Origin of the sequence: uncultured Nostoc sp., from assembly GCF_964247315.1 — a bacterium.
In the GTDB taxonomy this organism is placed as follows: domain Bacteria; phylum Cyanobacteriota; class Cyanobacteriia; order Cyanobacteriales; family Nostocaceae; genus Nostoc.
On the sequence record NZ_CAXTTT010000010.1, the window covers coordinates 6,549 to 63,022 of the forward strand.

The window sequence follows — 56,474 nt, forward strand, 5'->3', positions numbered from 1 at the left end:
CACAGGCAATCAAACAGCGATCGCAGCCTTGGTGCAACTGCTGCAATCAACTACTGTGGATGACGACACCCGTAGCCTGGCAGTATTAAGCTTAGGCAGAATCGGCACAGGCAATCAAACAGCAATCACCGCCTTGGTGCAACTGCTGCAATCAACTACTATGGATGATGACACCCGTAGCCTGGCAGCATTAAGCTTAGAGAGAATTTTACAGGATAATGAGCATTGTTCTGAGGTGATCAAAGCTTTAAGTGGTTATTTGCAATTAGATTATAATTACTACAGTATTATATGGAAATGCGTCCAGAATATGCCTTACCCCGATTTCTATCAAACTTGGCATCAGCATAATGTTGTTACTCGTACAATGCGAAGCTTAAAGAAAATCCTCTTCACAAGAATAATTTAACTACTTTTGCACCAGTGACGTTACAAATCTAGTTGTGGTGGTAACGAACTTCGTCATATTTGTGGTAAACGCTTAAATCAAAGCTGTCAGCTATTTACGAATTGGTAAAATACGCACCCTAGATTGAGCTTGGTCAATAGTAACCAATGCACCTGACTCCAGTAAGGACTCAAACTGATTCAGGGCTGAAACGACTAGATTTTCGATACTGTTTGGCAAAATATCCTGAGCGCGAACTTGAATTACACTGGGGGTATCAGCACCTGTTGCAGCTAACAAAGTACCAAAGTCTAAATCGTGAGTAAAGACGATATAACTGTTAGTTCTTGCCCACTCCATAATGATTGCATCTTTCTCACGGGGGTTGCCAATAGTAGACCAGTGGACAGACGAAATATTGTACCTCTGAAAAACCGCAACCCAATCAGGGGAAAGGTTCATATCAATCAAAATTTTCATGCACTTTTTAGAGGAACTTCAATTTCTTCAACTCGCCATGCAGCATAGGCAAGTGCCTCATAAATATCAGCTTCTTCGAGGTAAGGATATGCTTTAAGAATATCGCTATTGCTGTGTCCAGATGCCATTAACCCAACGATAGTACCAACAGTAATACGCATTCCTCGAATGCAGGGTTTACCACCCATCACTTCTGGATTGCGGGTAATTCTGGTGAGATTTTGCATGGTTGTTACCTCGCTATGTGGGGTTATTAGATTGAAGAATTATGCAGGAGGCAGGAGGCAGGGGGCAGGAGGCAGAAGGCAGGAGGTAAAAACATTACTCTTCCTGACATTCACGATTGTCATTATGTGCCAACCTATATGACTACGGCTATAACTGCGTCCATTTTTTCTATTATCTGATCTTTCACATTAAGCATTAGAGGTTGTTTTAAATTAGATGTAGGTTGCGTGAAGCGCAGTCCAACCCAACATGGATCTTGGTGTTGGGTGTCGCGATCGCTTTACCCTACATACATTTCAGCATCATGTTGTTACTCGTGCCATGCAAAGCTTAAAGAAAATCCTCTTCAGAAGAATTTGAGCAATTTTGCAGCAGCAACGTTATAAATGAAGTTCCCGTGGTAACAACAGCTTGTCCATTTGTTACCAACACAGAAGCGGATGTTAGGAATAAAGTTGTTGTCGTTACCACAGCTTGTCCGTTTGTTACCAACACAACTTGTTTGGTTACGAATGCTTATCCGTTAGTAACGAAAACTTATGCGTTCGTTACCAACACAACCTGTTTGGTTACGAATGCTTATCCATTTGTGGCAAACGCTTATGCGATCGTTAACAACGCTTAAATAAAACTTATCAATGAAGTTGTTTCATTACCAGAGCTGATCCATTTGTGGCAAACGCTTATGCGCTCGTTACCACAACTTAAGCAAAACTTATCAATACAAGTCCTATACTATTAACAGCACAACTCAGATTCACGAGAACAAAAGCATTTATACTGAAGCTATCCCTTTTGCTGTATCTTGGACGATTAAATCGACGACATCTGAAAAACGCCCCGTTTGTTTGTAAATTTCGCGTTGTCGTCTTGCACCATTCCCGAACTCCATCGTTCTATGTACAAGAGACGAGACTTCATCCCATTCTCCGTACTCCTCAAGCGATGGACGCACAAAACTGAGAAAGCTCTCAACCATCTCCCGTGCCGGAACAGCTTTTATAGCGCTAATGTCAATTAAATCCTCATCTAATCCATAACGTGCGGCACGCCAGTGAGCAGCACGTATAAGTTCGTGACGCACTGGGTGAAACGGTTTATCAGTTATGACTTCTTCGTAGCAAGTTCGCACCAAAGCACGTACAAGTCCTGCTACCATTACTGCTTCGTCTACTGTCTGACAGACATCCGTGACTCGAAACTCAATTGTTGGAAAGCGCTCAGACAAACGCACATCCCAATAAATTTTCGTCGCCTCCGCAACACTTTTTGTCTCTACTAAAACTTGTACAAGCGCTTCGTAATCGGTCAAGGACTCGAAAATCAGTGGTACTCCAGATATAGGCCATCGGCTCCAAATTTCGGTACGATAGCTTGCATAACCTGTATCCGTACCTAACCAAAAAGGTGAAGATGCTGCCAATGCCAAGAGTGGGGAAAGCCATACACGAGTCCGATTCATCACCTGGATGGCAGTAGAGCGATCGCTAATTCCCACATGCACATGACAGCCAAAGATGACTAGTTCACGGGTGAGTTGTTGATAATCTCGCATCAAATCTTGATAACGTTCTTTGGGCGTGATCTGCTGTTCATCCCAATGTGAGAACGGGTGCGTCCCAGCAGCAGCAATTTGCTTACCGTCCTTAGCCGCCGCCGCAATCACTTCGTAGCGCAAACGAACAAGCTCAGAGCGTACATCTGCAAGTGTTCTACAGATGGGCGTACCAATTTCTATCTGCGATTGCTGGGCTTCTGGCTGCACCTCTGAACCAATTGCTTTCTGGGCTTTTGGAAGAATATGCTCTACACGCGAACTTAGTTCTCGCGTCGTGGGATCGATAATTTGATATTCTTCTTCGACACCAATAGTAAATTCTTCAGTCTGGGATGGCATAAATTTGGATGGTCAAGCGTTTGTTTAATCAATCAACACCAGCACCCCTAGATTATACTTATATTTTATTTTGTTAGACGTTATAAACTTGAACATCATTCAATATACTTGCTTGCTCTAAATCTGAGGAGTTTTAAGTGACAAAAAACAATAGAAAAAAGGCTGTTGCTCAAGCTATTTCCACAGCCGTTGCTCTGGGTTGGGTGATAATGCAAGTGGAATCAGCCCAAGCTGCTACTTTGACGGTTAACAATCTTGATGACAGTGGCTTTGGCTCATTGCGAGACGTTATCAACACTGCAACTAGCAATGACGTAGTAGAGTTCCTATTGGGTAGTAATCCCAGTACAATTAACCTGACAAGTGGGGCACTTGCAATCGCAAAAAATCTCACTATTAATGGCCTAGGCGCTAACTTACTTACCATCAGTAGCAATAATCAATTCCCCGTGTTTGACATTAGCGCCGCGAATGTTACACTTTCTGGGCTAGCGATCGCTGGTAATTTCAATGCTTACAATTCTAGTAACCTAACCTTTACTAATAGCACTGTTAGCGGCGATAATTTTAAGATAGATAGTAATTTAAGACTTATCAATAGCACTATCAGCAGCAATAATATTGAGATTAATGCTAGTGATGTGGTAACGCTCACTGAGAATAGTCACTTAGTTAGCAGCAACAATATTGAGATTAATAGTAGTCAACTGATTGTCCAAGATGATAGTAGCATCGGGACTCCCAACGGCATCATAAACAGCGGCACTTTAAATATCTCTACTGCTAATCCTGGTTTAAATAATAACGTGGAAATTAACGCTGGTAGCAATAATTCAGGATTAGGAGGCAACATAACTATTACAACCCCTAACCTGATTCTGACAAGAGTACCCGAACCAAGTGCGATCGCTGCTGGTAATATTAATTCAGGAGCAGCAGGCAACATAACTATCAGTTCTGGTACTTTGATATTGAAACCTGGTGCTATTATATCGAAACCAGTACCCGAACCAAGTGCGATCGCTGGTACTATACTTGCTGGTAGTCTGGCTTGGCTGGCGAAGAGAAAGCAAGCAGCATTTCGCAAGGCGAAGGTATAATTACGTGTTAAAATAAATTCGCAAATAAATTTAAATACTTAGCCCGCGCACGTGGGCTAAGTATTTTATGGGCAATTAGTCGAATGTAATATCAATTACCTGAAACTAAAATACTTCCAGGAACCTTGATTAAGCCTCAACTTTTACACCTTTCCAGAAGGCGAGATGGCCTTCAATATTCTTAGCCTTCTCCTTAGCGCTGGGATAATACCAAGCAGCATCTTTATTGACTTGCCCATCAACGTCGATACTGTAGTAACTGGCAACACCTTTCCAAGGACAAGTAGTGTGAGTGTTGCTTTCAGTAAAGTACTGTTTGTTAATGCTGTCAACAGGGAAATAATGGTTGCCCTCGACAACTACAGTATTATCACTCTCGGCTAAAACAGTTCCATTCCAAATTGCTTTCGGCATAAATGACTTTGTAAATAAACTATACATATAACATTTTGACACTATTAGCTTATTTGTAGTGAATTTATGGAACCCGTGACACTGCCAAAATAGTTCAGAAGTTACGAAGAGGTAATGAATTGGAGGATTTACCTCTAGATATTAATTGCAATCACTTTTTTTTATCAATTGGAAAATTAAAAGCATTTGCTTCCATCATCAAGATTTTCTAGCATATTGGTATGGAAAGTTAATTAGCCAAAACAAAGTTGGATTTCGATTGATAGCCTTAAGCAAAAAATCTCTAGATATGTGAATAGGCGATGCCTACGGCGAACTACGCTAATGCATCTTCTAAAAATACTTGTTAGCTAAAAATTCTAGTTAGCATATCTCTTTGAAGTTATTACTAAACTTTCTCCTAATTCCCCATTTTTCCAATTGGGGTGAATTTAACTCACCAGTTCGGGTAAATAACAAATCAACCTATCAGGTAAAGTTCCAATAAAAGATTGAGATTAGAAAACAGTGAACTCTATTACTAGAGGATACTGATTGCACATTCTTCAGTTAATATAACTCTATGAAATTCAAAAACTTGGTCAATTCTGCACATATTATTACTTGGATTACTTCTATGCCTAAAATCACTTGCTTTCATCTATCCAGGAACCACAATAGCCCATCAATAAACACAGCCGTCAACTCTGACACTTTCCCAAGCTATTCCACGAATGTCAATCACCTCAAATCCTTTGATACTGCTTTTATCGCCTATTACATGATGGGTTTTGGTAATTTTGAATGATTTAAGTTAGTTCTGTGCTTTTAAGGTTTAGCTTAGATCGTTTTATCAATTACAGCTTTGTCACAGTTCATCATAAATTTGTTTATTTTTACAATACTCCATTATCAACCTGTATTAATTCTCTTCAAATCTTGTTTGAGCGAGATTTGAGGAAATTATTTCATTCAAAAGTGTGAGTTATAAATCGACAAATATGATGATTAATTACAAAATATTGAAAATTCTAAGAAATAAGACTTGATGAATTTAAAACACTAATTAATGTCTACTAAGGATAAAATCATGAAATTCACAACCTTGCTCAATTCTGCACTTATCATTCTTTCTATAGCTTTCATCCCTAAAATTGCTGGCGCTCAAACAGTTAATACGAACAATGGTGGTGGACAAATAAATCCAAATATCAACTCTAATACTTTACGAAAAAATTCCACAGATACTAAATATCTGCAACCCTTCAATATTGCTTTTCTAGCTTATCAAGGTTATTTAAAAGACCAGGGTATTCCTAGTGGGGGCACTTTGTTATTCAAATACCAAACCGGATACTTGACTGCGAAAGATGTGGTTCAGGCTGCTATCAGGGCTAATAAGTTACCAGCGCAAGTTTTGAACGATCGAAGTTACGTTAACGCAGTCGAGTTACAGATGAGATCCTTTGGCGATACTAATGATTCACAATAGACAATTTAGGAGTGCTGGAATCAATCTCTGTATCTCCCTATAACTTTAGTATCTTCTACATCCAATTCCCAATCTTTCATGGCTTCCACAACAACGAAAAGCACCACTCCCAATACTGTTTGGTTAAAACAAGAGACGCGATGAATCGTCGTCTCTACAATAATCAGTCTTTTTTTTCTGACTTTCTTAAATGCTTTGTTTGCAGGATTGGTGGATTTATGCCGCTTTTGAGTTAATTAGGTTTGAAATCAAGTTGCATACAGGGTTAGAATAACTAAAAAGATCAGGAAAATCAAAGTTTGTAGTGAATATACCCCACATCCCCAAATTACCCATACCACCGTCTCTTTTGGGGTCAGAAGTCGGTTCTTTTATTGAGTTTACAGTTACTCAACGAATGCCTGCGATCGCTCGCAAAGTTATCGCTGAAAATAATTTCTCATTTGAAATTAATACCAGCTTGGAAAACCTGGCTACAGAATTACCAGCAGGATATGTGCAACCTCTTTTAAATAAGACTGCTATCGATTTTTCAGCCTGGAATACATATTTAGAATTCTACAAAGGTCAGCGTTGGGTAGATGTTCCTTGGTTTTTTGCTGAAACTTATTTTTTTCGGTTAATTCTAGAAATTACTAATTATTTTCGCCCTGGTGTCTGGCAAGGTGTCGATCCATTTGAGTTACAAAAGTCTCAAAGTTTAGAAGCATCTCTAGATTCGATTATTCTACTGTGCGATCGGGCTAACAATTGGTTAGATAATTCCCAACTCAAGGGAGAATCAAATCAAACAGCTTTAATAGCACTGTTATATTTTGCTTTGTGGGGAAATCGAGTTGATTTGAGTTTATGGTCAGCGTCCGAAAGCGATCGCAGTCGTTTTGATATTCAAATCCAACTAGCTCACATCCTAGTAAATGATGCCTCCCAAGTCACGGAATTGTTAATCAACTCTCAAGGAGGACGGATTGATTTTGTTGTAGACAATGCTGGTTTTGAACTTGTTTGTGATTTATTTTTAGTAGATTTTTTGTTAAGTAGCGGACTGACCGATCGGGTTTACCTACACTTAAAGCCACATCCGACTTTTGTCTCTGATGCCACGATTAAGGATGTACATTACACAACAAGTTTTTTAGCCGCTAGTGGAAATCAACAAGTTACATCCTTTGCTAAAAGATTGCAAGACAATATTGCATCAGGGCGTTTAGTACTATCTGAAGATTACTTTTGGACATCGCCTTTAGCTTTTTGGGAAATACCCAACTACCTCAAAAATGAGTTAGCCAATGCAAGTTTAGTTATAGTCAAAGGAGATGCCAATTATCGTCGATTATTAGGCGATCGCCATTGGAATTTTACTACCAACATTGCAGATATAGTTTGCTACTTACCCGTGCCAATGGTAGCTCTACGCACCTTAAAGTCAGAAGTAGCAGTCGGTTTAAAACCAGAAGTTATCGAGAAAGTAGCAAAATCTGACTCTTCTTGGTTGACAAATGGACAGTGGGGTGTAATTCAGTTGGTAGTTTAGACAATTTTGCCAAATCGAGATAATTTGTAAGACAAGTATACGTATCTTCACTACTTATAGCGTCGTTTACCCTACCCGTATCACCACAACCAGCTTAGGATAGACTAGAATAACTTTTTAAAGAAAATGGTAGAAAAAATCACAGCTGTGTTTAATGGCAAAGTGTTGTATCCGGCTGAACCGATCGCACTGCCAATTAATACCCGCGTGCGAATCAGTATTGAAATTTTACCGCCGAGCGAACATGAAACGGTATCATTTCTACAAACGGCGCGATCGCTCAATCTCGAAGGGCCACCTGACTGGTCTACCAATATAGATAAATATTTGTACAACAAGTAAACTTTTCATGCATTCTGAAGTCTTTCTTGATACATCATTTGCCATTGCCTTATCTGCACCGAGCGATCGCTTGCATGACCGAGCCTTACATCTGGCTAAAATGTTACAAGCAGCAGAAACTCGTTTGGTGACAACACAGGCGGTAATGTTGGAAATTGGCAATGCCTTATCCCAACAACCTTATCGTCAAGCGGCAATCATTTTATTAAATTCTCTAGTAGCAGACTCCAAAGTAGAAATTGTCCCCCTTTCCCAGGAACTCTACGAACGTGCTTTCCAGCTATATCGCGAACGAACAGAGAAAGAATGGGGATTTGTCGATTGCGTATCTTTTATTGTTATGCAATATAGCGGCATCACTGAAGCACTGACTGCTGATGAGCATTTTCAACAAGCAGGCTTTCGAGCATTACTGCGAGAAAATTTACCTTAAAGATTGGGATTGGGGCATTGGGCATTGGGCATTAGGCATGGGGGCATGGGGCAAAACAGTTCCGAGTTGCGAGTAAAAAAAGTGAGATTCCCACTCAGCACGCGCTAAACCATAGCTATCCGCTAACAGCACTCATTAAGGACATTGGTTATTCACAAATAACAAATGACAAATGACAATTAAATATTTCGTTACAATCGGCGTGTGCGTCAGGCATTCAAGAGTTATCAGCCATGAAATTGATTTCCGATCCGCCGATTCCTGTGAAAATTCAAAAGATGAAGGAACGGGTGCGGTGGATGCATCCAAGTTTTGTGCAACGGGGAATTGACCAAACCAGTATAGTTATTGACGATCGCAGAGAAGATAATCCAGAATTTTCCTTTATGGTGATCGGTGATTCCGGTACTAAATCCCATTCTCGACACCACCCCCAACGAAAAGTTGCCGAACTGATGCTGACTCACCGCGATGATTGCAGCTTTGTGTTGCATACTGGCGATGTCATCTATGTGGTAGGTTCCCAAGAATATTATTCAACAAACTTTATTGAGCCTTACCGGGAATTTCTTGTTAATGGCGACAATCCGAAAAGCATTCCTTATGACCGTATGGTGTTTAATATGCCGTTATTGCCAGTACTCGGTAATCATGATTACTACGATGTGCCGTTGATGTACCGTTTATTTACTGGCACAACATCGTCACTGCGTCGCCTGTTCCGCTACAAAGATATCGAAATTGGCTGGCATGGATCGTACCAAGGTAATGCTTATGCACGGGCATTTATGGACTACACTCAAGCGATGTCTCCACAAGAATTAGAACGTCATTTAGATCGGCACTACACTGCAAAGACCGACAAAGGGCGCTGTTTGCGTTATGAACCCGGACAGTTTACCCGTTTACCCAATCGCTATTACACCTTTCGTTACGGCGGGATTGACTTTTTTGCACTGGATTCTAATACCTTTAATACACCCTCACCTTTACCTGCAACTCAAGAGGGGGAAATTTACCGCCGCCAATTGCAAAAGCGTCGCCAGGAAATAGACCGAGAAGAATTGGAGATTTTGAAAATATACGATCGCCTCAACCCAGATAAACCCATCGAAGCTGAACAACTCGATGACCTTAGTGCTAAATTAGACCAAATCAACGAAATCAAAATCGACATTGAAAAACAACTAGCATCTCATCAAATGCCTGCGATCGACTTTGAACAACTTGAATGGTTGCGAAGCAGACTAATCGAATCTTGGAATACCTCCGAAGTCCGCGGACGTGTAATCTTTTTCCACCATCCCCCATACGTCACAGAAGCTACCAAGTGGAATCAGGCACAAACCTTGGCGGTTCGCCACCGCTTGCGCTGGGTGTTTGAACAAGTGGCAGAAACTCTTGGTTCTCTAATTAAAGAACGTCCCATAGTCGATTTGATTTTAAATGGTCACGCTCACTGTTTAGAGCATCTTTGCACAACTGATACCGGATTTGCTGACTCTCACATTAACTGTATTATCTCTGGTGGGAGCGGTCATCGTCCCCGCTATCAACGGCGAGAAGGGACTGAATTGATGGAAACTTTTGCTGAGATTGCAGGTAAACCCACTCGGAAAGTTGCGGATTCAACGCTATTTGTGGGCCGTCATAATTACAATTTCCAGAACCGACTGCCTTATTCATGTGTGCGGATTGATGTTCTGGATGGTAGCCCGCCCAAGTTTATCATCAGACCGCTGATTAGTGAACGAGTTGAACAAAAGTGGCGCAACACGGAACTTGAACCTTTTGTTATCTAAACGGGATGCAAAGTAATTGAAGACATTATTCCTCATCTCACTTGAAAATCAAATCTCAGTGCTGCATCTTAGCGAACTTTTACCAAATGCACCTTTGCATTAAGACAAAAGCTAGGTATATCCTAATCTTGAATAGAGTTATGATAATCTCAAATTATGGCAGGACATAGTAAATGGGCAAATATTAAGCGCCAAAAAGCGGTAGTAGATGCAAAAAAGGGAAAAACCTTTACTCAGTTATCTAGGGCGATTATCGTGGCGGCTAGAAGCGGCGTACCAGATCCGGCGCTGAATTTTCAACTTCGCACGGCAGTTGACAAGGCAAAGGCTGCGAGTATTCCCAATGATAATATTGAACGAGCGATCGCTAAAGGTGCAGGCACTTTTGGCGGCGATAATGCTATTTTTGAAGCGATTCGCTACGAAGGTTATGGCCCTTGTGGTGTAGCTATTTTAATCGAAGCCCTCACAGACAATCGCAATCGCACTGCTGCTGACTTGCGTGTAGCTTTTAGTAAAAATGGTGGCAATCTTGGTGAAACAGGTTGTGTTAGCTGGATGTTTGAACAAAAAGGCGTTTGTGTAGTGCAGGGCGTACTTAACGAAGAACAGCTTTTAGAAGCATCCCTTGAAGGCGATGCCCAGTCTTATGAGATGACTGAAGATGAGATAGCTGAGGTATTTACTGATATTGCAAATTTAGAAACCCTTAGTCAGATACTCAAAAATCAAGGTTTTAAGGTAACTGATGCTGAATTGCGCTGGATTCCTAGTAATAGTGTAGAAGTTACCGATCCCGATCGGGCGCGATCGCTTTTCAAGTTAATTGATACTCTAGAAAGCTTGGATGACGTACAAAATGTCACAGCTAACTTTGACGTAGCAGAAGAATTGATGGCTCTCAGCATTTCCTAATCAAAATTAACCCAGGTATCATAGCCAAATTACAGTTATTTGGATGATATCCAAATTGTTACATTTAAAATTGAAATGCCAGCAAGTATTTTTTAGCTAAGTATTCCACAAACTTATACTACTAATAATGTTTGTGCTACAAAACTTAAACTTATTGAGAAATAAAAATTAAAAATTAAGGTTTTGAAGCACATTGTACGACAAAAATAGGGATTTTTAGAATAGTGGGATAGGTTCACGTCAGATCCAATACGATTCGGTTAAGGTTTTTTGATGAAAATTATAGATCGCTAAAGATGTGATAAATCATTGTAGAGACGACGATTTATCGCGTCTCTTAGCTTACCCAAACAGTATTGATGTAAGTCCTATATTTGACGGATGTAAAAATAGACATGAAAGATTCATATCAATTACAAACTTATGACATACGTCTATTGGATAGTTAAATTGTTGATTACCTGATGAGGATTTTCAAGTGAATAAGTTCGCTAAAGCTTTACTTTTGGCTCTAATTTTTGCTGCACCTGTAACCGCTTTTGTATCTCAAGCTCAAGCTAAAACTATCCATCATACTAGCGTAAAATCTGCTAAAGTTCATCATACAAAACATCACAGACGTCATGCTAAAAAAATAGTTCATAAACATTTATAAATAGTTACTATTAGTCGTAAAAGTTTCTAGTAGCTCTGTAATTAAGTTTAGTGTTGGTTTCTCTGAAAAAACTGTATTATTTAACCCCGCTGGAATCCTACCCCAATCAGCGGGTTTTTTTATTAACTTGCTCAAGGATGCGATCGCATAAAAATTAAAGTTAAGATTTGACATTAAATCAAATACTCGGATCTTTGCTTAAGATTTAGGAGATACCATCAGGACTTATGCAACGACTACAGAGCACTCGTATCAAAAGTGAGCAAGCTACACCATCAGCAATTGAGTCAGCTTTAGCAGAACGCTAGCCAATTGAGCCAGAACAGTAGTTAAGTTATAAAGTTATAACCCTTCTTCAACAGCGAATCCAGAAAAGGATCAAGCAGTAAAATTTTGGCGACTATGAAGCGATCGCACCCAATCACCAAAAACAAACCCCGTGCTATATGACGCGCTACGGGATGTTGTTAGGGGTATGGGGGAATGGGTTGCTTAGATGGGTATTGGGCGGTTTTTGGGTGGTGTGGAAGTTAGTTTGACTTGGCTTTTAGCTGACGTTTTAAGGCTTTAAATTCTAGTTAATTTAGTTTGTAGTTCTTTTTTTCTTAAAGTGCTATAAGCTCCAAATAATCCCAGAGTAATGAGAGGAACGATAGGATTATTTTCGGGAACAGAAACTGGATTGGCAATTTGTTTTAAATTTAAATTTCCTTCAAGTCTAAGTGCAAAATCAAAATGACTACCACCCATTGTAAAGCCAAATGTCTGACCAGCAGAAATATTGCTAAAACTATAACTACCAGATTCATTAAATCCAGCAGATGGGGAACTACAGCAGTTAGTCGGCCCAGCACTGTATAAAGTTGTGTTTGGATTAAAAGTATTGAGGAAGGCTGTTACATCGAAGTAAGAATGGAAACCTGTATAGTTCCAGTCAAAATTATAATTCCCATCAGCTTTTGCTACTGTCGAAATTGTCCAAGTATTTATATCAAAACCTTCTGTCCCAGGTAGATTATAACTTAAATTATATTCATCTAGATTGACTTGTTGGGTATTAGTTGTTCCTGGCCCAGATATTGTCCAATTAACTGGAGTGAAAGTACTAGCAAGGCAGTTAGGTGCAATACCTAATGTTAAAGCTGTAGTACAAGCAATTACCTTATTTATAGTCTTCATAGTTGGTAGTGAAAAATTACTGCGTTGATTTTGTAATCAACTAACATTACTTCTAACTAGCGTTTATTAGCAGTATACATGTTACAAAACTTAATTATTATGGTAAATAAACTATTAGAACTTACGCATTGAGAGAAATACTGCAATATGAATTTCAACAACATTTCTGTGCTAGCTGTTCCAAAATAAAGTCACGGGCTACTTGAAGAAACTTCTTTGAAATACTTTCACTTGTCCAAAGTTTTTGAGGTACACTATTAAACTGTTTACTGGAATTTCTAGATTTTGGACTTGGGTAAAATTTTTACCATCAACCGAACATAAGCGATTTTTGGCTATCCCAGTTAAAAACTCCAATTAAAGAGTTTTTAAAGAATTTTAGATTTTTTTGGCTAGAATACCAAGCGTCGGTAGTTACAGCATGAGGCTGCAAACCCCTTTTCCATTAGCTTAGTAATCATCTCTAGTAAATAATCATTTTTGGTTTTACCTTCTTGTTTGTTATAAATGCGATAATTTACAGGTACAGACTTCCCCAATAAATCCGTGTAATACAAGGTAATTAACTAAATTCCTTGAACTGTACGATGATGCCTTACTGAATAAACATAACCAATTAGTTTTATGAAATTCGGGTCACTATGAGGTTTATCAATTACCGTGTCATCGTAACTTTTTGTGCACCCTACCAAATTGATATATAGTTGAACTTCATCAAATAAATTCTTGAGTTCATACCGCTTACGTAGCAAAAATATCTTGACATTATCATGAGATAAATCTTCCATAATATCTGCTAAACGCGTGCAGCCTGGATACTTTGATTCAGCCAGTAAAAATAGGGTGTAAGTGTTGAGATCGCACTTGGCAGTTGATGGCTTGGTAGTCCCTTTGATAGTTCTCACCCTTAATGCAGTCAACCTCAGTATTATCTGTTTTTCAACGCCTTTAGTAGTTAGCGATCGCCTATTTTTTCCTAATTTAATCAATATACTTACTGTCTACTTTGTCAATGCGTAAGTCCTGACATATATGAAAGCAGACTATTTAGAAGAATCGCTTCTTCGTGAATTAGAGGAGCGTTTGCTTCAACCCGATGTCCGAAAGTCAGCTAAAGATATTATGGATTTACTTGCTGATGAGTTCATTGAATTCGGAAGCTCAGGGCGTGTTTTTAATAAACAGCAAATTATCGAGAGCTTGCAGAATGAACCCATCCAACCCCCAGGGCGGCCGCATCATGTCAACAAAAGGATTGTATTTTCAATAAGCTCCCAAATAGTCGCATTAATTGTTGCTTATTGACACAGGTTGAAGCGATCACTTTGAGCTTGGGAAACTAAACCAAACGATAAATGCTGATTTTTTCGTTGGTTCTTAACCTTGGTTGTGATCAAGAGTAATTTAGATGCGTTTGCCCTGATCCAACCCCTGACTCAAAGATTGATAACAGAATTCAAAACGTTAGTTTTAGCAACAGGGGTTGTTTTAGTAACCTATCGTATAGTCAGACATATATCTGGCGAACAACCTGTTCATTCGTTGCGAAGTTCCATCTGGAAATTAAATAACAATCGATGGAAAATGATCTTTCATCAGGGCACTCTGGTTAGAGAATCATCAGTGCGGTATGATAAATGACTGCCTGAGATTATTTAGAGTCAAAGTTTTGCATAAAAAAGACTCAAGCATTCCTGCCTGAGCCTTTTCTAAATTCAATTAATCTTAGTATCGGTTATTGCTACGATTGTAGCCGCCGCCACCACCACGGTTCCCAAAGGAACCACCACTTCTGTCTTCTTTGGGCTTGGCTTTATTTACTTTGAGGTCGCGACCAAGCCATTCAGCACCATCAAGAGCTTCAATGGCTTTTGCTTCTTCATCTTCTGAATTCATTTCTACAAAAGCAAAGCCGCGTAAACGACCTGTTTCACGGTCAGTGGGTAGTTGAACACGCTTTACAGTACCATATTCTGCAAATACAGCACTCAGCGCATCTTGCGTAACATCATAGGAGAGGTTACCTACGTAAATTGACATTAAATGTCTCCAAAATCATAAGTTTGTAGAGATTTAGATTTCGGAGAGAAGTCTGTAATACCAAAAGGAAAAAGCCTGTCAATACTAAAAACAAACACTGTCACCGAATTAATTCTCATTTCACTTCCCATGATGACATAACAACTCACTTTCTAGGAAAAAGGTTTGAAAAACTGTTATAAAAAGTTATATAAGCGGATAATAGCTAGATGCTGGCTAGTCTCAAAACGGGTGAGGCTTTAGTGAACCGCACCCACAAGATCGACTAATCCACTCTCTTTATCTAAATATTGACTTTTGAATGCGTGATTTTTGACTTTCACGTACCCCTGCGGGGAAGCAAGCTACGCGTAGCGTCTCGTAGAGAAGGGGCGTGACTGGTTTAGATATGGCAAAACTGCGATCGCTACTCACGCGCTGATTCCTGGAAAAATTCGGAAATCTGGGCTTCATCAGCAGTTTATGCAATTTTTAGCAATGATGTCACTTGTAACTTTGCTGACCTAATATTTGGTGAATGTAATATAGATCGCCTTCTTTGCTTTATATGCGATCGCTCGATCGAAATATTACGGCGTCAGAAAAAGCAACTTATCAATATATTTGATCGAGTGTAAAAATTACTAGGCATTTTGCTATATTAAATCTGGCTGGTGATGTCAGCTTAAGTATAATTACTTAATCAAGCCTAGATTAGAAGTAGGGGTGTAAAAGTCCCGTATCTTCAGTAAATACAAGTCTTCTACTCAGGGCAGATTGCAATAAATTTAAAAATATTTATACTGAGTTAATAATTGCGTCACCAGCTAAAAAGCGGGCGACTCAATTTAATGAGTTAAAGTGGTGAGAATTTTTTTAAATAAAAAGTAATTTTTGATACAAAATTCTGCAAGAAGATAGCCAATTGACTCTCGCCGCTTTTCACTATTCATAATGTCTCAAAATTACTTGGTAATGCACGGCTTAACCCAAAAAGCTCCCCAAATACGAGAAAAATAAATGATTTTGGACAGAAATAAGCCGCACAAGCAGGCGAAAATCTCACCTTTGGCAGCCGCTAACCAGGTAATTGATACCCAGTTAAATTCGGTTATGAAGGCTGATGTGGCTGTTGCAGATGTAAAAAATAGTTTTGACACAAAGGTGTCTTCCTCTTTTGCATCCATATTATTGATTCCCTGTCTGCTGGGCATAGGACTGCTGACAGCGAATTGTGGAACGCTACCCAAGGAAGAAGTGGCTGACGCACAATCTCAAAGTCCTGGTAGCGGACAAGGTGGTGGTGCGACAGCTGTAGATGTAGCGATCGCTCGAACTGATACGCTACAAACACAACCAGAATACACAGGTAATACAACACCCTTCCGAATTGTATCATTGCGATCGCAAGTAGAAGCTCGGTTGTTGGCTTTGAACCTTGATGTCGGCGATGCAGTAAAGCTTGGGCAAAACGTCGGGCGGTTAGATGATGCCATACTTTCGACCGAATTAAAGCAAACAGAAGCAGAGCTAGCAGCTCTCAAATCAGAAGTAGCTAGGGCAACAAATCAGGTAAGCAATGCTCGTGCAGACGTTGAACGAGCGCGGCTAGAAGTAGTACAAGCTCAAGCAGACTCAGAGCGGCAGCAGAGGTTGTTTAGGGCTGGAGCGATCGCTGAACAAACTGCCCAGCAAGCACGTACCCAGGCGCAAACAGCCGCCCAGGCACTCCGGGCAGCCCAAGAACAAGTTCGGACAGAACAGCAAGCCGTTGCTGCCGCCCAAGGTAGAGTACTTGCTCAACAGGCATTGGTTGCCCAAACCAAAGAGCGCAGGTCTTATACTCGGCTGGTATCTCCCATCACTGGCTTAGTCACACAAAGGGTGACAGAACCAGGCAACTTGCTGCAAGCAGGTAACGAAGTCTTGAAAATTGGCGACTTTAACCGTGTCAAAGTCGTCGTCCAAGTTTCCGAATTAGAACTAGCACAAATTCAAGTTGGACAGTCTGTACAAGTGCGCTTAGATGCCTTCCCTAAAGAAGCATTAATTGGCAGAGTTACACGGATTTCCCCAGCTGCCGATGCCACAGCTCGCTTGATACCTGTAGAGGTATTGATTCCTAATACTCAAGGTAAGATTGGCAGTGGACTACTGGCGCGAGTCAACTTTGAAAACCAGACTCAACAGCGGGTAGTAGTGCCGCAAACAGCTATTCAAAAACAAGCAGGAGCAGCAAAGGCAGCAGGAAAAGAGCAAGAAAACCCGTCGGGGACGCTATTTGTGGTGAAAGACACAGATGGCAAGACGAAAGTAGCGACGCGTGCAGTTACTTTAGGAAAAAGGGCTGATAGCAAAGTAGAAATTTTATCCGGTTTGCAAGCGGGAGAGCGCTATGTTGTTCGTAGTGGTAAGCCGTTAAAAGAAGGTGACACTGTAAGTCTTTCAATTCTTTCAGAAAAGTAATAGTAGGGTGAGCAATAATCACCATACCAAAGAAAAAAGTACTCAGTAGTCAGCATTTAGCACTTATCACTTAGGATCATGCAACAGGCAAATAATAATGGCAATAGCGGATTTAGCCTTAGTGCGATCGCTATCCGCCAACACATTGGCACACTCATGCTCACCGTGGCAGTAATTGTCATTGGGGTATTTTTTCTCACAACAATTCAAGTCGATCTGCTACCGTCAATTACTTATCCCCGAATTGGCGTTCGGCTAGAAGCCCCTGGTATTTCACCAGAAGTAGCAGTAGATGAAATCACCAGACCTTTAGAAGAAGCTTTATCAGCAACCGAGAATGTAGTGCAAGTTTTCTCTCGCACCCGTGAAGGACAGGTAAGCCTCGATTTATACTTCCAACCAGGGGGCGATATTGACCAAGCTCTAAACGATGCAACTGCTGCTTTTAACCGAAATCGAGGACAACTACCAGATACAATAGAGGAGCCGCGCTTATTCAAAGTCGATCCTTCTCAATTGCCGGTTTATGAATTGGCGCTGACCTCTGCTTCATTGCCAGGTAAAGAGTTACGCGTATTTGCTGATGAAGAGTTAACGCGTGAACTCAGTGTCGTGCCGGGAGTCGCTTCCGTTGATGTATCTGGTGGCGCAGAGGAAGAAGTACGAGTGCTTGTTGACTTAAACCGATTGCAAGCTTTGGGTGTCGGGTTAAATGATGTCTTAGATGAATTAACAGCCCGTAACCAAGATACTTCCGGTGGTCGGATTCTGGGGCAAAATTCCGAGCCATTGACTCGGACTGTCGGACGTTTCCAAAATGCCAAGGAAATTGAAAACCTTTCCTTGGAGGTTTCCTCCTCTTCTCCTGCTAGTGCTAATACCATTAATAGCAGTAATACCACTACCACTACTACCACTACCCCTGCACCTTCCCGCCGCGTTTATTTGCGAGACTTTGCTGAGGTAATTGACGATACAGAAGAACAGCGAGTATTTGTTTATCTGAATCGTCAGCCTGCGGTGAAATTTTCAGTCCAAAAGCAGCCTGAAGCCAATACAATCACAGTTGTAGATGCTGTTAAGCGCCGAATTGAACAATTACGACAATCGGGTTTAATTCCAGCGGACATGACTTTGAGTCCCACCACAGATGAATCTGTCTTTATCCGCAATTCTTTAAATGATGTCATCTTTTCGGGGATTTCTGGAGCATTGTTAGCAGCAGCAGCTGTGTTGTTATTTTTGGGATCGTTCAGGCAAACATTCATTATCAGTTTGACGATTCCGTTGTGTACTCTGGCGGCGATCGCTTTGATGAGAATATTTGGTTTAACCTTGAATGTTTTTAGTTTGGCAGGTCTGACATTAGGAGTCGGTCAAGCAATTGATACATCGGTTGTGATCTTGGAGAATATTTCCGAAAAAGCAGGGATGACTCCCAATCAAAGAGAGATGGAGGCAGGGGAGCAGGGGAGCAGAGGAGCAGAAAAGAAGGGGAGAAATTCCAAATTCTTTATAGACAGTGCGACTACTGCTTCCCAAGAAGTAGAATCTGCTTTAGTTGCTGCTACAGGTGCCAACTTAGTTTCTGTAGTGCCATTCCTCTTAATTGGCGGCTTTATTGCACTGCTATTTAATGAACTGATTCTAACAATTAGCTTCGCAGTCGCAGCATCTCTTGTGGTTGCGATTACAGTAGTGCCGATGCTGTCTTCTCGACTCTTGGGAATCCCCTGGTCTAGTCGGATTAGTGAATTTTGGCTGCTTAGACAATTTAATCATCGATTTGAAGACGCTACGCGGGGATACGGTAACTTCTTAACCAAAGTTTTACGCTATCGGCTCCTCGTAGTAACTGCTGCTTTGCTAATTTTAGGCGGCAGCAGCTTCTTTATGTTTGGTCAAATTCCCCAAGAAATTTTACCCCGTATCAGTACCGGACAAGCTACCTTGAGAGCGCAGTTTCCTCCCGGTACACCTTTAGTAACTTCTCAAAAAGTTATGCAAATTGTCGATGACATTTTGCTCAAACAACCAGAAACCGAGTCTGCTTTCACAACTGTGGGTGGTAATTTATTTGGCAGCAGTACTACAGAAAATCCTTTACGTGCCAGTAGTACCATCAATCTGAAACCAGGCACAGATGTCGAAGCCTTCGTCAAAAAAGTAACTCAAGAATTTAACAAACTCAACTTAGCAGGAATTCTGCTACGCCTCAATCCTGGTCAGGTGCGGGGTTTAATCTTGAGTAATTCTCCAGTGCAAGGGTCAGAAGTTGACGTGGTTTTGCAAGGTGAGAACGAAGAAAACTTAACGCAAGCAGGCGCTCAAGTACTGCAAGCATTACAAGAAAGGGCAAAATTAGCGACATTCCGACCAGATGCTGACCCCCGACAACCCGAAATCCAAATTCGCCCCGACTGGGAACGGGTTTCAGCTTTAGGATTGAGTGCCGGGCAAATTGGTGCAACAGTTCAAACAGCAATTGAAGGTTCAGTTCCCACGCAAATTCAACGTGGTAATCGTTTAGTTGATGTACGGGTGCAGCTAAATAAAGAAGCGATTGGGCGTCCTTCTCAGCTACAGCAATTACCGCTATTTACAGAAAACAATCAACTAATCCGGCTTTTTGATGTGGCGAAGATTCAAGAAGGTCAAGCGCCTGGTGAGGTGCAACGGATTAATCAGCGCCAAGCTTTTATTGTCGCAGGAAATCTCAGTGAGGGAGCTAGTCTTGGTGAAGCGATCGCAGAAGTCAACGAGGTACTTAAAGATGTAGACTTACCTGATGGTGTTTCCATTGTGCCTAGTTCTGCCCAAGAAACCAATCAGCAACTTCAGGATGCTTTAAAAACTTTGGGAGCGTTAGCAACGTTCTTAATCTTTGTAGTCATGGCGGTGCAATACAATTCGCTGATTGACCCATTGGTAATTATGTTCACCGTACCACTAGCGTTAGCTGGAGGAATTTTTGGACTTTACATTACCCAAACTGCAATTGGCGCAACTGTAATTGTTGGTGTTGTCCTGCTGGTGGGAATTGTAGTGAATGCAGGGATTCTCATGGTGGAACTAGCGAATCAAATTCGGGAAGAAGTTGGTTGTACTCGCCAAATTGCGATCGTGAAAGCTGCACCTCAACGTTTGCGCCCAATTATCATGACCACAGTCACCACTATCTTGGGACTGTTTCCTTTGGCATTGGGCATTGGCGAAGGTTCTGAGTTTTTGCAGCCTTTAGGGATTGTAGTTTTCTTTGGGATGGCGATCGCAACGATGCTGACATTATTTATCATCCCCTGTTTTTATATTCTGCTGCACGATTTGCTTGGTGGAAATTGGGCGAAGCCAGTGTTAACCCGATTGCGTGGAGTTACGAAAAAACTTATCAGCTAATGAGCATTTAAGTTGCACATAGCGCAATACTGAATTTTGCTGGCGATCGCGATTGCTGTTTCTTTCTGGAGTGGTTATAAATAGACAGCTGTTTGCCATAGCTCTAAACCTTATAACCATTTCAGACATCCACTTAGACATTACCCCTGTTCTAACCAGGCCAGCTTTTCCCCAATACTAAAAACAAAGTTTTCCCAAGTTTCTGATGCTCAGGGTCAACAAAACGATACTCTTGGCTGAGTAAGTGAATAAAAACTAATATCTCACTGCAAGGCATTCTTTCTTGTTTGTGCTTTTTGTGCTTGAAAGCTTATGCTGATCCGCCCCGCTACAATAACTGACGTACCCGCAGTTTTACCAATGGTTGCCAAAATTTGTGCTTTGCATGAGTCTTGGGATTCTGCCAAATATGGTTTTCTACCGCATCCAGAACAGCGTTATGAGCAATGGTTGACGCGTTTGGCAAATAGCGATGGCTTCGCCGACGCTTCCAACGTACGCAGTGTATTTCTAGTATCCGAAAATGAAGGGCAAATTGTAGGGTTTCTGGTGGCAACAGTTGAGCGAGAAATACCAATTTATCGGTTACAGGAATTTGCTTTTATTCATGATATCTGGGTCGAGCCGGAATATCGCCAAAACGGAATTGCGCGGCAGATGGTGATGCTAAGTGTTGAACGCTTTCATCAAATGGGCGTCAAGCAAATTCGTCTAGATACAGCAATTGCTAACGAGGCTTCACGGCGGTTATTTGCATCTTGTGGTTTTCGATTCAGCATTATTGAAATGCTGATTGAATTGAGTCATTAGTCATAGCAAATGACTAATGACTAATGACAAAGGACTAACTAGCTAACAGAGTTTTTTCTAGAGAAGTCCAACGGAAAGAGCGATCGCCACCCCTCTCAATAACTACTCTCACTCGTGGTTCTAACTGAGGCAAATTCGTTAAATACTCAACTTCCTCATTGGAAAGAATATGCCCTTCAATAATCCACAAAACTAGCCCCTTAGACTTTGGTGGTAACTGTTCTAAATGAGAATTGAGAATTGGTGGCAGATAGTACACTTGACCTACTGCCGCCCCGCTACCAGTGCTTTTTTTACCAAGATGAGGAGGTCTGACTCCATGAATTCTTGTGAGATACGCAGCTACATCACCCAGTCCTTTAGCAGTAATGTGGAGGGTAGTATAGCCATCTGCCCGTAGTCGGCGCTGATATCGACCTTCATAACCCCCTTCCAGAGGTACATACACTCCCAGAGCGCCAAATTTTTCCAGATCGCGGATTAAACCGTTGCCAGTGGTAATTAGTGCCATAGATTTTCGTCTTATCCCACTTAGATATCTCTATTATTTACCCTGAACCGATAGATTAAAAGCATTTTTTTAGGTATTGGGCATTGGTACTTAGGGGAGAAGTGACAGATGACAGGTTATAGGGAATAATCTGTAACCTGTAACCTGTGACCTATTCCCTTCTTTACTGCCCACTCCCTAAAAATAGCTCTATAAATTACTGGACAAACATAAATAAATAATTTATATTATTAGATTGTGACCAAAAACGCAAATTAGGTTGACTTTTTACTGTCATTTTGAGGTAGTGTTAGCATCAGAAGCTGATGACTTAATCCAAATTGGATAATTTCACTCAGAGCGATCGTAGACTGGTAAACTAAGAAAGCTTTCAGGTCAACATTAGAGCTTATGGAAGAATAACAAAGTTAATCCTAAGCTCCAAGGTACGTTTACTCCTGTGCCTCCAAAAAAGCAGGCAAAAGCTTAAACAATAGTTTAAGGTGTTTAAGGAAGTAAAGACTGAGCAGCAATGTTGGTTTCATGGCATTACGTCAGTCTCAGTTAACGGATACTGGGTGGTAATAACCGCTTAAGTCCAACTGCAACACGGCAGTAGCCAATCTCCGGGAAGCCGCCCTTCAGGCGTGTAAAAATCGGAAAACCCGCCGACAGCGCTGCCTCCAGAAAGTGCCAGAGCAATTGCTTGGACGAAAGCATTGCTGCACACAGCTTTAAGCTGTAGCGCCTTGCATTGATTCCAGAAGTTACTCCTTCCCAACGGGAAGAGACTTGTGGCTGTTCTGGTGATCTAATGAGTGAAGCTAAACAGATTCACCAAGCAGTAAGGACACGGTTTGTTGTGTCCAAAAGCATTTGGAGCGGTTTACTAAAGCCATTCCAAATTTCGCAGGCTAACCCAGCCTAAACTGATGCGTACAAAGCGTGTCCACTAGAGTCCAATTCCAAGGTCAGCAAGTAGAAAGGAGAACCAGTTACTGTGTCTGTAGGTATTCTCGGCACCAAGCTGGGCATGACCCAAATATTTGACGAAGCAGGAGTGTCTATTCCTGTAACTGTCATTCAAGCAGGGCCATGCACCGTTACACAAGTTAAAACGAAAGAAACCGACGGTTACTTTGCCATTCAAGTTGGTTATGGCGAAGTCAAACCTAAGGCACTAAACAGACCTCTACTGGGTCATTTGGCTAAATCATCTGCCCCAGCATTGCGTCACTTAAATGAATATCACACCGATAGCTCTAGTGATTATGCTTTAGGTCAAGAGATTAAAGCAGATATTTTTAGCGCTGGTCAAATTGTCGATGTCGTCGGTACAAGCATCGGTCGTGGCTTTGCGGGAAACCAGAAGCGCAACAACTTTGGTCGCGGGCCAATGTCACACGGTTCCAAAAACCACAGAGCACCCGGTTCTATTGGTGCTGGTACAACACCCGGTCGTGTCTATCCAGGTAAGCGGATGGCAGGTCGTTTAGGTGGAAAACGTATTACAATCCGCAAATTGACCATAGTGCGAGTTGACCCAGAACGCAACTTATTGCTAATTAAGGGAGCCATTCCTGGTAAACCAGGCGCTCTAGTAAGTGTTGTGCCTGCAAAAATAGTGGGATAGTCAAAAGTCAGCAGTCATTAGTCAGTAGTCATTGGCTAAAGACAAAAGACAAATGACAAATGACAAAGGACAAATAATAAAGATGGTTGAAAGCGTAGTTAAAAATTGGCAAGGAGAACAGGTCGGCGAGACGACCTTCGAGTTGCGCGTTGCCAAGCAAGAAACAGCGTCTCATATTGTGCACCGCGCCTTAGTACGGCAATTGACCAATGCTCGTCAAGGAAATGCCAGTACAAAAACTCGTTCGGAAGTCAGAGGTGGCGGTCGTAAACCTTGGCGACAAAAAGGTACTGGTCGCGCTCGTGCAGGTTCTATTCGTTCACCATTGTGGCGTGGTGGTGGTGTGATCTTTGGGCCAAAGCCCAGAGACTTCGACCTCAAGCTGAACCGCAAAGAGCGACGTTTAGCACTGCGGACAGCATTTGTCGGTCGTATTGACGACTTGATCGTAGTAGAAGAATTTAGCACTGAGCTATCTCGCCCAAAGACTAAAGAATTAGTGGCAGCGCTTGCCCGTTGGGGAGTAGTACCAGAAAGCAAGTCACTGTTAATTTTGTCTGAAATTGCGGATACAGATAACGTTTATTTATCAGCCCGCAACATTGAAAATTTAAAACTAATTGCAGCCGACCAGCTAAATGTTTTTGATTTACTGCACGCTGACAAGATTGTGGTTACGGCATCAGCCCTAGAAAAAATTCAGGAGGTCTACAGTGCCTAGCTTTGACCGCCGCGACCTTGCCGACTTAGTGCGTCGCCCAATCGTCACCGAGAAAGCGACCATCTTGATGGAGCAAAACAAGTACACCTTTGAAGTAATTCCAAAGGCATCTAAGCCAGAAATCAAGGCTGCGATCGAAGACTTGTTTCAGGTCAAGGTTGTAAAAGTCAACACCATTTTACCACCGCGTAAAAAGCGGCGCGTTGGTAAATTTATTGGTTATAAACCCCAATATAAGCGAGCCATTGTCACCGTCGCACCTGGGGATGAAGACAAGATTAGACAAGTTCTATTCCCAGAAGTCTAAAAAAGTTGTGAGTTAGGAGTTAAGAGTTACTGAACTCAAAACTCAACACTCAGCACGGGCTAAACGCCCCGCTTCCGCTAACAGCACTTAGCACTCAGCACTTAAAAATATGGGTACTCGTTCTTATCGCCCTTATACCCCCAGCACTCGCCAAGTTACAATCTCTGACTTTGCGGAAATTACTAGAAGCGAGCCAGAAAAATCCCTAACAACCTCGAAGCATCGCGCCAAAGGTCGGAATAATCACGGACGGATTACTAGTCGTCGCCGGGGTGGCGGACACAAACAGCTTTATCGGATCATCGATTTTAAAAGGGATAAACATAATATTCCTGCCAAAGTCGCAGCAATTGAATACGATCCTAACCGCAACGCCAGAATTGCCCTTTTGTATTACCAAGACGGCGAAAAACGGTACATCCTTCACCCCAACGGGTTGAAAGTTGGAACAATAATTATTTCTGGCCCTGAGGCTCCTTTTGAAGATGGTAATGCTTTACCGCTCTCGAAGATTCCCTTAGGTACTAGTGTTCACAACGTAGAATTCACTCCTGGTAAAGGTGGTCAAATTGTACGTGCTGCTGGTGCTAGCGCTCAAGTTGTGGCAAAAGAAGGTAATTACGTAACTCTCAAGTTGCCTTCAGGAGAAGTCCGCTTGATTCGACGTGAGTGCTACGCCACCATTGGGCAAGTAGGCAACACCGATGCGAGAAACCTCAGTGCAGGTAAAGCCGGACGAAATCGCTGGAAAGGTCGCCGTCCTAAAGTTAGGGGTAGCGTCATGAACCCAGTGGATCACCCACATGGTGGTGGTGAAGGTAGAGCGCCTATCGGTAGATCGGGTCCTGTTACACCTTGGGGTAAACCCACATTGGGTGCGAAGACACGCAATCGCAAGAAACTTAGTAGCAAGTTGATTGTGCGTCGTCGTCGTAAATCTTCTAAACGCGGTCGCGGTGGTCGTGAATCTTAAAGAGTTAGGAGTTAAGAGTTATAAGTTGAGAGTAAAATCTAACTCCTAACTCCTCACTCCTAAATTCTAATTCCTAAATCCTAAATCCAAAATTGAACTATGGGTCGTTCTCTAAAAAAAGGTCCTTTCGTTGCGGATCATCTCTTAAAGAAAATTGAAAAGCTCAACGACAACAACAGAAAAGAAGTTATTAAAACTTGGTCACGAGCTTCGACAATTTTGCCTCTAATGGTAGGTCATACTATAGCTGTTCACAACGGACGTCAACACGTTCCAGTTTTTGTGAATGAACAGATGGTAGGACATAAGTTGGGTGAATTTGCCCCAACACGCACCTACAGGGGTCATGGAAAAAGCGACAAAAAAGCAGGTAGGTAGTTATTAGTCATTGGTCATTTGTCATTGGTCATTGGTCATTAGTTATTAGCTTTCGACAAAAGACAAAGGACAAAAGATAAAGGACGAAGGATAAAATTGGAGAAAATTATGGCTACTAATACTACTGAAGTAAAAGCGATCGCTCGTTTTATCCGCATCTCGGCCTACAAGGTGCGTCGGGTACTCGATCAAATCCGCGGGCGATCGTACCGAGAAGCATTAATCATCCTGGAATTCATGCCCTATCGCGCCACTGAACCCATATTGAAAGTTCTTAGAAGCGCTGCTGCCAATGCCGAACACAACGCTGGGTTAGATCGGACTCAACTAGTGATTACTCAGGCTTATGCCGATCAAGGGCCGCCGTTGAAGCGGTTCCAGCCAAGAGCGCAAGGTCGAGCTTACCAAATTCGCAAGCCGACGTGTCATATTACTGTGGCTGTTGCAGCCGCCCCAGAAAAATAAGCTTTTTTTACAGGAATAAATTGCGTAAAGTCAGAAATTTTAGAGGAAGCATTCGTGGGACAAAAGATTCATCCAGTTGGTTTTCGCCTGGGTATTACACATGAACATCAATCCCGTTGGTTTGCTGTTCCCGATCGCTATCCAGAACTTCTCCAAGAAGATCACAAACTCCGTCAATACATAGAACAAAAGCTGGGTAGACTCGCTCAAAACAACGCCGGAATTTCCGAAGTGCGGATTGAGCGCAAAGCTGACCAAATCGACTTAGAAGTACGCACAGCTAGACCTGGGGTAGTCGTGGGTCGCGGTGGACAAGGTATTGAATCCTTACGTACCGGACTCCAAGGATTGTTGGGTAGTAATCGCCAAATTCGCATTAACGTAGTTGAAGTTCAACGGGTTGATGCTGATGCCTACCTAATTGCCGAATACATTGCTCAACAATTAGAACGTCGGGTTTCCTTTCGGCGGGTAGTGCGGCAATCGATTCAACGTGCCCAACGCGCTGGTGTCCAAGGAATTAAAATCCAAGTTAGCGGTCGCCTCAACGGTGCGGAAATTGCCCGGACAGAGTGGACTCGTGAAGGTAGAGTACCTTTACATACCTTACGGGCTGACATTGACTACTCTTATTGCACAGCAAAAACTGTTTACGGCATTTTGGGTATCAAAGTATGGGTGTTTAAGGGAGAAATTATTCCTGCACAGGAAGAAACACCCCTACCACCCGCCAGCCTGGATCCCGTTCGCGAACCCCGCGATCGCGAACGCGAACCCCGTCGCCGTCAACAACAACGTCGTCGCCAGCAATTTGAAGACCGCTCGAATGAAGGGTAAACGGGGACTGGGGACTGGGGACTGGGGACTAGGTAAAAATTCTCAATCCCCAATCCCTAATTCCCAATCCCTAATCCCCAGTACCTAGTACCCAGTAGCCAATCATGTTAAGCCCTAGAAGAACTAAATTCCGCAAACAACAGCGCGGACGGATGGAGGGACTAGCCACCCGTGGTAGTACCCTCAACTTCGGTGATTTTGCACTCCAAGCGCAAGAACCTGCTTGGATTACCTCGCGTCAAATCGAGGCTTCCCGTCGGGCAATGACTCGTTATATTCGTCGGGGTGGACAAATCTGGATTCGGATTTTCCCTGATAAACCTGTAACTATGCGTCCTGCTGAAACCCGGATGGGTTCCGGTAAAGGTAATCCAGAGTTTTGGGTAGCTGTAGTCAAGCCAGGACGAATTTTATTTGAAATCGGTGGAGTTTCTGAAGAAATCGCCCGTGAAGCAATGCGTTTGGCTTCATTTAAACTGCCCATCAAAACCAAGTTTATAGTGCGCTCTCAACCACAGGAGCAGGAGTAGCTTATGCCTCTTCCCAAGATTTCAGAAGCTAGAGAATTAAGTGACGAGAAGCTCTCTGATGAAATTGTCGCGATCAAAAGACAACTGTTTCAGTTGCGCTTGCAAAAAGCCACCAGACAATTAGAAAAGCCCCACCAGTTCCGACAAATGCGCCACCGCCTAGCCCAATTGCTGACGCTAGAAACAGAACGCAAACGGGCAGCAAGTCAATCGGCTAAAGAAAAAAAGTAGGAGAATATGGCAGTTAAAGAACGAGTTGGCTTGGTAGTGAGCGATAAAATGCAAAAAACTGTGGTAGTCGCCATAGAAAACCGCGCTCCTCACCCCAAGTACGGCAAGATTGTGGTTAACACCCAACGATATAAGGTTCACGACGAAGAAAATCAGTGTAAAGTAGGCGATCGCGTTCGCATTCAGGAAACTAGACCCCTGAGTAAAACCAAGCGCTGGAAAATCACAGAAGTCCTAAACGTCAAGCCTACTTAAACCTCATCGTTGTTAAGAACTAACAACATTACAAGGGAGAATAATTGTGATTCAACCCCAGACTTACCTGAATGTCGCAGATAATAGCGGCGCCCGCAAACTAATGTGCATCCGCGTCTTGGGTGGAGGCAACCGTCGTTATGGTTTTATCGGTGATAAAATTATCGCAGTTGTCAAAGATGCTACACCCAACATGGCTGTTAAAAAATCTGATGTTGTGGAAGCAGTAATTGTCAGGACTCGGAAAGCTGTAAGTCGTGACAGCGGCATGAGTATTCGCTTTGATGATAACGCCGCTGTAATCATCAACAAAGACGGTAATCCCAGAGGCACACGGGTTTTTGGCCCAGTTGCACGGGAACTGCGCGATAAAAACTTTACTAAAATTGTTTCTCTGGCTCCGGAGGTGCTTTAATGGCAGCCAAACAGGGTACGCCCAAAGTATTTCACAAAATGCACGTCAAAACTGGCGACACCGTACAAGTGATTGCTGGCAAAGACAAAGGAAAGGTTGGTGAAATTATCCAAGCACTTCCTCAACTGAGTAAAGTCATCGTCAAAGGTGTCAACATCAAGACCAAGCACGTCAAACCCCAGCAAGAAGGGGAATCAGGGCGAATTATTACCCAAGAATTCCCGATTCATAGCTCCAATGTGATGCTTTATTCTACTAAGCAAAACGTTGCCAGTCGTGTTGGTTATACCTTTACCTCAGAAGGCAAAAAAGTCAGAAAACTTAAAAAAACTGGCGAAATTCTGGATAAATAGTCATTAGTCATTAGTCAAAAGACAAATAACAAAGGACAAAAGACAAAGGACAATAAAAGTTCCCTGACCAAGCCCAGGGATATCAGGACAAAAAACTATGGCGACAACAAGACTTAAAACCTTATATCAAGAGACAATCGTCCCCAAACTGATTAATCAGTTTCAATATACCAACGTACATCAAGTACCGAAGTTGGTAAAAGTTACGATTAACCGAGGTTTGGGTGAAGCAGCTCAAAATGCTAAGTCCCTAGAGGCATCCATCAACGAGATTGCTGTGGTAACAGGTCAAAAACCAGTGGTGACACGGGCGAAAAAGGCGATCGCTGGCTTTAAGATCCGTCAAGGGATGCCTGTGGGGATCATGGTTACTCTTAGAGCCGAACGGATGTATGCCTTTTTCGATCGGCTAGTTAGCCTGTCACTACCCAGAATTCGAGATTTTCGCGGCGTTAGTCCTAAAAGCTTTGACGGACGCGGTAACTACACTCTGGGTGTAAGAGAACAGCTAATTTTTCCAGAAGTCGAATACGACAGCATCGATCAAGTGCGTGGGATGGATATTTCCATCATCACCACAGCAAAAAACGACGAAGAGGGACGCGCCTTACTTAAAGAATTAGGAATGCCCTTTCGCGATCAATAAGTTCATCTATAGAGGGAACGATGGCGGCTAACGACACAATTGCAGATATGCTGACGCGCATCCGCAATGCCAACCTGGCGCGGCATCAAACTACACAAGTGCCAGCGACAAAAATGACCCGGAGTATTGCCAAAGTGCTACGGGAGGAAGGCTTTATTGCTGAAATCGAAGAAGCAGAAGAAGGGGTAAAACGCAATCTGGTGATTTCCCTGAAATACAAGGGAAAAAACCGTCAGCCTCTGATCACCGCCTTAAAGCGGGTAAGTAAGCCTGGCTTGCGTGTTTATTCAAATCGAAAAGAATTACCAAGGGTACTAGGCGGCATTGGCATTGCCATTATTTCTACATCCAGTGGCATTATGACTGACCGCGAAGCGCGGCGTCAGAACTTGGGTGGCGAAGTACTTTGTTACGTTTGGTAGTCATTGGTCATTAGTCATTTGTCATTAGTGAAAGACAAAAGACAAAAGGCAAACGACAAATAACAAAGGACAAAAAGTCATGTCTCGTATTGGTAAACGTCCAATTACTATTCCCGCCAAAGTTCAAGTGGCGATCGATGGTACGAATATTGTGGTGAAAGGCCCGAAAGGAGAACTTTCTCGCACTCTCAGAGATAATGTTTCACTCTCTCAAGAGGGGGAAATATTACACGTAAATCGTCGGGATGAAACTCGTACCTCAAAGCAACTGCACGGCTTGAGCCGGACTTTAGTTGCCAACATGGTCGAGGGAGTTTCCCAAGGTTTTCAGCGCCGTTTGGAAATTCAAGGTGTTGGTTACAGGGCACAAATTCAAGGGCGTAACCTAGTTTTAAATATGGGTTACAGCCATCAGGTGCAAATTGAACCACCAGATGGAATTCAGTTTGCCGTAGAAGGTACCACTAACGTCATTGTCAGTGGCTATGACAAAGAAATCGTAGGTAACACAGCCGCCAAAATTCGTGCTGTTCGTCCACCAGAACCTTACAAAGGTAAAGGCATTCGCTATGCCGGTGAAGTGGTCAGACGAAAGGCTGGTAAGACTGGTAAGGGTGGTAAGAAGTAGAAATGAAACTTACTCGTAGAGAATCAAAAAACCGTCGTCATCGACGCGTTCGCGGCAAAGTGATTGGCTCCCCAGAACGTCCGCGTTTAGCGGTGTTTCGTTCTAACGAGCATATTTATGCCCAGTTGATTGATGATACTCAGCATCAAACAATCGTCGCCGCATCGACTGTAGAACCAGAGTTGAAATCTAGTTTAGCGTCATGTGCAAACCGCGACGCCTCGGTGCAGGTTGGTAAATTGATCGCAGTGCGATCGCTAGAAAAAGGCATCACCAAAGTAGTCTTCGATCGCGGTGGTAACTTATATCATGGTCGTGTCAAAGCACTAGCTGATGCAGCACGCGAAGCTGGTTTAGATTTCTAAAGTCATTGGTCATTAGTCATTAGTTATTGGACAAATGACAAAGGACAAATGACAAATGACAAATGACAACTGACAAATGACGTTCACCAGAGCAGAAATTATGGCAACAGAGCGTAAAAGTAGAACAAAGCGTGCCAAAAAAGAAGAAACCACTTGGCAAGAGCGGGTTATCCAAATCCGACGCGTTAGTAAAGTGGTCAAAGGTGGTAAAAAACTTAGCTTCCGAGCGATCGTTGTCGTTGGTAACGAACGCGGTCAAGTTGGAGTCGGAGTAGGCAAAGCCTCAGATGTAATTGGCGCCGTCAAAAAAGGCGTAGCCGACGGCAAAAAACACCTCATTGATATTCCAATCACCAAATCCAACTCCATCCCCCATCCCATTGATGGTGTCGGTGGCGGTGCAAAAGTGATTATGCGTCCAGCCTCACCTGGTACTGGGGTAATTGCTGGTGGTGCTGTACGGACTGTGTTGGAATTAGCAGGAGTTCGTAACGTTTTAGCCAAGCAACTAGGCTCCAACAATCCGCTCAATAATGCTAGAGCCGCAGTTAATGCCTTATCTACACTGCGTACCCTTTCTGAAGTCGCCGAAGATCGCGGTATTCCTATTCAAAATCTCTACATCTAATTTAGTCATTAGTCATTGGTCAGTAGAGACGCGATTAATCGCGTCTGTACAATGGTCATTAGTGAATAACAAAGGACAAAAGACAAATGACAAAAGACAAATGACAAACGACAAATGAGAACTTGATAAATTATGAGACTCCATGATGTTAAGCCGCAAAAAGGCTCAAAGAAACGCAAGCGCCGTGTAGCTAGAGGTATTTCTGCTGGTCAAGGTGCTAGTGCTGGTCTAGGTATGCGGGGTCAAAAATCTCGTTCTGGTAGTGGTACACGACCAGGTTTTGAAGGTGGTCAACAGCCATTGTATCGCCGCTTACCTAAGCTGAAGGGCTTTCCGAGAATTAATCAGAAGATTTACACTACGATTAATGTAGAGAAGCTAGCCTCGCTTCCCGCGAATACAGAAGTAACTTTGACCTCATTGAAAGCCGCAGGTATCCTGACTGCTGTCAAAGGGCCATTGAAAATTTTAGGTAACGGGGAATTGAGCATTCCGCTCAAGGTGCAAGCGGCAGCTTTCACAGGTTCAGCTCGTAGCAAAATTGAGGCAGCTGGTGGTAGTTGTGAAGTCTTATGAGTGAGCCGGAACAGCGCACTTAAATGCAAGCCAACTCGCTGCCAGTGCTTGGTTCACTATAAAGGTAGCACTCTATGATCAGTCGAGATAAAGCCCCAACGGCTCAAGAAACTTTTATGCAGATGGCACAGGCAGCTGGCCTCAGAGGTAGGCTGCTTGTCACTGTCGGTATTTTGATTTTGGTTCGCCTGGGTATCTTCTTACCTGTACCAGGGATTGATAGACCGAGATTTGCCGAAGCCATATCGGGGAGTAATTCCATATTCGGCTTATTGGATATATTTTCCGGGCGAGGACTTTCGACTTTGGGAGTCTTTGCTTTAGGAATTTTGCCCTTCATTAATGCGTCTATTATCATCCAATTACTGACTGCTGCGATTCCAACTTTAGAAAATTTACAGAAAAATGAAGGCGAAGCAGGCCGGCGAAAAATATCACAAATTACCCGCTACGTCACTGTAGGTTGGGCAATTCTTCAAAGTACAGCTTTTTCGGCATTATTCCTCCAGCAATTCGCCTTAAAGCCAGGGCCCATATTTGTCGCTGAAACTGCGATCGCTCTGACTGCTGGTTCTATGTTCGTCATGTGGGCATCAGAACTGATTACAGAACGGGGCATTGGTAATGGTGCATCATTACTGATTTTTGTCAACATTGTCGCGTCATTACCAAAAGCTTTAGGCGATACTATCGACTTGGTGCAAGTCGGCGGTAGGGAAGCAGTGGGTCGGGTGATCGTACTGATCTTAGTTTTCCTAGCAACAATCGTTGGTATTGTGATTGTCCAAGAAGGAATGCGCCGCATCCCTATTATTTCGGCTCGTCGCCAAGTAGGTCGGCGAGTTTTGGCAGAGCAGCGTAGTTATCTGCCACTGCGGCTGAATCAAGGCGGGGTGATGCCAATTATTTTTGCTGCTGCTATCCTCAGTTTGCCACTGCTGATCGCCAATTTTACAAAAAATGCCGATTTGGCGAATATAGTTAACACTTATTTGAGTCCAAGCGGTTCTAGCTCTTGGGTCTATGCTTTGGTCTACATGATTTCCATTGTTTTCTTCAGCTACTTCTATTCTTCGTTGATTCTCAACCCAGTAGATGTGGCGCAGAACTTGAAGAAAATGGGTTCTAGTATTCCTGGAATTCGTCCCGGCAAGGCAACTAGCGAGTATATCGAACGCGTTTCCAACCGACTAACTTTTTTGGGTGCGATCTTTTTGGGCTTTGTTGCTATTATCCCCACAGCTGTAGAGAGCGCTTTGAATGTGAAAACTTTCCGGGGAATAGGTGCAACCTCATTGTTAATTTTAGTTGGTGTGGCAATTGAGACAGCCAAACAAGTCCAAACTTATGTAATCTCTCAGCGCTATGAAGGAATGGTGAAATAATAGTGACGCGATTAATCTTCTTGGGGCCACCTGGAGCGGGTAAAGGAACACAAGCTCATACCTTGGCTGAACACTTGAATATTCCCCATATTTCTACTGGTGAAATATTAAGACAAGCTATGAAAGAGCAAACTCCTTTAGGAATTAAGGCTCAAAGTTATGTTGATAGCGGCGAGTTAGTACCCGACCAGCTAGTGCAGGACTTGGTACAGGAGCGCCTCAATCAACCAGATGCCAAAAATGGTTGGATTCTTGATGGCTTTCCCCGAAAAGTGACCCAAGCAGCTTTTCTGGAGAAGTTACTAGAAGCAATACATCAAGGTGGCGAAAGGGTAGTCAATTTAGATGCACCAGACGAAGTTGTGATCGCACGTTTGCTAGCTAGAGGACGAAAAGATGATACCGAAGAGGTGATTCGTCGTCGTTTAGAGGTGTACCGTGCTGAAACTGCACCTTTAATTGATTATTACGGCGATCGCAAAAAACTCCTAACAGTCAGTGGCAATCAGCCCCAAGAAGATGTCACTGGTGAACTACAAAAGGTAATCGCTTCCTGAAAAGAAGGGGAATAGGGAGTAGAGAATTCCCTACTCCCACTCCCAAGAAAAAGAAAAAGATCAATTTTAGCTAAGATATATTAATAAACTGTTGATATATTTCTTAAAATGTGTTTCTTTGCAGATGAAGCGCTGCAACTGAACACGAAATTGTTGAGTTGAGGAAAAAACAAATTGTCTAAGCAAGATTTGATTGAAATGGAAGGCACGGTTACAGAGTCCTTGCCCAATGCGATGTTTCGCGTTGACTTGGACAATGGCTTTAACGTGTTGGCACACATTTCCGGCAAGATTCGCCGAAATTATATCAAGATTTTGCCCGGCGATCGCGTCAAGGTGGAGTTAACCCCCTACGACTTGACCAAAGGCAGAATTACCTATCGACTACGAAAGAAGTAATTATATGTAGAGAATTTTACCATAAAACCATTTTTTTGGCTGTTTGCTAGTCATTTAACTGGATTAATTTTCCTAGAAATGCTATAATTTTATATTTGGAGTCAAAAAATAAAAGGCATGAAAGTTAGAGCCTCAGTCAAGAAAATTTGTGAAAAGTGTAACGTCATCAAACGTCGTGGTCGCGTTATGGTGATTTGCGTAAACCCCAAGCACAAGCAACGTCAAGGATAACACTCTTACCAACAGAGCCAGTTGTAACACGCATATCATCATTAAAACGAAAAGACGCGATTGATCGCGTTTTTCCAACCAACAGTAATTGCGAGAAAAATAGGGAGAGTTCATTGTGGCACGTATTGCCGGAGTAGACCTTCCACGCGATAAGCGCGTCGAGATCGGTCTAACTTACATTTACGGAATTGGATTATCACGCTCTCAAGAAATTATAGCGGCTACTGGTGTGAACCCAGACATCCGCGTTAAGGACTTAAGTGATGCCGATGTAACAGCCCTACGAGGGGAAATAGAAACCAACTATCAAGTTGAAGGCGACTTGCGGCGCTTGGAGTCTTTGAACATCAAGCGCTTAGTTGACATTGGTACCTACAGAGGTCGTCGTCATCGCATGGGCTTACCAGTCAGAGGACAAAGAACTCGCACCAATGCTAGAACCCGTCGAGGTAGAAGGCAGACAGTGGCTGGGAAGAAGAAGGCTCCAGGGAAATAATTTTGCAACGCTTGCTAATCCGAGCAACAAGTTTTACCTTAAATCAACTAAACAAGTATGGCGAGACAACCAACTAAAAAATCCGGGAGCAAGAAGCAGAAACGGAATGTACCCAGTGGGATGGCTTACATCCAGTCTACTTTCAACAATAGCATTGTCACCATTACCGATCAAAATGGAGATGTCATCTCCTGGGCTAGTGCTGGTTCTAGCGGTTTTAAGGGAGCAAAAAAGGGAACTCCCTTTGCAGCACAAACTGCTGCTGAAAGTGCAGCCCGTCGAGCTATTGATCAAGGAATGCGCCAAATTGAAGTAATGGTCAGTGGGCCAGGAGCAGGTAGAGAAACCGCTATCCGGGCACTTCAAGGAGCAGGACTGGAAATTACACTGATTCGGGATATTACCCCGATTCCTCACAATGGTTGTCGTCCACCCAAGCGCCGTCGAGTTTAAATACCAAGACTTGGGCAGTGAGGACGAAAAGTTACAGCCAGTAATGACCGCTTGAGCGTCTAACGTGCAAACTGTCATTGGGTGAAAGCTTGGGCGACCAGAAGCACGTCAGATTTCCCCGCTGGAAAAGCTGTTAAACTTCGGGCTACCCAAAATATTATTAGCACCTGCAAGCTCAATGGGAGTGTCAAACTATACCGTAATTTTATACTAATAGTTTGATATACCTATAATCTACAGGACATAAATTCAATTCTGGAGGCAATTGATTTGTCTGCTAGCAGCACCTTAGAAAAAGGGAGGCTCATCCGTGGCGCAGTTTCAAATTGAATGTGTAGAGTCGAATACTGACGAAAGTCGGAACCATTACAGTAAATTTGTTCTGGAACCTCTAGAACGCGGTCAAGGAACAACTGTTGGCAACGCACTGCGGCGGGTTTTACTGTCCAACCTAGAAGGTACAGCAGTTACAGCCGTGCGGATTGCGGGCGTTTCACACGAATTTGCTACAGTTCCAGGCGTGCGGGAAGATGTATTGGAAATCCTCATGAGAATGAAGGAAGTTATCCTGAAAAACTATTCTTCGCAGCCTCAAATTGGTAGATTACTCGTTAGCGGCCCTGCAACAATCACTGCGGCGCATTTTGATTTGCCCAGTGAAGTAGAGATCATAGATCCGACCCAGTATGTAGCCACAATCGCTGAGGGTGGAAAACTGGAAATGGAATTTCGGATCGAGAAAGGCAAAGGCTATCGCACGGTAGAGCGAGGACGTGAGGAAGCCACATCTTTGGATTTTCTCCAAATCGACTCAATATTTATGCCAGTGCGAAAAGTCAACTACAGTGTTGAAGAATCTCGTGGGGAAGGCTTAATTCCAAAAGACCGACTACTGTTGGAAGTTTGGACAAATGGCAGTATTTCCCCCCAAGAAGCACTATCTTCGGCCGCCGCGATCTTGGTAGATTTATTCAACCCATTGAAAGACATCTCCCTAGAACCAACAGACACAGGGTCGGATATTCCAGACGACCCAACTGCCCAGATACCCATCGAAGAGTTACAACTTTCTGTGCGGGCATATAACTGTCTCAAACGGGCGCAAGTTAACTCTGTGGCAGATTTGTTGGATTATACCCAAGAAGACCTCTTAGAAATTAAGAACTTTGGGCAGAAGTCAGCAGAAGAAGTTGTAGAAGCTTTGCAGCGACGCTTGGGCATCACCCTGCCAATGGAAAGAGGCTCTAAACACCCTTAAGAAAAACCGTTCATAATTCATAGTGCATAATTATGCGTCACCGTTGTCGCGTCAAAAAACTCAGTAAACCAGCCGATCAACGCCGTGCTTTACTGCGATCGCTCGCCACCGAGCTAATCCGTCATGGTAAGATCACCACCACTTTAATTAGAGCGAAAGTTCTCCGAAGTGAAGTGGAAAAAATGATTACCCTAGCCAAAAATGGTTCCTTGTCAGCACGTCGGGAAGCTCTTGGCTATATCTTCGACAAACAACTGGTTCACGCTCTATTTGAGCAAGCTCCAACTCGATACGGCGATCGCCAGGGCGGTTATACCCGCATCCTGCGTACCGTACCGCGTCGGGGTGATAATGCAAAAATGGCAATAATTGAATTGGTTTAAGTCATTGGTCATTGGTCATTGGTCATTAGTGAATAACAAAGGACAACTGACAAATGACAAATGACAAAATCTGTATGTTAGAAAGCCACCAGCCTACACAAACTCATCGAGTAGCCTTGGTAATCCAATACCTGGGCACTCATTTTCATGGCTGGCAACGGCAAAAAAACCAACGGACTGTCCAAGAAGAGATCGAAATTGCGATCGCTACTATTCTTGGGCATCATGTGACATTACATGGTGCTGGGCGAACTGATTCAGGAGTTCACGCTGCTGCTCAAGTAGCCCATTTTGAAGCTACAGGTTTAATTCCGCCTCACAAGTGGGCAACAATCCTCAACAGCTATCTGCCACCAGATATATTAATCAGGGCTTCAGCTAGTGTCGATAACCGTTGGCACGCTCGCTTTAGTGCAGCCTATCGACGGTATCGCTACACAATATATACTGAAGATCGACTTAACTTGTTTGTAAGACCCTTCAGTTGGCATTATTATTATGCACCCCTGGATGAATCTTTAATTCAAGCTGCCTTGAAACCTCTGTTGGGAAAGCATCACTTAGCTGCTTTTCATCGTGCAGGCTCAAAGCGATCGCATTCCTGGGTAGAGGTGCAAGCAGCAGAGTGTCGTCGCAGTGGGCCATTTATCCATATTGAAATACAGGCAGATGGATTTTTGTATGGCATGGTACGGCTGTTGGTAGGGATGCTGGTACAAGTAGGTTCTGGACAACGAACACTTTCTAGCTTCACCGAACTCTGGAAAGAACAACGCCGGGAAGAAGTGAAATACGCCGCACCGCCTCAAGGCTTGTGCTTGTTGCGAGTCGGCTATCCCGATTTACCCTTTTCAAAAGAGATTTGGTACGACACCTTGCCAAAGTTCGTCACTAGTCAAGAGTCATTAGTCATTGGTCAGTAGAGACGCGATTAATCACGTCTGTACAATGGTCATTAGTGAATAACAAAAGACAACTGACAAAGGACAAATGACTAATGACTAATGACAAATTAAAAATGACAAAGGACAAATGACAAATGACAACAGTTAAAACATACCTTCCTTCTCAAGCAACCCTTGAGCGTGAGTGGTACATAGTAGATGCCACCGATAAACGCCTCGGTCGCCTCGCTAGTGAAATCGCCCAGGTATTGAGAGGCAAAAAGAAACCCGAATATACACCCCATCTAGATACAGGTGACTTCGTAATCGTCATCAATGCCGAGAAAGTAGCAGTCACAGGCAAAAAGCGCACTCAAAAGCTTTACCGCCGCCATTCTGGTCGCCCCGGTGGGATGAAAACGGAAACTTTCGCTAAACTGCAAGACCGCATACCAGAGCGAATTTTAGAACAAGCTGTTAAAGGTATGCTACCTAAAAATAGCCTCGGTAAACAGTTGTTCACCAAACTGAAAGTTTACGCTGGGCCTACGCATCCCCATGATGCTCAAAAACCTAAAGAATTAAAAGTTAGTACAATTCCTGGAGAAGAAAATTAATGGTAGTAGCAGATGCTAATAGCGGTCGCGCCGTATACTGGGGTACTGGTCGTCGTAAGAACGCAGTAGCACGGGTACGCTTGGTTCCAGGCACCGGTCAACTAATTGTGAACGGTAAAGATGGAACCTTGTATTTCCAATTTAACCCCAACTATCTGGGAGTGATCAAAGCACCTCTGGAAACTCTGGGATTAGAAAACGAATATGACATTTTGGTGAAAGCAGAAGGCGGCGGCTTGACCGGACAAGCTGATTCTGTTCGTTTAGGAGTTGCTCGTGCTTTATGCCAATTAGACCCAGACAACCGCCCACCTTTGAAAACCGAAGGTTATTTGACTCGCGATCCCAGAGCAAAAGAGCGGAAGAAATATGGTTTACATAAGGCTCGGAAAGCGCCTCAGTACTCTAAGCGTTAGGGAATTGGGCATGGGGCATTGGGCATGGGGCCATCTCCCCACTCCCTAACTTCAACTGAACGCTGAAAGTTATAATTTATATAGATTCATCACAAAAAGAACAATGGCTAAATCTGATATTCACCCCAAGTGGTATCCAGATGCTAAAGTTTACTGCAACGGTCAAGTTGTTATGACCATTGGCTCTACCAAGCCAGAATTGCATGTAGATGTTTGGTCTGGAAATCACCCATTTTACACCGGCACTCAGAAGATTATTGACACTGAGGGTCGAGTAGAGCGCTTCCTCCGCAAGTACGGTATGAGCAGCACTCAAACATCTGGCGACGAACAAACCAAAAAGTAGCGGGTTGGCTCTGCTGTTAACGACGGCCCTGCATCAGCTGGGTCGATTTTCATTTATATGCTCGAGCCAATTTGTTATTTTTTTAAGGAGCGATCGCACTCGTCATGGCTGAATCATACTTACTGGACAAACTAAAATCCGTTGAACAAACCTTTAATGAATTAACACGTCGTCTTGGCGACCCCGATACCGCTAGCAATCCTGATGAGTATCAAGAAATTGCTAAGTCTCGTTCTTCTTTGGAAGAGGTAGTGGATACTTATGAAATTTGGAAAACAGCCCAAGAAGACTTGATCGGAGCGCGTCAGGTTTATAAGGAATCTGCAAGTGACCCAGAGTTGCAAGAAATGGCAGCACTGGAAGTAAAAGAACTTGAAGAAAAAATAGAACATTTAGAGTCTCGCCTAAAAGTCTTACTGCTACCACGCGACCCCAATGATGAAAAGAATATCATGTTGGAAATTCGCGCTGGCACTGGTGGCGATGAAGCAAGTATTTGGGCTGGTGATTTGATGCAGATGTACACCCGCTATGCTCAGACTCAAGGTTGGAAAGTTTCTCTAGTGAGCGAATCTCGAGGAGAAATGGGTGGCTGGAAAGAAGTCATTCTCGAAATTAAAGGTAATGATGTTTACAGCCAGCTAAAGTTTGAAGCTGGAGTGCATCGTGTGCAGCGCGTGCCGGCAACTGAATCTGGGGGACGGGTTCATACTTCCACAGCTACCGTAGCGATTATGCCAGAGGTAGATGATGTGGAAATTCACATTGACCCGAAAGATATTGAAATGACTACCGCTCGTTCTGGCGGTGCTGGTGGACAAAACGTCAACAAGGTGGAAACAGCCGTTGACTTGATGCACAAACCAACGGGAATACGTATTTTCTGTACAGAAGAACGCAGCCAGTTGCAAAACAAAGAACGGGCGATGCAAATTCTGCGGGCGAAGTTGTATGAAATCAAGTTAAGTGAACAACAAGAAGCTGTTACTTCCATGCGGCGATCGCAGGTTGGTACAGGATCGCGATCGGAAAAAATTCGTACCTATAATTATAAAGATAACCGCGCTACCGATCATCGGTTAGGTCAGAATTATTCCCTTAACCCTGTTTTGGATGGTGACTTAGAGACACTGATTCAGTCTTGCATATCTCTAGACCAACAGGAACGTCTCGCGGAGTTAGCGACTTCTGCCGCTAACTAATTTTTGCTCTGAAAATTCATGTAAAACCACTTGTTGTACTGTTGCTTTTAACACACACAGGTGGTTTTCTAATATCGCATGGAGTGCATCTTCCATTTCACTGGGATAATGGTAATAGGCAAATTCGTACTTCATGACGTAATTTAGCTTCGCCCATTCCTTCAGGGTTTGGCAGGTATAAATTAGCTTTTCTGATTCTTCTTGCCAACGCGCAAAAATCCGGTAGCTAAAAAAGCTGCTGCACACGTTGCCTTTTGCATCCCAGTAGGAAATACACACCTGATGCTTCAGGCGATGAATTTTCTTGATCTGCTTCACGTCGTAGCCTTTAGCTTTCAGGACTTCTTTCGCTTCAGCCTGCGAAATGTGCCACTGTTCTGGTTTAATTTTATTAGTGGCTATAAGGTTTCGACCTTTGCGGCGATATTGATTAAGTTTGCGTGGCTTGCCAAACATGATACACCTTCGACATTATTATTTTTTCGCAGCAAAGTCTAGCTACTAGCACAAGCGCCGTAGCAAACTAAGTTTTTTGGGTTGATTAAAGATAGATGGCTTAGTCTACTAGCTTGATGACTGTAGTTGCCAATTTACAACTAGAGATATAGTTTAGTACTAAAACACAAGGCTGTCAATATAAAAGTAAACTTGTAATATTGAAAGTAAACTTGTAAACACAGTTGGCTAGCTATACAAGCAGTGAACATCGAAAGCAAACAAAAACTGATTGAAATAATTAAACTAGCTCGCGGTTCAATGAGTCAGCGAGCGTTTGGTAAGCTTTTGGGAGTATCTGCTACTGCTGTTCAGATGTGGGAAAAAGGTGTGAAGGTGCCAGATACGGAAAATTTGGCTCAAATCGCATCGAAAGCAGGCTACACAATGGAAGAGTTAATCAGCTGTATAGATGGCAAGCCAATTCCAGAAACTTCAGATTTGAGCCTGATTCTTAGACAAATCCAGCACATGCCTCTGGCACAAGTAGCTCAAATCGTGCAAGCTGCGGCAGATAGATTGGCAGCTGTAGCTGAAGCATCCGGGGATGAAGCAAAAGCAAGTTGAATATTAAAATAATTTGTAATTCGTAATTCGTATACGAACTTTTCCAGAGGATTGCCCCTATTTATTTGATGATGCGATCGCAGACAATTTTCTGTGCGATACTCGTCAAGACTGGGAAGGATAATTCCTGCCATTTTTCTGACGCTCATTTTTTATTTTGATACACGTTATATTTGTCAATAAATAATAGAAACTAGCTTTTCAAAATCTTGATAATTTAAGCTTTGCTGCTTTTTACCATTTTTAAGATAGTTCACCTTATCCTCTTGAAATTCAAAGAAAGTGCCTGATATAGGTAATTGTTCACCTTTAAGTCTAAAAATTATTGTATTCAGTTTATATTTTCCATACTTATTAACAAGATAAATAAAGCTATCAAAACTTCCATTTACAGCCTTTTCAAATTCTAGTATGTCCTTCTCTAATTTATTAGAACTTTGCAAGATTAAAGGTGGTATATCTTCAATACTGTTGAGATCATTACTCGTAAATACTGCGTCTTTTTTTGTATATGCTATAATTTCATGATAATTATATAAAATTCCAATTTCTGAACAAGATTTTTTTAGGTATCTTTGAATCTGCTTCTCATGATTCCGCAAGTTTTCTTCTTCTCGCTTCACTTCCACAATCATTATAGGAGGAGAATATGGTTTAAAATATTCATTTTTAACAGTTTTATATAATTCTATATCATGATTATCAGATTCCACTATAATATCAATTTCATTTGGAAATAATCCACTTTGGTTTACCAAAAAGTAGATAAACAATTGTCTAACTTTTTCTTCTGGTCGTCCATCAATAACAATTTCTTTACCTCTAATGAAACACTTTGTATATTCTGCATAATTTCTCTTATATATATTTAGTTTTCTGGATATTTCTTCACTTAAGCTAGTCATAAATAATCAGGTTTATTTATAAAATGGTTCTAGGGAGATAATATTATTACATCCCTATTTATCATGCAGTTTTAAATTGCTATATGTCTATTTTTCTCCGAAAAAGCTTAATATTTTAATAACTAATTTCTTCCAATACTTTACTGCTTGAATCTCTAAAAATGTATTTAAGCTTTCCTCTTTTTCAAGTTCGTGCTTCAAAGTCTGACATACATTATCTGTATAGGTTTCACCTGGAGGTCTTACCTTTCCCTTTTCCTTAATTAGAGCTGTCCAGAAATCAGAATCTTCTTTTTGAGGCGATAATTTTCTTTTAGCTTCCTTTTGAATCTCTTTTCCTACTTCACTTATAAAATTGTCATACAAGGAGTTAAATTGTATAACTAATTCAGGGATAAGTGTCTTTAAAGATTCATTTGCAGATGTCAGGTCATTCAAGATATTTTCTAATTCCTGTTTTGCTTCTTTGGTAAACTTTTTTAACATTTCATCTTCATCAATTCCCTCAGCAAAAACCCTCATGTCGTAATATATATCTATATTCCTTGGCTCATAGGAACCAAAGTTTCTATGAATAGCGTGTTTAGTATTCCATGCTGGATAAACGGTACGATAATGTTCAACATATTTAGTAACAAAACCTTTATCTAGACCTTGGTCTTTATAAACAAAACTAGGTACTCTTTTACTCAAATCCCGTAAATTCTTTATCTTCTGAATGGCTTTTTCAATTGCCTTGATTTCTGATCCTGTTAAAGCATCACCATTTTTTATTCTCGTAAAGCTTTCTGTAATATCCTTTATTTCATCTAATAAAATATTTTTTCTACGTTCTACTACACCCACTATGGCTTCAATGAATTCATTTTTTTCTGCTTGTACATCTTCTTCACTGTAAATATCAGTATTTAGCTTGACTATATCATCACGGTAGTATCTCAAAGCATCATAGAACAAAATGTTTTCTATGAAAAAATCTAAATTCAAATTTCTAAATGTAGCTTGAACTTCTTCTTTTCTGATTTGAACTCCTGTATCCCAATCTCCATCACATCCATGCACTTTTTCAGGTTGATTTTTGTGAGCTAATACCAAAGTTACAAATCTATGATGAAAATCTTTGGATTTAGATGTAAGATGATAACCTATTAGTTTCCTAATATTAGCTTCAGGAGCATCATTAAAAGAAGTGACAAAGAGACAGATAGTATCCTGATTTTCAATATATTTCTGCAAGTCCTTACGAATTGGATTTTCATCAAGTCCTTTAGTATCCACAACTGAATCGAACTGAGACAAGTTTGAGCCAGATAAAACATCATAGCTCACATAAAGATATATTTTTCTAGGAATAGCAAATTTATCAAACTCAACATTATTAATGGCAGCAAAGGTGTTTTTTATCCATTCTTGCTCATTATTCTGATTATTAAATTCGATTTTAGTGGTAGTTCTGGATTCCAGCTTTGCATTATTCAAAGCAACCTTTTTAATTTCATCAAATCCTAATAAATCAAATTTTTCCTTAGCTGGATCAATTATTTCAGTTTTCTTTTTCTCACTTTCATAAATTGTTTTATATTGTAACTTCATTTCTATGATATTTCTAATAGCCCTTTCAATTTCTTTAGAAATAATTACCTTCTGATCTGCTTGAGGATTGTCTTTATCTTTATCTGCAATATAGTCGCAGAATTCAAAAATAAGATTTTCCATCTCATCAACCGTATAAGGCTCTATCTCTATGTAAGTTTTTCCTGCAGCTTTGATAATTACTTCACATATAGTAGTTTTACCTGCTCCTGTTGATAGTAACTCTTTGGTTTCGATTACATTTCGAGACTTATTGGCAATAGTTTTGGAAACATTGAAGTCGCTTATTAAATTAAAAAGATGACAAATAGCTGTGGTCTTTCCTTGACCAATAGTACCTATAAAAACAATTTTATATTTTTCTATACTAAGAATTTTTTCTATTTCATCTAATCGTTCTAACTTGGATTTTAAATTATTGATGCAAATATGATTAGGTATATTAATCTCAGAATGACTTGAAAGTTTATTTATTTCCTTCTTCAAATTTTGTTTCAAGGATGCAATTTCTTCTTGCCACGTTATCGTCAACATACTGTTTACCCTTTTTCGACGCTTACTTACTTGATATTTACAGTATGCCCATTGTGGTTGAATATCTAACAAAAGCCTCAGAACACTACCAAACAAACCTCTGGCAACCCTTTAGCCACTTGCCGATGAGCGAGGCCGCTAATTTTAGTTGAGTTCGAGGTTCTGGTAGAAATACATAACGGTTACACAAACTAAGTCAGTCTGTGCAGACTTCAGGAAGTTGAAACCCACGCAGATGGGTTTTGTCTGTATAGCTGCGATTTCTAATCGCCTATGGTATTTTTACAAAAGTGAGATGTTTCCAATATTACCACTGGCAGTTAAAGAATAAATGGTTTTAAAATGGTGAAATCTTAAATGATTTAGAGGGGTATCTATGTCTCTACGCAACGAACCGTTAGATTGGCATTTTGAATCAAATGAGCCTTATATACCAATTTACCATAAAGGTGATTTGGTGGGATTTTTTAAACCAGAATATGCTAGCGAAATTATTAAGTTTCTAAATGAAGAAGAAGTTTTAAAAAAAGCACTAAAAATGGCTTGTACTGATTTAATTAAAAAGCTGGGAGGCGATACGAGGAAAGTCTATTATTTAATGGAAAAATATGTAAAAAATAGTGAGCGTCCCAAGCATGGAACGAGAGCGATCGCAGTTTTACTTCATGATAGACAAAAAGAGCTTGACTTGAGTAATCAGGAGTTTGCTAAATTCTGCGACACCTTTAAATTATCCCCTACTGAACTGAATAATATTTATGCTGGAGAAGCATTTGATGATAGTTTATTAGCTCCCCTATCACGTATATTAGGGATGGCAAAAGAGCAATTGCTGAAAGTACGAGATGGTTTGGAAGAATCAAGCAACATATAAGTAGCAAATCAAAATATTCAAATGATATAAATTTGTGAAAACAGATATCATCTTTTATCGGCTGTTTCAAGAATTCCCTGATATATTTTTTGAGCTTATTGGTAATCCTCCCGAATCAGCTAGCCTGTATCAATTTTCATCAGTTGAAATTAAACAAACAGCCTTCAGAATCGATGGTGTGTTTCTACCAACACAAGGAAGCGAGAACCCGATTTACTTTGTTGAAGTGCAATTTCAAGCTGATGGGGAAATTTATTCACGGCTAATTGCAGAAATATGTTTATACATCCGTCAGAATCAACCATCAAATGACTGGGGTGCTGTGGTTTTATACCCAAATAGGAATGTAGATATAGGCAATATCAAACATTACCGTGAGTTTTTCACAAGTGGGCGCGTCAGGTGCATTTATTTGGATGAATTAGGGGAAGGTACATCGCTTCCAATTGGCATTGCAACTGCTAAATTAGTAGTTGCAACCGATGATATAGCGATCGCACAAGCAAGGGAGTTGATAAACAGAACCAAGTCAGAAATAAACTCACCATCAAAACAACAGCAATTATTACAATTTATAGAGACTATTTTGGCTTACAAGTTTCCCACAATGAGTAGGGAGGAGATGGAAGAAATGTTTGGCTTAAGCGAGTTAAAGCAAACCAGATTTTATCAGGAAGCCTTTCAGGAAGGCATTGAACAAGGTGAAGTTAGAGGTGAGCTTAAAGGGAAACTAAAAGCAGTCCCAGCAATGTTGGCAGCAGGGTTGACTGTAGAGCAAGTAGCAGAAGCCTTAGATTTAAGTGTCGAAGAAATTAGACAAGTAACACAAAGCCAGCCTTGAGATGGATGTGGTAAATTTTATCCGTGACTCAAGCCAAATTTGGTTTGTGGCTCCCCAACTTGATCGCGACGAATTTATAGTTAATTTTTGTTAATATTAGAGGCGGTGTTAGTACTTCGTCCTCAACCACCCACTCCCTACCTGAGAGAAACTTAATGCTGCGACTAGAACATATAAGTAAAATTTATTCCACAGGCGAAGTTCTCAAAGATATCAACTGGGAAGTTAAACCAGGCGATCGCATTGGCTTAGTCGGTGTCAACGGTGCTGGAAAATCTACCCAACTCAAAATCATCTCTGGGGAAATTGAACCCACCGGCGGCGAAATTATCCGTCCCAATAGCTTACATATAGCCTACCTCAACCAAGAGTTTGAAGTAGACCCCACCCGCACCGTTAGAGAAGAATTTTGGACTGTCTTCAAAGAAGCCAACGAAGTACAGTTATCTCTGGCGCACATACCACGAGAAATGGAAACGGCTACCCCAGAGGAACTGGATCGACTGATCGACAAGTTGGATCGCTTGCAGCGCAAATTTGAAGCCTTGGATGGCTACAACTTAGATGCACGCATCGGGAAAATTTTACCAGAGATGGGGTTTGGGGTAGAAGATGGCGATCGCCTCGTCAGCGCCTTCAGTGGTGGTTGGCAAATGCGGATGAGTTTAGGTAAAATCCTCCTGCAAAAACCCGACTTGTTGCTGCTGGATGAACCGACTAACCACCTAGATTTAGAAACCATTGAGTGGCTGGAAAATTACCTCAGAGGGCTGATTACGCCGATGGTAATAGTCTCCCATGACCGGGAGTTCCTTGACCGCCTCTGCACCCAAATTGTGGAAACTGAACGTGGCGTTTCCAGTACTTATCTTGGTAACTACTCGGCATATTTGTCACAAAAAGCCGAAAGTCAATCAGCACAACTTAGTGCTTACGAACGCCAGCAAAAAGAATTAGAGAAACAGCAAACCTTTGTTGATAGATTTCGCGCCAGTGCTACCCGCAGTACCCAGGCAAAAAGCCGAGAAAAGCAACTCGACAAAATTGAACGCATTGAAGCACCCATTGCTGGGGTAAGAACTCTACACTTCCGTTTTCCCCCTGCACCCCGCAGTGGACGCGAGGTAGTTGATATTAAAGATTTAACTCACCTCTATGGTGATAAAATACTGTTTTTGGCAGCAAATCTGCTAATTGAAAGAGGCGATCGCATTGCTTTTCTTGGCCCCAATGGTGCTGGGAAATCTACCCTTCTGCGCGTAATTATGGGTATGGAACCACCCACAGAAGGTAGCGTTAAATTAGGGGATCATAACGTTCTTCCCGGTTACTTTGAGCAAAATCAAGCTGAAGCTTTAGACTTGAAGAAAACTGTCATGGAAACTATCCATGATGAAGTACCTGACTGGGATAATCAAGAAGTCCGCACCCTTTTGGGACGCTTCTTATTCACTGGTGATACTGTATTTAAAGCAGTTGGAGCATTAAGTGGAGGAGAAAAAGCTCGTCTAGCGTTGGCAAAAATGCTTTTACGTCCTGCAAACTTACTAATTTTAGATGAGCCGACAAACCACCTAGATATTCCAGCTAAAGAAATGCTGGAAGAGTCCCTACAAAACTATGATGGCACGGCAATTGTAGTCTCTCATGACCGCTACTTTATTTCTCAAGTAGCAAATAAAATCGTCGAAATTCGTGATGGAGAATTCCGCGTCTATTTAGGAGATTATCATTACTATCTCCAGAAAATTGCCGAAGAAAAAGAACAGGCAAAGTTAGCTACAATAGAAGCCGAAAAAGCAGCGAAAAAAGCTGCTAAAGCGGCTAAAGCTTCTACAAAAAGGAAATGAAAAACTAGAAAAGGACTTAGTAGTAGCGCGAAAATGCTACTACTAAGTAACAACTCCTTATTAGCTTTTAAAAACATCACAGGGAAATTCCTAAAATTAAAAAAATATTTCAAAAGACTGCAAGTCCTTCATAAAAGAAATTAATAAGCAAAAATTCACTTGCGGCGTGGATTAGCAGTGGTATCATTCGGGTATTACAAAAAGTAAAGGGCAATTTTACTATGACCAAAGCACCTGTTGCTCCTGTGGTGCTAGTCATTTTAGACGGATGGGGCTACTGCGAGGAAAGGCGAGGAAACGCTATTGTTGCTGCTAAAACTCCAATCGTGGACAGTTTATGGGCAGCTTACCCGCACACCCTCATCCACACTTCAGGAAAAGCCGTAGGGTTGCCAGAGGGTCAAATGGGCAACTCGGAAGTTGGTCATTTGAACATTGGTGCTGGGCGAGTGGTACCGCAAGAACTTGTACGCATCTCCGATGCAGTCGAAGACGGTTCTATTGCCTTAAACCCAGCACTTGTCAAAATTTGCCAGGAAGTTCGTTCTCGGAATAGCAAGCTGCATCTAGTCGGGCTTTGTTCTGAGGGAGGGGTACATTCGCATATCACCCATCTATTCGGACTACTTGACTTAGCCAAAAACCAGCGAATTCCAGAAGTTTGTATTCACGCTATCACCGATGGTCGTGACACCGCCCCAACTGACGGTGTAAGAACAATCGCACTGCTGCAAGATTATATAGACCGCATAGGAATTGGGCGCATAGTCACCCTCAGCGGTCGCTACTACGCGATGGATCGCGATCACCGCTGGGATCGGGTCAAACGCGCCTACGACATGATGATACAAGATAGTGTTGGTAATGGTCTCAAGGCTGTGGAAGTCTTGCAAGCATCTTACGACATAGGGATAAAAGATGAATTTGTCAACCCCATCCGAATTGCTCCCGGCGCAATACAACCAGGGGATGGGGTGATATTTTTCAACTTCCGCCCCGATCGCTCCAGACAACTGACTCAAGCTTTAGTCAGTCCCACATTCAATGGTTTTGAAAGACAGCAAATCACACCGTTGTCCTTTGTCACCTTTACGCAGTATGATTCAGACTTACCCGTGGCTGTAGCCTTTGAGCCTCAGAATCTCAGTAACATTCTGGGAGAAGTTATAGCCAATCATAGTTTGAATCAGTTCCGCACCGCTGAAACAGAGAAATACGCCCACGTCACCTATTTCTTTAATGGGGGTCTGGAGGAACCTTTTCCCGGAGAAGATCGGGAATTAGTAAGCAGCCCGATGGTAGCGACTTACGACCACGCCCCAGCGATGTCAGCAGCAGCAGTTACAAATGTAGCGATCGCTGCGATTCAAAAGGGTACATATTCTCTAGTTGTGATTAACTATGCCAACCCAGACATGGTAGGGCATACTGGTCAAATCGACGCTACCATTACAGCAGTTGAAACAGTCGATCGCTGTTTGGGTCGCCTATTAGAGAGCGTTATCAAAGTCGGCGGTACAACAATTATTACTGCCGACCACGGCAACGCCGAGTATATGCTAGATAATGGGGGTAATCCCTGGACAGCCCACACCACTAACCCAGTCCCCTTCATCTTGGTGGAAGGAGAGAAAGTCAAAATCCCTGGATATGGTACAAATGTCGAACTGCGAAGCGATGGCAAGCTATCCGACATTGCCCCTACAATTTTAGAGATTTTACAGCTGCCTCAGCCACCAGAAATGACCGGGCGATCGCTGCTGAAAACAGCAGAATACGAGCTACAACGTACTCGCACTCCCGTACAAGTAGGGCTGTAAAAGATTGCTGAGTAATGAGTTAGGAGTTTACTAAAAACTCCTAACTTCTGAATTCTGAATTCTGTTTTTTAAAACTTGTTATAAACGAGATTCCTACCATGACAGTTACTAATATCGTACAAGGCATTTGGGCATTTTCCGCCATTGGTTTGATTATCTTAGTTTTGCTGCATAGCCCTAAAGGTGATGGTGTTGGGGCGATTGGCGGACAAGCCCAGCTATTTAGCAGTACTAAAAGTGCAGAAAATACCTTAAACCGAATTACTTGGGCATTGACAGTAATTTTTCTTGGTTTGACAGTAGTTTTAAGTGCTGGTTGGCTGCCTAAATAAGGATAGGTAAATGGGAAAAAGAACCCAACACCCGATATTTAAAACTCTAATAAATTTAATTTCACGGCGGTTAATTACAGCTCTTGCCTTATTTCTTGGCATAGGGCTGTTAATAGTTTTTACTAATCTCCAGTCGAGTGATGGATTGACAGGAATACCAGAGCATGTATATCCAGACTTAATAATCTCTCTCCCCACTTCATCTTCCCCAAAACCCCATCCCTTACCGCCCACACTCGCACAGTGGCAAGATAGCACTAACAGTGGTGACTACTTTTCCCAAGTTACAACAACCCAAGTAGGTTATTTAGTTTGGTCACAATTTCCTGTTAAAGTTTACGCAGAACCACCAAAATCAGTCAGTGAAAAACAAGCTCAAGCATGGGTTAATGGTGTCTTGCAGGGTGTACAAGAGTGGAGTACTTATTTACCTTTAACAGTAGTCGAACAGCCAGAAATTGCTGATATTACAATTGTGCGAAAAACGCCACCTCTACAGATTTCTTCTGGTAGTAATATACCTCGTGCGCGATCGGCACAAACTACTTACGAGTTATACACCAGTAACAAAGTTTTATCCCACCGCTTCACCATCTTGCTAAGTCCTAGTCAAACAGGTGAGTATCTAATTGCAGCAGCCCGCCACGAATTCGGTCATGCGCTAGGAATTTGGGGTCATAGTCCGTTACAAACTGATGCTTTATACTTTTCTCAAGTTCGTAACCCGTCAACTATTTCTTTCAGAGATGTAAATACTCTAAAGCGGGTTTATGAACAGCCAACCAGTTTAGGATGGTCTTTAGTGGATAATTCAGCGACTTAATTTTATGATGTTGCTGAGTTAAAATATAAATATGTTTTGTGTAAAAAATCAAAATTTAAGATTAAAGCAACCAATTTTTATCCAAAATTTGCTCTAAGGTATAAGGACATAATTCAGGTAAATTGGTTAAATTTGTTTTAGCTTTAACATAATCTAAGCCATTGCTATAAATTATGCTGAAATTTTCCTCTAAATAATTGCGTAAATTGGCACTTAAATCTTCATTTACTTGGTTCCGAAAACTAATAATTTCCGCACTCCAATGATTAGCATTTCTTGGCTTTTCTAAATCCCAATATTGATAAAGTAATAAATGTCTAATAATCTGTTCCAATAAACTTCTTACTCGCCTTTTCTCATTTTTAGCCAAATCTTCCAATTCTTCTATTAAGTTTTCATAGTCAACGTCTGCTAATTGTCGATTTTTGAGACATTTAATAGTCTCCTCTAACCATTGCAGGTAATTGGATTCATATAATGTTTTTATGTCGATGATTGCAGTCATTTGTTGATTTTGTAGCTTTAATTTACTGTTATTTATTATTTCATGTTAACTAATTTATTAATTTTTGCCGATAATTGCCCAGAAAAAAAAGATACACAGCACTCATAAGTTAAGTCAGAAGATATCCAGCGACTCCCAGAAGAACAACCAACCAAAAGTTCTACACTACCGTCTGTCAGTAATCCAAGTCTCTCGCTGTTGCCCCTGAATCGACTGTACAATTCCAAACCTTTCCTCAATTTGGCGTGGCAGAGTGAATGTCCCAAAGAGGTAAACGCAAGTTTCTTCAGGTTGATCTGTCAAAACACGAACTCTGGCTTCGTTATCTTGTAAACGCTCTATGAAAATAGATGCACAAATTTCAACATCTTCAGGAATCTCATATACTTCCTTTGAAAAGATAAATCTCTTCTCCAAACTATTTGCAATTTGGTCAATAACGTTTTGTTCGGGTAACGGATTTGTGAAGCAATAGATATATGTTCGGCAGCACTTTCCATCTTCTAGCTGCTCTAAGTCAGGGATATTTCTCAACTTTATCTGACTTGCGTCATACTTCATTTCGTGAACTCTAGATATCTTATAAAACTGGTAAGAGAATTCTTAGTCAGGCATCTGCATTCATAAAGTAACAAATCATTGCATAACTAGAATACTAGCCAATACTGCCTAACATTGTTACCCGATCGCACTCATTACCATCTGAAAATTTCCAGTGCGATGGCACTTTTTCCCTTTCCCTACGCTCTACGACTTAGCGGTAGAGGTCGCTGTGCTAAAACTCCTTTATAAAGTTCTTCCAGCAGACTAATATTTTTACTAAGGGTATAGCGGTCTAATACACGCTGTCTAGCTTTTTGCCCCAGTAAGGTTGTTAATTCTGGATGGTCTTGCAACACTGGTAAGAGGGTTCTTAATTGCGATCGCGCTGTTTTGGTACTAATAACTACACCCGCACCCTTTTCCAATACTTCTCCATCTGCACCCACATCTGTTGCTAAACAAGCCAACCCACACGACATTCCTTCTAACAGAGATAAGGACAAACCCTCAACCAATGAAGGCAAAACAAATACATCTGCGCCCCGCAAAATTTCGATGCGTCGGTCTTCATCAGCGACAAATCCCAACCAGATAATGCCGTATTCTGAACCAAAAAACGGCTCTAAGGAAGACTTCAAAGGACCGTCACCAACAATTAGCAACTTACTACCAGGCGCCATTGCCGACTGCTTCCAAGCTCGGAGGAGAGCTTCGACATTTTTCTCTGGCGCTATGCGACCCTGATAAACAAACAAGCGTTCGGCTTTTAATTCTGCTTTGATTTGAGAAAATCCTGGAGAATACTTGGCGGTATCAACACCGTTGGGAATTACGGCAATATTTTCTTCTCTTACGCCCATCCCTGCCAATAATTCTCGCTGAATTTGGGAAAATACAATCACGCGATCGTAGTTAACTAAAAAAGGTGCGTAGAGCTGATAAGCCAAAAGTTGTGTTCCTGATACCAGCTTTGCCCCTTTGCCAGCAAATGGTGTGTGAAAAGTAGCAACTAAGGGCAACCTCAGTTCTTCACAGATTTCCGGTAGAAAAAAGTCCAGAGGAGATAATGTCAAGGAAGCATGGACTACATCTGGTTTGATTTCCCGCAGTGAATCGGTTAAAACTTTGGTGGCTTTAAAAGTGGGAATTGTGTAAACCTGGGACTTGTAAATGAAAGGTAGGGAAACCTCTCGAAGATTTGGCCAATTATCAGGTTCAGACTCTTCCTGGGCGAAGTGAAGAAAGCTAACTTGATGTCCCCTATCTAGCAAGGCATTTGTAATTTCTCGACTGTAGGTGACATTGCCGCAAAAAGGTGATTTTTTTCCAATCCAGGCTATACGCATTCTTTATTTAGCTGTAAGAAAAGCAGGTTTAATCTTATTACTTGTGTGTCCTTTGTGATTTTTCTTTTATCTAGCTATACTTGCTGGTTTTTTTATTTATTAAAAATTTCCACAAGTTTCTACTAGTTTAAAAGCTTATTATCAGCTGATTAAACCAGTAAATTTATGGCTTTATTTATTTTAGTTATAAGTTGTTAATTTCTGATATTTAAACAACTTATTCTGACTAATGTCAGATTCATATCCGGCAAGTATGTGATAAATTTTCACTGGCAACAGTTTACCATGAACACAAAAGCTTTAAGTAAATTATTAATTACGTCAAGGTAATGAATAATAACTACTATTAGCTGATAACTACTTGTGTGAGTTATACCAAGTTAATATACCTCCTGAAAAGACGATCGCAGCTAATCCCAAAAAAACAACCTGTAATCCCAGAAAGGTTTCTGCGACACCAGCTAATGCTAAAGGTAAGGAAAGGGCAATATTAATTACATTGTTTTGCAAGCCAAAAACTTTACCACGCATTTCTGGAGGTGTTTCTGTTTGGATTGCAGTTTGCATAGGAATTCCCACTAGTGCCCCAAAGATACCCACTAGCGCCACCAGTAACAATACGAGCCACAGTTGAGTTGTAAATACTGACAGACCAATCAGGGATGCTGCCATACCCATACAACCATACAGACTTAGCTGAGTATAGGAGAAGCGTTGACCAAATTGACCGAGAATTGCTGCTCCACCAGCGATGCCAACACCGCCAGCTGCTAATAAAAAGCCAAACTGAGAGGCTTTCATGTTGGGAATTATTTCCGCCATCCGAACGGCTAAAACAGTTAATGCTGCAAAGACAGAAAACAAGATAATCAGTTGAAGCAAAGCATTGCGGACGCGCTGATTTGCTTTGAGATAGGCAAAACCGTCTCGCAAGTCAGAGAATACGTGAGGGAATTCCGTATCGGGGTGGTGGTGTTTTTCCTTAGTTGCCAGGAGGAACAAAATTAGTCCTGCGATCGCATAACTACCACCGACTAAAAATTCTTTGCCCAAACTACCACTACCACCAATTTGCAGCCAAAGTCCATCTGCGATCGCCAACAATGGTTCTCCAACAGCAAACCCAACAATCACCGATGCCATCATCGTTGTCGTATAAAGCGAATTTGCTGAGAGTAAATCCTGTTCTTTTACGATTAAAGGAATTGCCGCCTGTTCCGCTGGTGCAAAAAACTGCGTCAAAGTCGAAACTAAAAAAGTCACACCCAGAATGATCAAAAAACCCACTGGCAGTACTCCTATGGGTTTCCAGTCATGAGTCAACCACAGCAGGAAGGGAATTGACAAAACCAGGATGCCACGCCAAATATTTGTTGCCACCAGCACAGCCTTTTTCGACCAGCGATCGACAAACACGCCAGCAACGGAACCAAACAATACGGCTGGAATAGTAAAAGCCATCATCAAGACTGATACCCAACCACTAATACTCTGATTGCTTCCTTGAAACTGAGTATTAATCAAGGCAATCATCAGCACCAAATAAACTTTATCTGCTAGTTGGGAGAAAACTTGACCGCCCCAAAGAGCCAAGAAATTAGGATTTTTTAATACAGGTAAAAATCCTAGCTGTTTTACATTCCCTGCAATAGCTTCTCCACCTGAACCAGAGGCATCTAATTTCGGTAATTCTTTTTCTGGAATAGTGGCTATTGGCAAATTTTGCCCATTACGAACGCCATTGCTATCTATCTCAGCAGTGGTTAATTTATCCTCAGATTGTGTTTCTGATTGGCTTGGAAGATCAGTTTTTGGGATCTCCTCTGTCCAATTTTGATCGTTATTAGAAACATCTTTTGGGGACATTTCTTGGCCATTTATTTGACTAGGTGTAGACTTGGGAACAGCACTCAAGTGATTCCTGACTGTAGGATCTGATACCCTATTCTGTTTTTTGGCGGGGCTTGGTGACAAAGGCAGGATTTTTTTATCCAAATCAGACGGTTGCATCATGGTTGGCAGCAAAATAAGAGTCGATCAACGTAGCAGAGCGAATAGGGCGACCTAATTGATATTGAGCATACTGGCGCAAAATCTGCTCAACAGATAACCAGTCATAATCTCTAGCACCATCAATTTGCATTATCTCTGGTTGTGACAGCTGTTGAAGCAAAGCTAGTTCCATAGCACCCAAACGACTAGAAATCACAGGTATTTCTTGCCGATGCACAACAACTGTTTGGGCATTGGGGAGCCAGTGCGTTGCGGAGGTTCCCGACGCTCGAGTACTCGCTAACGCTGCGCTATCCGTTGAAGCAACTGGCGTCATTGCAGATGGGGCACTTGTACTGAGCGTAGCCGAAGTATTGGGCATTGGGTATTGGTTATTAATCTCCCCCTGCTCCCTTGCTCCTCTGCTCCTCTGCCCCTCTGCCCT

68 protein-coding genes (1 of these 68 only partly in view) are annotated in these 56,474 nt (G+C 42.0%); 52 read left to right on the forward strand and 16 right to left on the reverse strand.

Going from position 1 to position 56,474, the window contains the following annotated elements; translation table 11 throughout:
• Positions 1–409, forward strand: a 409-nt coding sequence (locus ACFE93_RS05030) for a HEAT repeat domain-containing protein (RefSeq protein WP_375472300.1), incomplete at its 5' end; no start/stop codon positions are given.
• A 90-nt stretch (positions 410–499) separates the two neighbouring features.
• Here the strand turns inward: ACFE93_RS05030 and ACFE93_RS05035 are convergent.
• On the reverse strand, positions 500–868 hold the full coding sequence (locus ACFE93_RS05035; protein ID WP_375472301.1) for a DUF5615 family PIN-like protein: 369 nt from the start codon (positions 866–868) through the stop codon (positions 500–502).
• Complete coding sequence (locus ACFE93_RS05040; protein ID WP_292870922.1) at positions 865–1,095, reverse strand: DUF433 domain-containing protein; 231 nt, start codon at positions 1,093–1,095, stop codon at positions 865–867. The genes ACFE93_RS05035 and ACFE93_RS05040 overlap by 4 nt, the downstream gene beginning before the upstream one ends.
• 398 nt (positions 1,096–1,493) lie before the next feature.
• Here ACFE93_RS05040 and ACFE93_RS05045 point away from each other — a divergent pair, with 398 nt between their 5' ends.
• Positions 1,494–1,721: a hypothetical protein gene (locus ACFE93_RS05045; RefSeq protein ID WP_375472302.1), complete on the forward strand. Its 228-nt coding sequence runs from the start codon at positions 1,494–1,496 to the stop codon at positions 1,719–1,721.
• 150 nt (positions 1,722–1,871) lie between these two features.
• Here the strand turns inward: ACFE93_RS05045 and ACFE93_RS05050 are convergent, their stop codons facing one another.
• The gene (locus tag ACFE93_RS05050; RefSeq protein WP_375472303.1) at positions 1,872–2,993 is read right to left on the reverse strand and encodes a carboxylate-amine ligase; all 1,122 of its coding nucleotides are present in this window, start codon (positions 2,991–2,993) and stop codon (positions 1,872–1,874) included.
• Positions 2,994–3,130: 137 nt separating this feature from the next.
• Here ACFE93_RS05050 and ACFE93_RS05055 point away from each other — a divergent pair, with 137 nt between their 5' ends.
• Entirely contained in the window at positions 3,131–4,093 is a 963-nt protein-coding gene (locus ACFE93_RS05055) for a PEP-CTERM sorting domain-containing protein (RefSeq protein ID WP_375472304.1), read from the forward strand.
• Between the two features lie 129 nt (positions 4,094–4,222).
• Here the strand turns inward: ACFE93_RS05055 and ACFE93_RS05060 are convergent, their stop codons facing one another.
• Complete coding sequence (locus ACFE93_RS05060; protein WP_375472305.1) at positions 4,223–4,507, reverse strand: DUF427 domain-containing protein; 285 nt, start codon at positions 4,505–4,507, stop codon at positions 4,223–4,225.
• Positions 4,508–5,576: 1,069 nt separating this feature from the next.
• Here ACFE93_RS05060 and ACFE93_RS05065 point away from each other — a divergent pair.
• From ACFE93_RS05065 to ACFE93_RS05095, 7 genes are all read left to right on the forward strand, one after another.
• Complete coding sequence (locus ACFE93_RS05065) at positions 5,577–5,978, forward strand: hypothetical protein (protein WP_375472306.1); 402 nt, start codon at positions 5,577–5,579, stop codon at positions 5,976–5,978.
• Positions 5,979–6,282: 304 nt separating this feature from the next.
• A complete protein-coding gene (locus tag ACFE93_RS05070) occupies positions 6,283–7,512 on the forward strand; it encodes a damage-control phosphatase ARMT1 family protein (RefSeq protein ID WP_375472307.1) in 1,230 nt (409 codons plus the stop codon).
• Between the two features lie 126 nt (positions 7,513–7,638).
• Entirely contained in the window at positions 7,639–7,854 is a 216-nt protein-coding gene (locus ACFE93_RS05075; RefSeq protein ID WP_375472308.1) for a hypothetical protein, read from the forward strand.
• 7 nt (positions 7,855–7,861) lie between these two features.
• Entirely contained in the window at positions 7,862–8,287 is a 426-nt protein-coding gene (locus ACFE93_RS05080) for a type II toxin-antitoxin system VapC family toxin (protein WP_104906391.1), read from the forward strand.
• A 233-nt stretch (positions 8,288–8,520) separates the two neighbouring features.
• Positions 8,521–10,089, forward strand: coding sequence for a metallophosphoesterase family protein (locus tag ACFE93_RS05085; RefSeq protein ID WP_375472309.1), 1,569 nt, complete (start codon positions 8,521–8,523; stop codon positions 10,087–10,089).
• Between the two features lie 156 nt (positions 10,090–10,245).
• Positions 10,246–11,004 carry a YebC/PmpR family DNA-binding transcriptional regulator gene (locus tag ACFE93_RS05090; RefSeq protein ID WP_375472310.1) on the forward strand — a complete coding sequence of 253 codons (759 nt, stop codon included), beginning with the start codon at positions 10,246–10,248 and terminating at the stop codon, positions 11,002–11,004.
• 478 nt (positions 11,005–11,482) lie between these two features.
• Entirely contained in the window at positions 11,483–11,659 is a 177-nt protein-coding gene (locus ACFE93_RS05095; protein ID WP_375472311.1) for a hypothetical protein, read from the forward strand.
• Positions 11,660–12,226: 567 nt separating this feature from the next.
• On the opposite strand, the gene ACFE93_RS05100 is transcribed toward ACFE93_RS05095, so the two are convergent.
• Entirely contained in the window at positions 12,227–12,838 is a 612-nt protein-coding gene (locus tag ACFE93_RS05100) for a hypothetical protein (protein ID WP_375472312.1), read from the reverse strand.
• Between the two features lie 566 nt (positions 12,839–13,404).
• A complete protein-coding gene (locus ACFE93_RS05105) occupies positions 13,405–13,743 on the reverse strand; it encodes a hypothetical protein (RefSeq protein ID WP_375472313.1) in 339 nt (112 codons plus the stop codon).
• Positions 13,744–13,870: 127 nt separating this feature from the next.
• Between ACFE93_RS05105 and ACFE93_RS05110 the strand changes: the two genes are divergently transcribed.
• Positions 13,871–14,143 (forward strand): DUF4440 domain-containing protein, encoded by a 273-nt coding sequence (locus tag ACFE93_RS05110; RefSeq protein WP_375472314.1) that lies wholly within the window; start codon positions 13,871–13,873, stop codon positions 14,141–14,143.
• Positions 14,144–14,563: 420 nt separating this feature from the next.
• On the opposite strand, the gene ACFE93_RS05115 is transcribed toward ACFE93_RS05110, so the two are convergent.
• Entirely contained in the window at positions 14,564–14,878 is a 315-nt protein-coding gene (locus ACFE93_RS05115; protein ID WP_375472315.1) for an RNA recognition motif domain-containing protein, read from the reverse strand.
• 999 nt (positions 14,879–15,877) lie between these two features.
• Between ACFE93_RS05115 and ACFE93_RS05120 the strand changes: the two genes are divergently transcribed.
• From ACFE93_RS05120 to ACFE93_RS05130, 3 genes are all read left to right on the forward strand, one after another.
• A complete protein-coding gene (locus ACFE93_RS05120) occupies positions 15,878–17,323 on the forward strand; it encodes an efflux RND transporter periplasmic adaptor subunit (RefSeq protein WP_375472316.1) in 1,446 nt (481 codons plus the stop codon).
• 78 nt (positions 17,324–17,401) lie between these two features.
• Positions 17,402–20,719 (forward strand): efflux RND transporter permease subunit, encoded by a 3,318-nt coding sequence (locus ACFE93_RS05125; RefSeq protein WP_375472317.1) that lies wholly within the window; start codon positions 17,402–17,404, stop codon positions 20,717–20,719.
• A 312-nt stretch (positions 20,720–21,031) separates the two neighbouring features.
• Positions 21,032–21,529, forward strand: coding sequence for a GNAT family N-acetyltransferase (locus ACFE93_RS05130; protein WP_375472318.1), 498 nt, complete (start codon positions 21,032–21,034; stop codon positions 21,527–21,529).
• Between the two features lie 34 nt (positions 21,530–21,563).
• On the opposite strand, the gene ACFE93_RS05135 is transcribed toward ACFE93_RS05130, so the two are convergent.
• A complete protein-coding gene (locus tag ACFE93_RS05135; RefSeq protein WP_375472319.1) occupies positions 21,564–22,040 on the reverse strand; it encodes an NAD(P)H-quinone oxidoreductase subunit N in 477 nt (158 codons plus the stop codon).
• A gap of 979 nt (positions 22,041–23,019) precedes the next feature.
• Here ACFE93_RS05135 and rplC point away from each other — a divergent pair.
• The 31 genes from rplC to prfA all read left to right on the forward strand — a co-directional run bounded on the left by rplC (position 23,020) and on the right by prfA (position 41,009).
• Entirely contained in the window at positions 23,020–23,652 is a 633-nt protein-coding gene (rplC, locus tag ACFE93_RS05140; RefSeq protein WP_289799260.1) for a 50S ribosomal protein L3, read from the forward strand.
• An 82-nt stretch (positions 23,653–23,734) separates the two neighbouring features.
• A complete protein-coding gene (rplD, locus tag ACFE93_RS05145; RefSeq protein ID WP_375472362.1) occupies positions 23,735–24,373 on the forward strand; it encodes a 50S ribosomal protein L4 in 639 nt (212 codons plus the stop codon).
• On the forward strand, positions 24,366–24,680 hold the full coding sequence (locus ACFE93_RS05150) for a 50S ribosomal protein L23 (protein WP_375472320.1): 315 nt from the start codon (positions 24,366–24,368) through the stop codon (positions 24,678–24,680). Before rplD ends, ACFE93_RS05150 begins: the two co-directional genes overlap by 8 nt.
• Positions 24,681–24,789: 109 nt before the next feature.
• A complete protein-coding gene (rplB, locus tag ACFE93_RS05155) occupies positions 24,790–25,653 on the forward strand; it encodes a 50S ribosomal protein L2 (protein WP_292864134.1) in 864 nt (287 codons plus the stop codon).
• Positions 25,654–25,752: 99 nt separating this feature from the next.
• Positions 25,753–26,031: a 30S ribosomal protein S19 gene (gene rpsS / locus ACFE93_RS05160; RefSeq protein ID WP_012410721.1), complete on the forward strand. Its 279-nt coding sequence runs from the start codon at positions 25,753–25,755 to the stop codon at positions 26,029–26,031.
• A gap of 108 nt (positions 26,032–26,139) precedes the next feature.
• Positions 26,140–26,496 carry a 50S ribosomal protein L22 gene (rplV, locus tag ACFE93_RS05165; protein ID WP_069070777.1) on the forward strand — a complete coding sequence of 119 codons (357 nt, stop codon included), beginning with the start codon at positions 26,140–26,142 and terminating at the stop codon, positions 26,494–26,496.
• Between the two features lie 54 nt (positions 26,497–26,550).
• Positions 26,551–27,333: a 30S ribosomal protein S3 gene (rpsC, locus tag ACFE93_RS05170; RefSeq protein ID WP_375472321.1), complete on the forward strand. Its 783-nt coding sequence runs from the start codon at positions 26,551–26,553 to the stop codon at positions 27,331–27,333.
• A 104-nt stretch (positions 27,334–27,437) separates the two neighbouring features.
• Positions 27,438–27,863, forward strand: a complete 426-nt coding sequence (gene rplP / locus ACFE93_RS05175) for a 50S ribosomal protein L16 (protein WP_012410718.1) — start codon at positions 27,438–27,440, stop codon at positions 27,861–27,863.
• Positions 27,864–27,866: 3 nt separating this feature from the next.
• The gene (rpmC, locus tag ACFE93_RS05180) at positions 27,867–28,094 is read left to right on the forward strand and encodes a 50S ribosomal protein L29 (protein ID WP_104906404.1); all 228 of its coding nucleotides are present in this window, start codon (positions 27,867–27,869) and stop codon (positions 28,092–28,094) included.
• 6 nt (positions 28,095–28,100) lie between these two features.
• A complete protein-coding gene (gene rpsQ, locus ACFE93_RS05185) occupies positions 28,101–28,349 on the forward strand; it encodes a 30S ribosomal protein S17 (protein WP_094349093.1) in 249 nt (82 codons plus the stop codon).
• Positions 28,350–28,395: 46 nt separating this feature from the next.
• The gene (gene rplN, locus ACFE93_RS05190) at positions 28,396–28,764 is read left to right on the forward strand and encodes a 50S ribosomal protein L14 (RefSeq protein WP_012410715.1); all 369 of its coding nucleotides are present in this window, start codon (positions 28,396–28,398) and stop codon (positions 28,762–28,764) included.
• Complete coding sequence (gene rplX / locus ACFE93_RS05195; protein ID WP_334852164.1) at positions 28,764–29,117, forward strand: 50S ribosomal protein L24; 354 nt, start codon at positions 28,764–28,766, stop codon at positions 29,115–29,117. Before rplN ends, rplX begins: the two co-directional genes overlap by 1 nt.
• 97 nt (positions 29,118–29,214) lie before the next feature.
• Positions 29,215–29,763 (forward strand): 50S ribosomal protein L5, encoded by a 549-nt coding sequence (gene rplE / locus ACFE93_RS05200; RefSeq protein WP_104906405.1) that lies wholly within the window; start codon positions 29,215–29,217, stop codon positions 29,761–29,763.
• A gap of 20 nt (positions 29,764–29,783) precedes the next feature.
• The gene (rpsH, locus tag ACFE93_RS05205) at positions 29,784–30,185 is read left to right on the forward strand and encodes a 30S ribosomal protein S8 (protein WP_109011927.1); all 402 of its coding nucleotides are present in this window, start codon (positions 29,784–29,786) and stop codon (positions 30,183–30,185) included.
• 79 nt (positions 30,186–30,264) lie between these two features.
• The gene (rplF, locus tag ACFE93_RS05210) at positions 30,265–30,813 is read left to right on the forward strand and encodes a 50S ribosomal protein L6 (RefSeq protein WP_322738048.1); all 549 of its coding nucleotides are present in this window, start codon (positions 30,265–30,267) and stop codon (positions 30,811–30,813) included.
• Positions 30,814–30,815: 2 nt separating this feature from the next.
• On the forward strand, positions 30,816–31,178 hold the full coding sequence (rplR, locus tag ACFE93_RS05215) for a 50S ribosomal protein L18 (RefSeq protein ID WP_094349098.1): 363 nt from the start codon (positions 30,816–30,818) through the stop codon (positions 31,176–31,178).
• A gap of 100 nt (positions 31,179–31,278) precedes the next feature.
• The gene (gene rpsE, locus ACFE93_RS05220; protein ID WP_094328453.1) at positions 31,279–31,806 is read left to right on the forward strand and encodes a 30S ribosomal protein S5; all 528 of its coding nucleotides are present in this window, start codon (positions 31,279–31,281) and stop codon (positions 31,804–31,806) included.
• A 132-nt stretch (positions 31,807–31,938) separates the two neighbouring features.
• On the forward strand, positions 31,939–32,382 hold the full coding sequence (rplO, locus tag ACFE93_RS05225; RefSeq protein ID WP_375472322.1) for a 50S ribosomal protein L15: 444 nt from the start codon (positions 31,939–31,941) through the stop codon (positions 32,380–32,382).
• 74 nt (positions 32,383–32,456) lie between these two features.
• Complete coding sequence (secY, locus tag ACFE93_RS05230) at positions 32,457–33,767, forward strand: preprotein translocase subunit SecY (RefSeq protein ID WP_099101133.1); 1,311 nt, start codon at positions 32,457–32,459, stop codon at positions 33,765–33,767.
• A 2-nt stretch (positions 33,768–33,769) separates the two neighbouring features.
• Positions 33,770–34,324: an adenylate kinase gene (locus ACFE93_RS05235; RefSeq protein ID WP_375472323.1), complete on the forward strand. Its 555-nt coding sequence runs from the start codon at positions 33,770–33,772 to the stop codon at positions 34,322–34,324.
• A gap of 174 nt (positions 34,325–34,498) precedes the next feature.
• Complete coding sequence (gene infA / locus ACFE93_RS05240) at positions 34,499–34,723, forward strand: translation initiation factor IF-1 (protein WP_006276978.1); 225 nt, start codon at positions 34,499–34,501, stop codon at positions 34,721–34,723.
• A 117-nt stretch (positions 34,724–34,840) separates the two neighbouring features.
• Positions 34,841–34,954 carry a 50S ribosomal protein L36 gene (rpmJ, locus tag ACFE93_RS05245; RefSeq protein WP_015129703.1) on the forward strand — a complete coding sequence of 38 codons (114 nt, stop codon included), beginning with the start codon at positions 34,841–34,843 and terminating at the stop codon, positions 34,952–34,954.
• 115 nt (positions 34,955–35,069) lie between these two features.
• Positions 35,070–35,450: a 30S ribosomal protein S13 gene (gene rpsM, locus ACFE93_RS05250; protein WP_375472324.1), complete on the forward strand. Its 381-nt coding sequence runs from the start codon at positions 35,070–35,072 to the stop codon at positions 35,448–35,450.
• A 57-nt stretch (positions 35,451–35,507) separates the two neighbouring features.
• Positions 35,508–35,903: a 30S ribosomal protein S11 gene (rpsK, locus tag ACFE93_RS05255; protein ID WP_012410703.1), complete on the forward strand. Its 396-nt coding sequence runs from the start codon at positions 35,508–35,510 to the stop codon at positions 35,901–35,903.
• Between the two features lie 310 nt (positions 35,904–36,213).
• Complete coding sequence (locus ACFE93_RS05260; RefSeq protein WP_104906412.1) at positions 36,214–37,161, forward strand: DNA-directed RNA polymerase subunit alpha; 948 nt, start codon at positions 36,214–36,216, stop codon at positions 37,159–37,161.
• A 32-nt stretch (positions 37,162–37,193) separates the two neighbouring features.
• The gene (gene rplQ / locus ACFE93_RS05265; RefSeq protein WP_094349105.1) at positions 37,194–37,544 is read left to right on the forward strand and encodes a 50S ribosomal protein L17; all 351 of its coding nucleotides are present in this window, start codon (positions 37,194–37,196) and stop codon (positions 37,542–37,544) included.
• Positions 37,545–37,618: 74 nt separating this feature from the next.
• Entirely contained in the window at positions 37,619–38,467 is an 849-nt protein-coding gene (gene truA, locus ACFE93_RS05270) for a tRNA pseudouridine(38-40) synthase TruA (RefSeq protein WP_375472363.1), read from the forward strand.
• Between the two features lie 116 nt (positions 38,468–38,583).
• Complete coding sequence (gene rplM / locus ACFE93_RS05275; protein WP_012410699.1) at positions 38,584–39,045, forward strand: 50S ribosomal protein L13; 462 nt, start codon at positions 38,584–38,586, stop codon at positions 39,043–39,045.
• A complete protein-coding gene (gene rpsI, locus ACFE93_RS05280; RefSeq protein ID WP_104906415.1) occupies positions 39,045–39,461 on the forward strand; it encodes a 30S ribosomal protein S9 in 417 nt (138 codons plus the stop codon). Before rplM ends, rpsI begins: the two co-directional genes overlap by 1 nt.
• Positions 39,462–39,564: 103 nt before the next feature.
• Complete coding sequence (gene rpmE / locus ACFE93_RS05285; protein WP_292848128.1) at positions 39,565–39,807, forward strand: 50S ribosomal protein L31; 243 nt, start codon at positions 39,565–39,567, stop codon at positions 39,805–39,807.
• A gap of 104 nt (positions 39,808–39,911) precedes the next feature.
• Complete coding sequence (gene prfA / locus ACFE93_RS05290) at positions 39,912–41,009, forward strand: peptide chain release factor 1 (RefSeq protein ID WP_375472325.1); 1,098 nt, start codon at positions 39,912–39,914, stop codon at positions 41,007–41,009.
• Here prfA and ACFE93_RS05295 read toward each other — a convergent pair.
• Positions 40,986–41,465 (reverse strand): hypothetical protein, encoded by a 480-nt coding sequence (locus ACFE93_RS05295; protein WP_375472326.1) that lies wholly within the window; start codon positions 41,463–41,465, stop codon positions 40,986–40,988. The genes prfA and ACFE93_RS05295 overlap by 24 nt on opposite strands.
• Before the next feature lie 243 nt (positions 41,466–41,708).
• Here ACFE93_RS05295 and ACFE93_RS05300 point away from each other — a divergent pair, with 243 nt between their 5' ends.
• Entirely contained in the window at positions 41,709–42,071 is a 363-nt protein-coding gene (locus tag ACFE93_RS05300; RefSeq protein ID WP_334825504.1) for a helix-turn-helix transcriptional regulator, read from the forward strand.
• A gap of 176 nt (positions 42,072–42,247) precedes the next feature.
• Here the strand turns inward: ACFE93_RS05300 and ACFE93_RS05305 are convergent, their stop codons facing one another.
• Both ACFE93_RS05305 and ACFE93_RS05310 read right to left on the reverse strand, forming a co-directional pair.
• On the reverse strand, positions 42,248–42,976 hold the full coding sequence (locus ACFE93_RS05305; protein ID WP_375472327.1) for a type I restriction enzyme HsdR N-terminal domain-containing protein: 729 nt from the start codon (positions 42,974–42,976) through the stop codon (positions 42,248–42,250).
• A gap of 87 nt (positions 42,977–43,063) precedes the next feature.
• Positions 43,064–45,103, reverse strand: coding sequence for a hypothetical protein (locus tag ACFE93_RS05310; protein WP_375472328.1), 2,040 nt, complete (start codon positions 45,101–45,103; stop codon positions 43,064–43,066).
• Between the two features lie 376 nt (positions 45,104–45,479).
• On the opposite strand from ACFE93_RS05310, the gene ACFE93_RS05315 reads away from it, so the two are divergent.
• The 6 genes from ACFE93_RS05315 to ACFE93_RS05340 all read left to right on the forward strand — a co-directional run bounded on the left by ACFE93_RS05315 (position 45,480) and on the right by ACFE93_RS05340 (position 51,643).
• A complete protein-coding gene (locus tag ACFE93_RS05315) occupies positions 45,480–45,977 on the forward strand; it encodes a hypothetical protein (RefSeq protein WP_375472329.1) in 498 nt (165 codons plus the stop codon).
• Positions 45,978–46,011: 34 nt separating this feature from the next.
• Positions 46,012–46,818 (forward strand): Rpn family recombination-promoting nuclease/putative transposase, encoded by an 807-nt coding sequence (locus ACFE93_RS05320; RefSeq protein ID WP_375472330.1) that lies wholly within the window; start codon positions 46,012–46,014, stop codon positions 46,816–46,818.
• 155 nt (positions 46,819–46,973) lie between these two features.
• Positions 46,974–48,668 carry an ABC-F family ATP-binding cassette domain-containing protein gene (locus ACFE93_RS05325; RefSeq protein ID WP_375472331.1) on the forward strand — a complete coding sequence of 565 codons (1,695 nt, stop codon included), beginning with the start codon at positions 46,974–46,976 and terminating at the stop codon, positions 48,666–48,668.
• Between the two features lie 221 nt (positions 48,669–48,889).
• Positions 48,890–50,488, forward strand: coding sequence for a 2,3-bisphosphoglycerate-independent phosphoglycerate mutase (gene gpmI, locus ACFE93_RS05330; RefSeq protein ID WP_375472332.1), 1,599 nt, complete (start codon positions 48,890–48,892; stop codon positions 50,486–50,488).
• Positions 50,489–50,586: 98 nt separating this feature from the next.
• Positions 50,587–50,820: a preprotein translocase subunit SecG gene (gene secG / locus ACFE93_RS05335; RefSeq protein WP_375472333.1), complete on the forward strand. Its 234-nt coding sequence runs from the start codon at positions 50,587–50,589 to the stop codon at positions 50,818–50,820.
• Between the two features lie 10 nt (positions 50,821–50,830).
• Entirely contained in the window at positions 50,831–51,643 is an 813-nt protein-coding gene (locus ACFE93_RS05340; RefSeq protein ID WP_375472334.1) for a peptidase, read from the forward strand.
• 61 nt (positions 51,644–51,704) lie between these two features.
• Here the strand turns inward: ACFE93_RS05340 and ACFE93_RS05345 are convergent, their stop codons facing one another.
• From ACFE93_RS05345 to recO, 5 genes are all read right to left on the reverse strand, one after another.
• The gene (locus tag ACFE93_RS05345; RefSeq protein ID WP_375472335.1) at positions 51,705–52,148 is read right to left on the reverse strand and encodes a DUF29 domain-containing protein; all 444 of its coding nucleotides are present in this window, start codon (positions 52,146–52,148) and stop codon (positions 51,705–51,707) included.
• A gap of 165 nt (positions 52,149–52,313) precedes the next feature.
• The gene (locus tag ACFE93_RS05350; RefSeq protein WP_375472336.1) at positions 52,314–52,709 is read right to left on the reverse strand and encodes a hypothetical protein; all 396 of its coding nucleotides are present in this window, start codon (positions 52,707–52,709) and stop codon (positions 52,314–52,316) included.
• Positions 52,710–52,888: 179 nt separating this feature from the next.
• On the reverse strand, positions 52,889–54,037 hold the full coding sequence (locus ACFE93_RS05355; protein WP_375472337.1) for a glycosyltransferase family 4 protein: 1,149 nt from the start codon (positions 54,035–54,037) through the stop codon (positions 52,889–52,891).
• Positions 54,038–54,394: 357 nt separating this feature from the next.
• On the reverse strand, positions 54,395–56,047 hold the full coding sequence (locus ACFE93_RS05360) for an MFS transporter (RefSeq protein ID WP_375472364.1): 1,653 nt from the start codon (positions 56,045–56,047) through the stop codon (positions 54,395–54,397).
• Positions 56,034–56,474: the 3' portion of a DNA repair protein RecO gene (recO, locus tag ACFE93_RS05365; protein ID WP_375472338.1), read on the reverse strand. 609 nt of this gene lie beyond the right edge of the window; only the last 441 of its 1,050 coding nucleotides appear in the window; its start codon lies beyond the right edge, outside the window; it ends in the stop codon at positions 56,034–56,036. The genes ACFE93_RS05360 and recO overlap by 14 nt, the downstream gene beginning before the upstream one ends.

Bases quoted from the DNA above. Each gene is read 5' to 3' on its own strand.
- rpsQ (WP_094349093.1), top strand. From the start codon at position 28,101: ATGGCAGTTAAAGAACGAGTTGGCTTGGTAGTGAGCGATAAAATGCAA.
- rpsE (WP_094328453.1), top strand. From the start codon at position 31,279: ATGGCAACAGAGCGTAAAAGTAGAACAAAGCGTGCCAAAAAAGAAGAA.
- ACFE93_RS05130 (WP_375472318.1), top strand. From the start codon at position 21,032: ATGCTGATCCGCCCCGCTACAATAACTGACGTACCCGCAGTTTTACCA.
- secY (WP_099101133.1), top strand. From the start codon at position 32,457: ATGATCAGTCGAGATAAAGCCCCAACGGCTCAAGAAACTTTTATGCAG.
- rplV (WP_069070777.1), top strand. From the start codon at position 26,140: ATGGCTACTAATACTACTGAAGTAAAAGCGATCGCTCGTTTTATCCGC.
- rplF (WP_322738048.1), top strand. From the start codon at position 30,265: ATGTCTCGTATTGGTAAACGTCCAATTACTATTCCCGCCAAAGTTCAA.
- rplP (WP_012410718.1), top strand. From the start codon at position 27,438: ATGTTAAGCCCTAGAAGAACTAAATTCCGCAAACAACAGCGCGGACGG.
- ACFE93_RS05315 (WP_375472329.1), top strand. From the start codon at position 45,480: ATGTCTCTACGCAACGAACCGTTAGATTGGCATTTTGAATCAAATGAG.
- ACFE93_RS05340 (WP_375472334.1), top strand. From the start codon at position 50,831: ATGGGAAAAAGAACCCAACACCCGATATTTAAAACTCTAATAAATTTA.
- ACFE93_RS05110 (WP_375472314.1), top strand. From the start codon at position 13,871: ATGAAAGCAGACTATTTAGAAGAATCGCTTCTTCGTGAATTAGAGGAG.
- rpmC (WP_104906404.1), top strand. From the start codon at position 27,867: ATGCCTCTTCCCAAGATTTCAGAAGCTAGAGAATTAAGTGACGAGAAG.
- ACFE93_RS05060 (WP_375472305.1), bottom strand. From the start codon at position 4,507: ATGCCGAAAGCAATTTGGAATGGAACTGTTTTAGCCGAGAGTGATAAT.
- rplQ (WP_094349105.1), top strand. From the start codon at position 37,194: ATGCGTCACCGTTGTCGCGTCAAAAAACTCAGTAAACCAGCCGATCAA.
- ACFE93_RS05295 (WP_375472326.1), bottom strand. From the start codon at position 41,465: ATGTTTGGCAAGCCACGCAAACTTAATCAATATCGCCGCAAAGGTCGA.
- rpsI (WP_104906415.1), top strand. From the start codon at position 39,045: ATGGTAGTAGCAGATGCTAATAGCGGTCGCGCCGTATACTGGGGTACT.
- rpmE (WP_292848128.1), top strand. From the start codon at position 39,565: ATGGCTAAATCTGATATTCACCCCAAGTGGTATCCAGATGCTAAAGTT.
- secG (WP_375472333.1), top strand. From the start codon at position 50,587: ATGACAGTTACTAATATCGTACAAGGCATTTGGGCATTTTCCGCCATT.
- ACFE93_RS05360 (WP_375472364.1), bottom strand. From the start codon at position 56,047: ATGCAACCGTCTGATTTGGATAAAAAAATCCTGCCTTTGTCACCAAGC.
- gpmI (WP_375472332.1), top strand. From the start codon at position 48,890: ATGACCAAAGCACCTGTTGCTCCTGTGGTGCTAGTCATTTTAGACGGA.
- ACFE93_RS05345 (WP_375472335.1), bottom strand. From the start codon at position 52,148: ATGACTGCAATCATCGACATAAAAACATTATATGAATCCAATTACCTG.
- rplO (WP_375472322.1), top strand. From the start codon at position 31,939: ATGAGACTCCATGATGTTAAGCCGCAAAAAGGCTCAAAGAAACGCAAG.
- ACFE93_RS05085 (WP_375472309.1), top strand. From the start codon at position 8,521: ATGAAATTGATTTCCGATCCGCCGATTCCTGTGAAAATTCAAAAGATG.
- rplE (WP_104906405.1), top strand. From the start codon at position 29,215: ATGGCGACAACAAGACTTAAAACCTTATATCAAGAGACAATCGTCCCC.
- ACFE93_RS05115 (WP_375472315.1), bottom strand. From the start codon at position 14,878: ATGTCAATTTACGTAGGTAACCTCTCCTATGATGTTACGCAAGATGCG.
- ACFE93_RS05355 (WP_375472337.1), bottom strand. From the start codon at position 54,037: ATGCGTATAGCCTGGATTGGAAAAAAATCACCTTTTTGCGGCAATGTC.
- ACFE93_RS05310 (WP_375472328.1), bottom strand. From the start codon at position 45,103: ATGTTGACGATAACGTGGCAAGAAGAAATTGCATCCTTGAAACAAAAT.
- ACFE93_RS05135 (WP_375472319.1), bottom strand. From the start codon at position 22,040: ATGGCACTAATTACCACTGGCAACGGTTTAATCCGCGATCTGGAAAAA.
- ACFE93_RS05080 (WP_104906391.1), top strand. From the start codon at position 7,862: ATGCATTCTGAAGTCTTTCTTGATACATCATTTGCCATTGCCTTATCT.
- ACFE93_RS05350 (WP_375472336.1), bottom strand. From the start codon at position 52,709: ATGAAGTATGACGCAAGTCAGATAAAGTTGAGAAATATCCCTGACTTA.
- ACFE93_RS05065 (WP_375472306.1), top strand. From the start codon at position 5,577: ATGAAATTCACAACCTTGCTCAATTCTGCACTTATCATTCTTTCTATA.
- rpsH (WP_109011927.1), top strand. From the start codon at position 29,784: ATGGCGGCTAACGACACAATTGCAGATATGCTGACGCGCATCCGCAAT.
- ACFE93_RS05100 (WP_375472312.1), bottom strand. From the start codon at position 12,838: ATGAAGACTATAAATAAGGTAATTGCTTGTACTACAGCTTTAACATTA.
- ACFE93_RS05040 (WP_292870922.1), bottom strand. From the start codon at position 1,095: ATGCAAAATCTCACCAGAATTACCCGCAATCCAGAAGTGATGGGTGGT.
- rpmJ (WP_015129703.1), top strand. From the start codon at position 34,841: ATGAAAGTTAGAGCCTCAGTCAAGAAAATTTGTGAAAAGTGTAACGTC.
- ACFE93_RS05035 (WP_375472301.1), bottom strand. From the start codon at position 868: ATGAAAATTTTGATTGATATGAACCTTTCCCCTGATTGGGTTGCGGTT.
- ACFE93_RS05050 (WP_375472303.1), bottom strand. From the start codon at position 2,993: ATGCCATCCCAGACTGAAGAATTTACTATTGGTGTCGAAGAAGAATAT.
- rplD (WP_375472362.1), top strand. From the start codon at position 23,735: ATGGTTGAAAGCGTAGTTAAAAATTGGCAAGGAGAACAGGTCGGCGAG.
- ACFE93_RS05075 (WP_375472308.1), top strand. From the start codon at position 7,639: ATGGTAGAAAAAATCACAGCTGTGTTTAATGGCAAAGTGTTGTATCCG.
- rplX (WP_334852164.1), top strand. From the start codon at position 28,764: ATGGCAGCCAAACAGGGTACGCCCAAAGTATTTCACAAAATGCACGTC.
- ACFE93_RS05120 (WP_375472316.1), top strand. From the start codon at position 15,878: ATGATTTTGGACAGAAATAAGCCGCACAAGCAGGCGAAAATCTCACCT.
- rpsK (WP_012410703.1), top strand. From the start codon at position 35,508: ATGGCGAGACAACCAACTAAAAAATCCGGGAGCAAGAAGCAGAAACGG.
- prfA (WP_375472325.1), top strand. From the start codon at position 39,912: ATGGCTGAATCATACTTACTGGACAAACTAAAATCCGTTGAACAAACC.
- ACFE93_RS05325 (WP_375472331.1), top strand. From the start codon at position 46,974: ATGCTGCGACTAGAACATATAAGTAAAATTTATTCCACAGGCGAAGTT.
- ACFE93_RS05090 (WP_375472310.1), top strand. From the start codon at position 10,246: ATGGCAGGACATAGTAAATGGGCAAATATTAAGCGCCAAAAAGCGGTA.
- ACFE93_RS05125 (WP_375472317.1), top strand. From the start codon at position 17,402: ATGCAACAGGCAAATAATAATGGCAATAGCGGATTTAGCCTTAGTGCG.
- rpsS (WP_012410721.1), top strand. From the start codon at position 25,753: ATGGGTCGTTCTCTAAAAAAAGGTCCTTTCGTTGCGGATCATCTCTTA.
- rplM (WP_012410699.1), top strand. From the start codon at position 38,584: ATGACAACAGTTAAAACATACCTTCCTTCTCAAGCAACCCTTGAGCGT.
- ACFE93_RS05305 (WP_375472327.1), bottom strand. From the start codon at position 42,976: ATGACTAGCTTAAGTGAAGAAATATCCAGAAAACTAAATATATATAAG.
- truA (WP_375472363.1), top strand. From the start codon at position 37,619: ATGTTAGAAAGCCACCAGCCTACACAAACTCATCGAGTAGCCTTGGTA.
- rplB (WP_292864134.1), top strand. From the start codon at position 24,790: ATGGGTACTCGTTCTTATCGCCCTTATACCCCCAGCACTCGCCAAGTT.
- rplR (WP_094349098.1), top strand. From the start codon at position 30,816: ATGAAACTTACTCGTAGAGAATCAAAAAACCGTCGTCATCGACGCGTT.